The following is a 57,479-nucleotide window of genomic DNA, read 5'->3' as shown; positions in this document are numbered from 1 at the left end:
CGAGGCCATGGCGGGAGCGGCGGCGTCGGAACTGTCGCGCGGCGGCATGAAGACGAAGCTCGACGCGGGCAAGATCGCCAATGCGGCAGGGACCGCGATGATCATCACATCGGGCACGCGTTTCGGCCCGCTTTCGGCAATCGATCGCGGTGAACGCGCGACACTGTTTGAACCGGCGCGTGCGCCGGTCAATGCCTGGAAAACCTGGATTTCCGGCAATCTTGAACCGGCTGGCCGTTTGACGGTGGATGCCGGTGCAGCCAGGGCACTGAAATCCGGCAAGTCGCTTTTGCCCGCAGGCGTCAGGGAAATCGACGGCCAGTTCGAGCGCGGCGATACGGTTGCGGTGATCAACGAGGACGGACGCGAAATCGCGCGCGGACTGATCGCTTATGATGCCGAGGATGCGCGCAAGATCGCAGGGCATAAAAGCGATGAGATCAGTGAAATTCTTGGCTATGATGCTCGCGCGGCGATGATCCATCGCAACGATCTGGTTGTGCGTGCTGCCAGCAATGCAGAAGTCGCATAGGGGAGATGGGATGCTGACCAAGGCAGAAACGGTAAACGATATTGCTGCAGTCATGGCGGAAGTGGGCCGCAAGGCGCGCGCTGCCGCAGCCCCTCTTTCCATCGCTACCACTGAACAGAAGAACAGGGCGCTGATTGCTGCCGCCGATGCGATGCTTGAAGCGCGTGGCGATATTCTTGAAGCCAACAAGCTTGATCTGGCCAATGCGGAAAAGAGCGGCATGGCAGCCTCTTTCGTTGACCGGCTGACGCTCGATGACAGCCGGATCAGTGCGATTGCCGACGGTATCCGTGCTATCGCAGCCCTGCCTGATCCGGTGGGCGAAGTGATTGCCGAATGGGATCGTCCGAACGGGCTCCATATCGAGCGTGTGCGCACGCCGCTCGGTGTGATCGGCGTCATTTATGAAAGCCGCCCCAATGTGACTGCGGATGCCGGTGCGCTGTGCCTCAAGGCAGGCAATGCCGTTATCCTGCGTGGCGGTTCGGATTCGGCGCATTCGTCGGCTGCCATTCATAAGGCGCTGGTCAGGGGGCTCGAAGCAGCCAGCCTGCCAGCCGATGCGATCCAGATCGTGCCAGTGACCGACCGTGCCGCTGTTGGCGAAATGCTGAAAGGTCTGGACGGTGCGATTGATGTGATCGTGCCGCGTGGTGGAAAAAGCCTTGTTGCGCGCGTTCAGTCGGAAGCGCGGGTGCCGGTCTTCGCGCATCTGGAAGGCATTTGCCATCTTTATATCGACAAGTCCGCCGATCTCGACATGGCCCGCAAGATTGCGGTCGATGCCAAGATGCGGCGCACCGGCATTTGCGGCGCGGCGGAAACGCTTCTGGTCGATCGTGCCGCAGCTGCGATGCATCTAGTGCCGATCCTTGAAGACTTGGCTGCCAAGGGTTGTGAAATTCGCGGGAGTGCGGACGTGCTGGCGCTCTATCCGGCAGCAAAGCCTGCAACCGAAGAGGACTGGTCGACCGAATATCTCGACGCGATCATTTCCGTTGCGCTGGTTGACGGTATTTCGGGCGCGATTGAGCACATCAACCGCTATTCCTCGCACCATACGGAAGCCGTCGTGGCTGAGGATGCGGCAGCGGTTGCGCGCTTCTTCAACGAGATCGACTCGGCCATTCTCCTGCACAATGCCTCGACGCAATTTGCCGATGGCGGCGAGTTCGGCATGGGCGCGGAAATCGGCATTGCTACCGGCAAGATGCATGCGCGTGGACCGGTCGGTGTGGAGCAGCTGACCTCGTTCAAATATCGCGTTCGCGGTGACGGTCAGATTCGTGGTTAGGTTCGAATGAAATTCGGCTTCGGGCTTTCCGCATTGAGGGAACAATATCCTGGTGTCGATGCGCATTATCTGCGCATGCCTTATGTCGAGAAGGGCATGGCGGTCGGGCTGTTTGGCGGCTCGTTCAACCCGCCGCATGGCGGGCACGCGCTGGTGGCGGAAATCGCAATCCGGCGGCTCAAGCTCGACCAGCTCTGGTGGATGGTGACGCCCGGCAATCCGCTGAAAGACAGTCGCGAACTGGCGCCGCTTGCCGACCGATTGAAACTGAGCGAGGAAATCGCATCCGATCCGCGCATCAAGGTGACGGCGCTCGAGGCAGCCTTCAACGTGCGTTATACGGCGGATACGCTGGCGCTTATCCGCGATGCCAATCCCGGCGTCCATTTCGTCTGGGTGATGGGGGCGGACAATCTTGCCTCCTTCCATCGCTGGCAGCGCTGGCGCGAGATCGCGCAGAATTTTCCGATTGCGGTTATCGACCGGCCGGGTTCGACGCTGGCCTATCTGTCGTCACGCATGGCGCAGACATTCTCCGACAGTCGCGTCGATGAACAATATGCGCCGATGCTGGCGCGTCGCACACCTCCGGCCTGGACCTTCATCCATGGACCGCGTTCGTCGCTCTCATCCAGCGCGATCCGCAAATCCCGTACATGATCTTGATGCTTTCATGACGATTTCGACAAGATATATGCAAAACGGGCGAATAAACTGAAAAAGTGAACGGTTTGGAAAAGCCGATAGTCTTGAAACAAAACAGGGACTCTGCCTATTTTAGGGAGTGTGGTGCTTATAACTGCCACACGGCGTTGTTCTGCTGAGAAAGGGAATACACTGAGAACAGCAATTGAGAAGAAGGCTCATCACGCGCCTTCAACGGTCAGGATGGACGAGTCCAATCTCGTGTCCCAGACCTTCGACGCGGCCTTGGCCAGTCTCGAAAACTCCAAGGCAGAATCCATCATCCCCATCGACATTCGCGGAAGATCAACGATCGGCGATTATATGATCGTCGCGTCGGGCCGTTCGCATCGTCATGTGACGGCGGTTGCCGACCATCTCCTGCAGGCCCTGCGTGAAGCAGGCTGCAAGGATATACGGGTCGAAGGTCTCGAGAGTGGCGACTGGGTTCTCATCGACACCGGCGACATCATCGTCCATGTCTTCCGACCGGAAGTCCGTGACTTCTACAATCTCGAGAAGATCTGGCTCGACGAGGGTTTTGACGCGTTCGACACCGAACGTGCGCCGGGATTGGTGCATTAGAGCATTTTCGAGCCAAAACTGCGAAGCGGTTTTGCGTTGGATAATGCGCGAAAAAAGAAGATTAAAGCGTGAAACGCTTTAGTTCGATGAATTGAGAGCGTCATGCGTGTGAGTGTTTTTGCCGTGGGCCGGATGAAAGCCGGCCCCGAACGGGAGCTGGTCGAGCGTTATTTCGACCGATTTTCGAAAGCTGGACCGCCATTGGGGCTTGAATTCGCCGGTGTGAGCGAAATTCCCGAAAGCCGGGGCCAGACGGCAGAGTTGCGCAAGGCCGAAGAAGCCCAGCGCATTCATGAAGCTCTCGATAATGGAGCTGCCTTGATCCTTCTCGACGAGCGCGGCAAGGCGCTCGGATCCGAAGCTTTTGCGGATCGCATCGGGCGGATGCGGGACGACGGCAAGCGCCAGCTCATCGTCGCCATTGGCGGGCCGGACGGCCACGATCCGGCATTGCGATCACGTGCCGACCTCGTTCTGGCGCTGGGCGAATTGACCTGGCCGCACCAGATCGCCCGCATCCTGATTGCCGAGCAGCTTTATCGCGCCGCCACCATTCTGGCAGGCCACCCTTATCACAGGTCCTGATATGGGGGCTGGTTGTAGACTGCGCCCCTCAGTGTGAAACTCTTGCCGCTTTCGGGAATGAGAACGGTAAGGCCATCTGCTGCTTGCCGGGTGATCTCCAGACCGGCCTTAGCAAGAGTTTCAACGATGAAGGCGCGGTCGGAACGCTTTGCCGCCACGATATGCTCGCAAATATAGGTATGGACATAGCCGCGCCCTTCGCGCCAATCCTCCGTCATCGTTTTCAGTGCTTTTGCATTCATGACGACCGGTTTATCGTGCGAAGGCCGGTTTAACCAGCGATCCGTTATCGGCGGTATTTATGGTTGATGGTTCGTTAACGGGTTCAGTCTAGTTTCGGCTCTGAATTTGGCCTTGTTTCGTCCTGATAGAACACGCATGAGTCCTGAACGCCTTTTCAAAAGACCACGATTGCTTGCTTTCATGCAGGCTGGCCTCGTTTTGGCTGGCGTGTTCGCCTGCGCGCCGTCGGTTCTTGCGCAGGAAGCCTTGCAGCAGCAGCGTGATCAGGCGGCGAGCGAATATGAGAAGCTCAGCAGCGAACTCACCGTCACCGGCGACAAGCTGAAACAGCTTGAAGACGAGGTGGCCGGGCTCAAGAAGGACCAGACGACCATCACCGCAGCGCTGATCCAGTCGGCCAAGACTGACAAGAAGCTGCAGCAGGATATTGCCGATATTGCCGACAAGCTTACCGCGCTGCGCGAGCAGGAAGATGGCATTCGCTCGTCGCTGCGCGCACGGCGCGGCGTTCTGGCGGAGGTGCTGGCCGCATTGCAGCGCATGGGGCTGAACCCGCCGCCTGCCATTCTGGTGCGGCCCGACGATGCTCTGGCTTCAGTGCGCAGCGCCGTGCTTCTTGGCGCTGTCGTGCCTGAAATGCGTGAGCAGGTGGAAGAACTGACGGGCGACCTGAAGGATATGCAGCGGGTCACTGCCTCCATCCGGCAAGAGCAGGAAAAGCTGAAGGCGACGCGCACGGTTCAGGCCGAAGAGCAGAAACGGCAATCACTTCTTCTTGAGGAGAAGAAGAAATTGCAGTCGCAATCGGAACAGGAAATCGATGCGCAGCGCAAGCGTTCGGAAGAATTGGCGGCCAAGGCAGGCAGCCTGAAAGACCTTATCGACGGGCTCGATAAGCAGATGGCGGGCGTGCGCGATGCAGCCGAATCCGCTCGCAAGGCCGAGGCGGATCGCCTTGCCGCAGCAAGGGAAAAAGCCGGAGAAGCAACGCCGAACGACAATCATCTGCGAGCCCAGATTGATTTTGCTTCGCTACAAGGCAAGCTCGCTTTGCCTGCAGCTGGCAAGACGATGCGCCGCTTCGGCGAGAAGGACGGTGTCGGCGGCAGCATGATGGGGCAGGTCGTTGAAACCTTGCCTTCTGCCACGATTACGTCACCTTCCGATGGCGTGATACTTTACGCAGGCACATTCCGTTCTTACGGGCAGCTCTTGATACTCGACGCGGGCAATGGATATCATGTCGTCATGGCTGGCATGGGTCGAATCGACGTATCGCAAGGCCAGTTTGTACTTGCGGGAGAGCCGGTCGGCGCGATGGGAGAAAAACTTCTGGCAAGTGTTGCACCGATAGAGGTGGGCAATGGTGCGCCATTGCTTTACATTGAATTTCGAAAGGATGGAAAACCCGTCGATCCCGCCCCTTGGTGGACCGAACGGCTTTCTGGAAGGACGTGAAAATGATACGTAAACTATCGCTGCTGTTCGCCGGGGCCCTTCTGGGGGCGTCAGCCATGGTGATGGTCCAGGGCGCGCCGGCTTCCACTGCTTTTGCGGCAGGGAAAGATAGCGATGTCTACAAGGAACTGGCCCTTTTTGGTGATATTTTCGAACGGGTGCGCGCGCAATATGTGACGCCGCCGGACGACAAGAAGCTGACCGAAAGCGCGATCAACGGCATGTTGACCTCGCTCGATCCCCATTCCTCCTATCTCAACCCGGAAGCCGCGCAGGACATGCGCGTGCAGACCAAGGGTGAGTTTGGCGGTCTTGGCATCGAAGTGACGATGGACAACGATCTCGTGAAGGTCATCGCGCCGATTGACGATACGCCCGCTTCCAAGGCCGGTGTGCTGGCAGGCGATCTCATCACCAAGATTGACGGGCAGGAAGTTCGCGGTCTTTCGCTGACCGATGCGGTCGACAAGATGCGCGGTGAAATCGGTTCGTCTATCGAGCTGACGATCCAGCGCCAGGGCGTCGACAAGCCGATCACGCTGAAGATCGCACGCGCTGTCATCAAGGTGAAAGCCGTTCGCTATCGCGTCGAGAACGATATCGGCTATCTGCGCGTCATCTCGTTCACCGAACAGACATCCGAAGACCTCAAGAAGGCGATCAAGGATATTCAGGACAAGATTCCGGCCGAAAAGCTCAAGGGCTTTGTGCTAGATCTTCGCCTCAATCCGGGTGGTCTGCTCGATCAGGCTGTGGCTGTTTCCGACGCCTTCCTCGACAAGGGTGAAGTCGTCTCGACCCGTGGTCGCGATCCGCAGGATGTGACCCGTTTCGATGCACGCAAGGGCGACCTGACCGACGGCAAGCCGGTCATCGTTCTCATCAATGGCGGTTCGGCCAGCGCGTCGGAAATCGTTGCCGGTGCATTGCAGGATCATCGCCGCGCCACGGTGCTCGGCACGCAGTCCTTCGGCAAGGGTTCGGTGCAGACGATCATTCCGCTTGGTGAAAACGGCTCGCTGCGTCTGACGACGGCGCTTTATTATACGCCGTCGGGCAAGTCGATTCAGGGCAAGGGCATCACGCCTGACATCAAGGTTGACCAGCCTTTGCCGCCGGAACTGAAGGGTGAGGACGTCGTTCGCGGCGAATCCGAACTCAAGGGCCACATCAAGGGCAATGCCGAGGATGACAATGGCTCCGGTTCGTCGGCTTATGTCCCGGCTGATCCGAAGGACGACATCCAGCTCAACGAAGCCTTCAAGCTCCTGCGTGGTGAGGTGGCCAATGCCGCATTCCCGCCGGATCCGAAGAAGGGTGTGTTGAACTGATCGCTCCATGCTGGATCTGAACAGCCCGTTAGGACTGGATAAGAAACCGCAAAAGCGCGGGGGCTCACGCTCCCGCGCTTTTCGTTCGTTCGTGACAGGCCTTGTCATTTTAGGCGGGCTTTGCCTTGCCGGGGGCGCGGTGTTCGCCATCTGGCAGAGCAATCAGGCAGCTTTTCGCAAAACCGAAACTGCCGCCGTGGACACGACGCAAGTCGAAGTGCCAGTCGCCAACAAGACTGAAGCCAAGCCCGTAACCGGCAATACACCGCCGCCCGGCAGTGCGCTGCGCGGGGCAAGTGGTCAGCCGGGGCCTGCCATCATCAAGGTCACACCGGACATGCCGCCCGGTATGCCAGGTGCCGCCACCGGTATGGCGGAGGGTAATGTGGTCGTGGTGCAGAACACGCATCAATCCGGACAGGATAAGCGTGTCGCCCATCTGCCGGAACAGGCGCTGGTCGAGCAAAGCCCCACCGGCCCGCTGCCGGTACGCGGGGCGGATGGTCTGCGCCCCATGGATGCCTATGCAGCCGGATGGTCCGGCGCGCGGGGCGCGCGGATTGCGCTTGTCATCGGCGGACTTGGGCTGTCACAGACCGGCAGCATGGAGGCAGTCGACAAGCTTCCGCCGGAAGTCACGCTCGGATTTGCGCCGCAGGGCAACAGTTTGCAGCGCTGGATGCAGGCGGCCCGGCAAAACGGTCACGAACTTGTGCTGCAATTGCCGATGGAGCCTTTCGACTATCCGCGCGTCAATCCCGGTCGCAATACGCTGACGGTGGATGATGGTGCCAGCAAGAACCAGGCTTCCTTGCTGTGGGCGCTGTCGCGGATGACCAATTATGCCGGTGTGATGAATTATATGGGCGCGCGTTTTACATCCGAGACGGAAGCCTTTTCGCCGGTGCTGAGCGAGATCGGAAAGCGCGGCCTGTATTATCTCGATGACGGCACCTCGGCGCGCAGTCAGGCTGACCGGATTGCAGGAAGCGATGCGGTGCCTTTCGCGGCGGCGGATATTCTGATCGATGCGGCGCAGGAGCGCGGCGCGATCCTCGACCGTCTCGATGAACTGGAGCGGACTGCGCGTGCCAATGGCAGCGCCATCGGCACCGGCTCGTCCTTTGCGGTGACCGTCGATGCAGTTGCCGAATGGGCCAATGAGGTCAAGAAGCGCGGCATTGAAATCGTGCCGGTCTCGGCGCTGGTCCGCGACCCCGAACGGCAATAATTTGCACATCATGGAGAATGTCATGTCGAAGCACAAAGGTCCCGTCGATCCCGAAAGCTTGCCTTACCGTCCCTGTGTCGGGCTGATGGTGCTGAACAAGGCCGGTCTGGTCTGGGCTGGCCGTCGTATCGTCATTCCGGGCGATGAGATGGATGGCGCGACCCAGCTCTGGCAGATGCCGCAGGGCGGGATCGACAAGGGCGAGGAGCCGCTCGAGGCAGCTATCCGCGAACTTTACGAGGAAACCGGCATGAAGTCGGTATCGCTGCTCGAAGAAGCGTCAGACTGGATCAATTACGATCTGCCGCCGCATTTGGTCGGCCAGGCACTCAAGGGCAAGTATCGCGGCCAGACGCAGAAGTGGTTTGCCTATCGTTTCGAAGGCGACGAGAGTGAAATCGCCATCAACCCGCCGCCCGGCGGACACACTGCCGAGTTCGACCGCTGGGAATGGAAGCCGATGGTCGAGCTGCCGGAACTGATCGTTCCCTTCAAGCGCAAGGTTTACGAGGAAGTCGTCGCGGCTTTCAGGCATCTGGTAGCCTGATTTAACAGGGGGAGGAGCCTCCGCCCCCTTGTGCCGCCGCCCAACATATAGTCAACTCGCTTCAGGCGCACCGAACGGTTGCGTTTTGAGAGGGAGAAAAACGCATGGATGTTGGAAGTCTTCTCGTATTCCTTTTCGTAGGTCTGATCGCTGGCTGGCTGGCTGGCAAGGTCGTGCAGGGTGGTGGTTTCGGCCTGATCGGCAATATCATCGTCGGCGTGATCGGCGCATTCTTTGCAGGCTGGTTGCTGCCGCGTCTCGGATTTTCCGTTGGCGGAGGGATTGTCGCCTCAATCATCAACGCCTTTATCGGCGCGGCTATCCTCCTGATTATCCTGCGCATCGTCAAACGCGCCTGACTTGTAAATATTCTTCTGAACAGGCCCGGCTTCCCGCAAGCCGGGTTTCTTCATTCCGAAGTTCAATCCCATGACACCGAATTCCAAACTTTCGCTCGGTCTGGTTCTGACCGCATCGGCTGGTTTCGTCGATGCGATTGCCTTCCTGCAGCTGGGCGGTTTCTTTGCATCCTTCATGAGCGGCAATACCACGCAGCTGGGTGTCGCGTTGGCGGGACAGCCCGGCGTGCAGGGCACTGTGCTGGTCTGGTTTCCCGCGATCCTGATCGTGCTGTTCTTTTCCGGCGCCTTCTTCGGCACGCTTGCGGTGCGTTCATACGGTCGTGCGGGCAGTCTTTATGTGATGGCAAGCGTGGTGGCGATCCTGCTGCTGGTCGGCGTGCTGCGGCGCGAGGGTGCATTGCTGGTCCAGCCGGTGCTGCTGCTTGCCGCAGCCATGGGCGCGCAGAATGCTGCGGTGCAGCCCATCGGAGCTGCGCGTCTTGGCGTGACCTATGTGACCGGTACGCTTTTCAACGCTGCCGCAGATCTTGCTTGTTCGCTGCGCGGTGAAACGCCAAAATGGCGCTGGCTGCAGCATGTGGCGGTCTGGCTGTCCCTGATGCTGGGCGCTGTCGGCGGCGGTCTCGGCCATTATTTCATCGGCCTCGACGCCTTGTTCGTTCCGGCTGCAATGATTGTCGGCGTCATGGTCGCCTATATGCGGCTCAATTGATTTAGCATGATCTGATCCGAAAACCGGCTTCCACTTTTCGGGATCATGCTTAACTGAACAGCGATTTCTCGCTTTCGACCAGTTCGGAAATGAGTGCCGATATGGCGGTGACGCGCCGCAATGTGCGGGCAGATTCATGATAGGCGAGCCAGTAGGCGCGCCGGATCACCCGATCCGGCAGAATGGGCACGAGATCGGGATCGGCGCGGGCGATGAAGGCGTGCAATATGCCGATGCCTGCACCGGCCCGCACGGCCTCGACCTGTCCCAAAGCACTCGACACTTCGAAGGCCGGTTTCCAGTCACGGCTGATTTCCGGCGCATAGGCCAGCGACGGGTTGATGACGAGATCCTCCACATAGCCGATGAGCCGGTGCCGGGCGAGATCGTCGGTGTTTTCCGGCGTGCCGTTCGCCTCCAGATAGCTGCGATGCGCATAGAGACCGAGCGTATAATCGACGAGCCTGCGCGCGATCAGCCTGCCTTGTTCCGGACGTTCGACGGTAATGGCGATATCGGCTTCACGGCGCGACAGTGAGAACGAGCGCGGCACCGGCACCAACTGGATGGTCAGGTCCGGATATTTCTGTGTCAGCCGCGCCAACCGGGGCGCCAGAAAGTTGACCCCGAACCCGTCCGGCGCGCCGATGCGCACCGTGCCCGACACGGCAATATCCGCATTGCCGACATGCGAGCGGGCGGAAAGCATTTCAGCTTCCATGCGTTCGGCGGCGAGCAGAAACTCCTCGCCCGCCTGTGTCAGCGTCGAACCGTTGGTGCGGCGTGTCAGAAGCGTGGTGGACAGCGCCGTTTCAAGCGCGGTCAGCCGTCGGGCAACCGTGGTGTGGTTCAGGCCGAGCCTTTTGGCCGCGCCCAGAATTTGGCCCGAGCGAGCAACAGCGAGAAATATGCGAATATCGTCCCAGTTCATGATGCTCTCTGCATAAGGATGTATTCTGATTACTATAAAATTTGCACAACGGATACGCTTTTCATCGCCTTGCAATCATGAATTTGCAGAGTCAAGATGATGTCAACGATGGGAGCTTTGCAGGCTCCTCAAAGCGATCATCAGGGAGGTTCTTCGATGCGCAATATCGGACATTTCATCGGCGGCAAGCATGTGGCAGGCAAGAGCGGCCGCACGGCAGACGTCTTCCAGCCGCTCGACGGCTCGGTGCAGGGCAAGGTAGCGCTCGCCACCAAGGAAGAAGTGCGCGCGGCTGTCGAAAACGCCAAGGCCGCACAGCCAGCCTGGGCTGCGACCAACCCGCAGCGTCGTGTTCGCATCCTGCGCAAGTTCGTCGAACTGGTCGAAGCCGAATATGACAGCCTGGCCGAATTGCTGGCCCGCGAACACGGCAAGACCATTGCCGACGCCAAGGGCGACATCCAGCGCGGCCTCGAAGTGGTGGAAGTCTGCCTCGGTGCGGCGCACATGCTGAAAGGCGAGTTCACCGACAATGCCGGTACGGGCATCGATACTTACTCCATGCGCCAGCCGCTCGGTGTTGTTGCTGGCATCACGCCCTTCAATTTCCCGGCCATGATCCCGCTCTGGAAGGCCGGTCCGGCGATTGCTTGCGGAAATGCCTTCATCCTGAAACCATCCGAACGTGATCCGGGCGTACCGATGCGCCTTGCCGAACTGTTCATGGAAGCCGGTCTTCCGGCAGGCATTTTCAACGTCGTCAACGGCGACAAGGAATCGGTCGATGCGCTGCTCGACGATCCGGACGTCCAGGCCATCGGCTTTGTCGGCTCCACGCCGATTGCCCAGTACATCTATGGCCGCGGCTGCTCGAACGGCAAGCGCGTGCAGTGCTTCGGCGGTGCGAAGAACCATCTCCTCATCATGCCGGATGCCGACATGGACCAGACCGTCGATGCGCTGATCGGCGCTGGCTACGGTTCGGCTGGCGAACGCTGCATGGCGATCTCGGTTGCCGTTCCGGTCGGTGAAGACACCGCCAACCGTCTGATGGAAAAGCTCATTCCCCGTGTTGAATCGCTGAAGATCGGCACCTCCACCGACAATTCCGCCGATTACGGCCCGCTGGTCACCAAGGCTGCGCTCGACCGCGTGCGCGGTTATGTGGACCTTGGTGTTGAAGAAGGCGCGAAGCTGGTCGTCGATGGCCGTAACTTCAAGATGCAGGGCTATGAAGATGGCTTCTACATGGGGGGTTGCCTGTTCGACAACGTGACCAAGGACATGCGTATCTACAAGGAAGAAATCTTCGGTCCGGTTCTCTCGGTCGTGCGCGCCAAGAACTACGAGGAAGCGCTGGCTCTGCCGAACGATCATGAATATGGCAACGGCGTTGCGATCTTCACCCGTGATGGTGATGCTGCCCGCGATTTCGCCAGCCGCGTGCAGGTCGGCATGGTCGGTATCAATGTGCCGATCCCGGTTCCGATCGCCTACTACACCTTCGGTGGCTGGAAGGCTTCCGGCTTCGGCGATCTCAACCAGCACGGCCCGGATGCATTCCGCTTCTACACCAAGACCAAGACCGTCACCTCGCGCTGGCCGTCGGGCGTCAAGGATGGTGCGGAATTCGTCATCCCAACGATGAAGTAATAGGCAGCCTTACTGTCCCCCAAGCGAAACCCCGCCCTTGTGGCGGGGTTTTTATTTTACGGATGCGGCAGCGGAAAGCCGTGCCGCTCCGCAAGGACGGCCAGTATCTTGTGAGGGTCGCCGATCAGCGAACGCCCTTCGTACCTCCCGGTCTCGAACGGGGACCGGTCGCCATCCTTCAGTATGAGCAAGGGCAGGTTTTGGTTGTCTTCGCCTGCCAGCTCTATGACGGCCTTGCGCGGGCGCTGCCAGTCGACGCGCTCTATATCCAGCCTGTCTCCCAGTGCCGGAAAAGAAGCCAGAACACCCTCGATGAGGGCGCAATGCCAACAATAGAAAAGCTGGCCGGGATAAGCCGGATCTTCAAAACCCGGTTTCAAGAGAAAAAGTCTGTCCTGATTCATGTCGTTTGTCCCAAGGCGCAAGGCCGCTGCAAAGAGGGTGATGCACAGCGCAAATTCGCTAGCTTTGGAACAGCTTTCCAAGCCAAGCGTTCACAACGGATGTATAGCTTGATTTTGATTGCAAAAGCTCAACTTTTCCGATCATCGCCCTAAACTAATAATATGTAGCTCGAAGCCCGATCATTACTGTCAGGAGTTCCGTTCATGAGCGAAAAGATCAATCGCCGTATCGTGCTGGCATCGCGCCCGGAAGGTCGGCCAACCGCAGAAAACTTCCGGCTGGAGGAAGCGGCGATCCCGAGCCCCGGTGACGGTGAGGTTCTCCTGAGACTGCATTATCTGTCGCTCGATCCTTATATGCGTGGGCGTATGAGCGCGGCCAAATCCTATGCCGCGCCGGTGGCAATCGGCGATGTGATGGAGGGTGGCACGGTAGGCGAAGTCGTTGAAAGCAAGAGCGCAGGCTTTGCTCCGGGTGATTTCGTGCTTTCCCATTCCGGCTGGCAGGATTATGCGGTTGCCGATGCCTCGACCTTGCGCAAGCTCCACCCGAAAGAAGCCCCTGTAACGACGGCGCTTGGCGTTCTTGGCATGCCGGGCTTTACCGCCTATTCCGGCCTGCTCACCATCGGCCAGCCGAAACCGGGCGAGACCGTCGTGGTTGCGGCCGCAACCGGTCCGGTCGGTTCTGCCGTCGGGCAGATTGCCCGGATGAAGGGCGCACGCGCTGTCGGCATTGCGGGCGGAGCGGATAAATGCAAGGCGTTGATCGATGAATTCGGTTTCGATGTGGCTATCGATCACCACAGCAAGAATTTCGCACAGGAGCTGGCTGAGGCCTGCCCGAAGGGCATCGACGTTTATTTCGAAAATGTCGGCGGCAAGGTCTTCGACGCGGTGTTTCCGCTGCTGAACCAGTTTGCGCGGGTTCCGGTCTGTGGCCTGATTGCGCAGTACAATCAGAGCGGCCCGTTCGATGGACCTGACCGGCTGCCGCTGGTGATGCGGGATGTTCTGTCGAAAAGCCTGACCATTCGCGGTTTTATCCAGCGTGATTTTGCCGATCAGAGGCCAGCCTTTTACCATGACATGGTGAAGTGGATTGCCGACGGTCAGGTGCGTTATCGCGAAGACATTGTCGATGGGCTGGAGAATGCGCCGAAAGCTTTCATTTCCCTGCTGGAAGGAGGTAATTTCGGAAAGCTCATCGTGAAGCTCGCATGAGACTGCAATAAACTGCTTGCAGAACTGCGACTTGAGCGTGATGCTGTGCCTGTTTCTTCTGTTGGAAACTAGTGTGGCGAATCCGAAATTCGTATCACTCCGGGGCGGGGTTGCGAACGAATTTCGGTTTCAAAGCCACACTAGGTCATTGCAAAGGGCAGGCAGAGCATGGGCGAGCGCCAGCAGGCAGGCATAGGGGAAGGCGGCGGGCCGGGACGCGAGCGTCAGGAAGAGGCCCGGCGTATTCTCGACAGGCTCGAACGCGAGCAGACCGGTGCCGAAGGCATCGTGCGGCGCGGATTTTCCCGCACTGCGCATCATCTGGCTGCCACTGACGCCCCCGAAAATGATCCCATCGAGCTTTGGGCTACGCGGATCGGGCGCGGGCTCGGCTTCCTCATCACGCTGGCGATCATCGTCTGGCTCATTCTCTATCTCATGCAAAGCTAGGTACTCAATGACGCTTTCTGCGCCTTCGGATGCGACAACCGTTATTGTCATCTCAAGCCATGTCGTGCGCGGTTCAGTTGGCAATAGAGCCGCCGTTTTCGCGTTGGAAACGCTGGGTTTTCCCGTATGGGCCGTGCCGACCGTAGTGCTGCCATGGCATCCGGGTCATGGGCCTGCTGGACGCATCGTGCCACCGGCGGAAGAGTTTTCGCGCCTGATGCAGGATCTTCAGCGCGCACCGTGGCTTGGCGAGGTGGGTGCTGTCCTGACCGGCTATCTCGGTCATCCCGAGCAGGCGGCAGCCGTTGCCGAACTGGTCAAAGCCGTGAAGGCGAAGAATCCGGGGGCGGTCTATCTGTGCGATCCTGTCATCGGCGATGAAAAGGGGCTTTATGTCCCCGAAGCGACTGCCATGGGTATTCGCGACAAGCTTCTGCCGCTTGCCGATATCGCAACACCCAATCGTTTCGAGCTTTCATGGCTGACCGGCGTTCCGCTGGAAGACAATTCCGCCTTGATGGAGGCTGCATTGGAAGCCGGTCCGGCAACCATGCTGGTCACCTCGGCCTTTCCGCTGATGAGCGGCAGCATCGGCAATATTCTGCTCACGCCGACCATGGCGCTGATGGCCGAACATCGCCGTGTCGATGGTCCGACCAACGGTCTCGGTGATCTGACCTCTGCCGTGTTTCTGGCGCGTCGCCTGTCCGGCATGGCGGAGGAAAAGATGCTGCAGAGCACTACTGCGGCAGTGTTCGAAATCATGGCGCGCTCGGCAAAGCGCGGGGCGGACGAGCTGATGCTGGAAGCCGATGCGTCGAGCCTCGCCACGCCGATGGCCATGGTGCAGACGCGGCGGCTGATGCATCCGACCAAGGGGTTCCGCGCTTGACACTTATGGCTCCAGTGCTTGCTGGTGTTGACGGCTGTCCTCGCGGCTGGATCGCCGTGACCGGGGATGGCGGCGGTTTGCGAGCGGAAGTGTTCGGCAGTTTCTCCGCCCTGGTGGCGTCGCTTCCGGATAAAGCGATCATTGCGGTCGATATGCCGATCGGCCTGCCGGAAAAGGGCGGGCGGTCGGCGGAGCGGGCCGCACGAGCACATCTTGCCGGAAGGCAATCGAGTGTTTTTTCCATTCCGCCGCGTGCTGCTGTCTATGCCGAAGATTATCGCGAGAGCTGTTCTTTGTCGCTGGAACACACCGACCCGCCACGCAAGGTTTCCCGGCAGGCTTTCGGGCTTTTCCCGAAGATTTGCGAGATCGATGAATTGTTGCGCTGCGATCTACGGCTTGCCGAGCGTATCATCGAATCGCATCCCGAACTGGCTTTTGCGGTTTTGAATGGCATGAAGGCCATGTCCCTGCCGAAGAAGATCAAAAGCCGGGTGAATCCGGAAGGAATGGCCGAGCGCCGGGCCTTGTTGCAGCACTGCGGATTGCCGGAAGATTTTTTGAAAGGTCGCGTCCCGCGCGGTGCCAAGGAGGATGACTTTCTTGACGCCTGCGCCATGTATCTCGTGGCTGGTCGTCACGCGCGCGGTCAAGCGCACCCGCATCCTGACCATGAAGAACGCGACGCTTTCGGTCTTCGCATGGCGATATGGGCTTGAGAAGCTTGCATGAAAGCGAAAGGGATCATGCGTCCAATTGGACGCAGTCCGTTCAGTGCATTTCGATTGATCTCGGTTTTCGATAGGGATATTGGAAAAATATGGTTGATCTTCCAGACTCACTTCTCGCCGGTTATCGAACCTTCATGCGCGAGCATTTTGCCCACGAAACTTCACGATATCGCCATTTGGCCGACAAGGGACAATCACCGGAAACGCTGGTTATCGCTTGCTGTGACTCCCGTGCGGCTCCCGAAACCATCTTCAACACGGCGCCCGGCGAAATCTTCGTCCTGCGCAATGTTGCCAATCTCATTCCGCCTTACGAGCCCGATGGCGAATACCATGCTGCTTCGGCAGCACTGGAATTTGCGGTTCAGAGCCTCAAGGTGAAGAATATCGTCGTCATGGGCCATGGCCGTTGCGGCGGCATCAAGGCTGCGCTCGACACCGAAAGCGCACCGCTTTCGCCGGGTGACTTCATCGGCAAATGGATGAGCCTGATCGCGCCTGCAGCTGAAGCCATCAGTGGCAATCAGCTCATGACGCAGAGCGAGCGCCAGACCGCGCTGGAACGCATCTCGATCCGCTACTCCATCAACAATCTGCGCACATTCCCTTGCGTCGATATTCTGGAGAAGAAGGGCAAGCTCACCCTGCACGGCGCATGGTTCGATATCTCGACCGGCGAGCTGTGGGTGATGGATCACCAGACGGGTGATTTCAAACGGCCAGACGCGGCCTGATCCAGATTTAAAAAATGCTTCCTGAAACGGCTTCTCTCAGATCGAGAGGGGCCGTTTTGCCATATTTTGGCCAGCCAAAATTGACGTTTTTGTCTTCCAAACGCGAAAATTCGCATCAAAACATACAAAAATAGCCCCAAACTTTGGGGCTATTCTGTGAAACGTGAGGCTTTTCTACGGCAATTTCAGAGAGAAATTGCGATTTCAGCCTTCAGTTCTTACTTGCCGTCGATGGCCTTGCCCATGACGGCGATGGCGCGCTGGTAAACCTGTGCAGCATTCCAGCCCTGGATCGCGCCGTAGTTCGGTTCGCCTGGCTGATAGCCTGCACCGCGCTGCCAGCCATGGCCGACAAGGAAGTTCGCGGTCGAATAGAGAGCATCCGCCTTGGAGCGGGCCATGTCGATATGGCCGCTGCCGTCGCCGTCGACGCCGTATTTCAGGACGTTGACCGGCAGGAACTGCGTCTGGCCGATTTCACCATGCATGGCGCCAACCGCATTTGGATTGAGGTCCTGACGGTCGATCAGCTTGAGCGCTGCATAGAGCTGGTCGGTGAAATAATCGCTGCGGCGGCAGTCATAGGCGAGCGTCGCGACAGCCGACAGCGTATGCTGCTTGCCGAGATAGGCGCCGAAGCCTGTTTCCATGCCCCAGATCGCGAGCAGCGGTCCGGCTGGAACGCCATAACGCTTTTCGATCGCAGCGAAGAGAGCGGCGTTCTGCTGCTTCTGTGCGCGACCGCGCTTGATGATGGTATCAGCGCCGCGCTTCTGCATGAACTGTTCGAAGGAGAGCTTGAAGCTCTTCTGGTTGCGGTCGGCATTGATAGTGGCCTGCGCGTATTTGGTATTGCCAAGCGCACCGATCGCGGCCTTGCCAATGCCACGCGAAGCGGCTTCCTTCATCGTCTGCTGGAGCCAGGCATTATAACCGGCGGCATTATTGCCGCACTGGGCTGCCTCGGCAATGCCTGTTCCCGTCATCATGCCCACTGCAAGAACTGCTGCTGCCGTCCAAGACCGGCCCTTGGCAACCAATGCCATTCGTTTCTCCTTTGGAGTTGATTCGACCTCAACGCGAATTTGCCATTCCTTACACCAAATGTCATGCGGCAACGGCAAAGCGGGACGAGGCAGGTGCGAAATGCCGCGTCTCAAGCATTTTTGCACAAAAACAGCAAGCTTTTGTTGGTCCCAAAACCTTGATCGGAATTTTTCGCTTGGAAGCTGTGGCTTTCATACCTATTGCTTATGGTCTTACTGGTAAAACTTCTTTACCAGCGTTTCATAGTTGACTTTCAAAGTTCGTGACATTGACGGGGAGGACGCCACATGTCGAACGGATTTCTTGCATTATTTGCATTTCTGCCAATTCTCGTAGCCGGCGTGATGCTGGTCGGATTTCGTATTCAGGCCCGCATTGCGATGCCGGTGACCTATGTGCTGACTGTCGTGATCGCAATGGCGGTCTGGGGCATGAGCGGCAACCGGGTCATTGCCTCGACCATTCAGGGCCTGATCCAGACTGCAGGTCTGCTCTGGATCATTTTCGGTGCGATTCTGCTTCTCAATACGCTGAAATATTCTGGCGGCATTTCTGCGATCCGCTCCGGCTTTGCCCAGATCAGCCCTGACCGCCGCATTCAGGTGTTCCTGATTGCCTGGCTGTTCGGCTCGTTCATTGAGGGCGCATCCGGTTTCGGCACGCCTGCTGCGGTCGTGGCGCCGCTGATGGTGGCCGTCGGTTTTCCGGCACTTGCCGCCGTTACTTTCGGATTGATCATCCAGTCGACGCCCGTGTCGTTCGGTGCCGTCGGCACGCCGCTTATCGTCGGTGTCCAGTCAGGTCTCAATCGCGAGGCGCTGACGGCGCAATTGCAGGGCGCCGGATCGAGCTGGGAACAGTTCTTCCATATCATCACATCGGAAGTGGCTATCCTGCACGCCATCTGCGGCACGTTCATGCCGCTGTTCCTCGTGGTCATCATGACCCGCTTCTTCGGGCGCAACCGCTCTTGGACGGAAGGTCTTGCCATTCTGCCCTTCGCGCTGTTTGCGGCCTTCTCGTTCACCATTCCTTATGTGCTGAGCGCGGTTTTCCTCGGTGCTGAATTCCCGTCCATGATCGGCGGTCTCGTCGGGCTTGCGCTGGCGACGTTTGCCGCACGAGCCGGTTTCCTGATGCCGAAGCAGAGCTGGGATTTCCCTCCCGCTTCGGAGTGGCCTGCAGGCTGGGTCGGCACCGTCCAGATCAAGCTCGATGAACTGACCTCGAAGAAAATCCCGCTCGTTCTGGCATGGACCCCTTACATTCTGCTGGCGATCTTTCTGGTGGTCAGCCGTACGTTCCCGTCGGTTGGCAATGCGCTGAAGTCGATCACGTTCGTTGCCAAGGACATCATGGGCGAAACCGGTATAGGTGGTGATTTCACGCCGCTCTTCCTGCCGGGCGGTCTTCTGGTCATCGTCTGTGTGATCACCTTCTTCCTGCATCGGATGAACGGCGGACAGTTCGCCAAGGCTTTCGGTGAAAGCACAAAGACGCTGGTGGGCGCAGGCTTCGTGCTTCTGTTCACCGTGCCGATGGTGCGCGTCATGATCAATTCCGGCGTCAACGGCAAGGAACTCATCAGCATGCCGCTGATGGTTGCCGACTGGGTGGCGGTGGAAGTCGGGAATGTCTATCCGTTCTTCGCGCCGTCCGTGGGAGCGCTGGGTGCGTTCCTCGCCGGGTCCAACACGGTGTCGAACCTCATGCTCAGCCAGTTCCAGTATGGCGTGGCGGAAGGGCTTGGCATTTCCGGTGCGCTGATGGTCGCCGGTCAGTCAGTGGGCGCTGCCGCTGGCAACATGATCGCGATCCACAACGTGGTTGCAGCTTCCGCGACGGTCGGCTTGCTGGGACGTGAAGGCACGACCTTGCGCATGACCATCATTCCCACGATCTATTATGTGGTTCTGGCGGGAACGCTGCTGATGATCGGCCTTTATGTGCTGGGCATCGGCGATCCGCTTGCCGGTGTGGCCGCACAGTAAAACAAAATCGAAACCGGCCCTGTATTGGAGCGCATCCCGAAAAGTGTGAAATGGTTTTCGGAACAAGATGCGCCCAAAACAAACTGGGCCGGTTTCAGTGAGTTTCAGGCCTTTTGCTTGACATTGCGGGCTGATCACCTTAAAGCCAGCTCCAATCTATCCGCGATCTTCAGAACGCGAGCCACCGACCGGGACCCATTTGGTATAAAGCGATCCCGGAGGTCCACATCCGACAGCGCGATGCGCCCTCGGGTGCTGTATCGCTTTGGTTGCTTCTTGAACTGGCAGATAAGCGGGACGATTTATCCCTGACGAAGCATAAGCCTCTTCTCGGATTAAAAGGAAATTCGATGTTTGAATCACTTCAGGAGCGTCTTGGCTCCATCCTGAACGGCCTTACCGGACGCGGCGCTCTTTCTGAAGCCGACGTGGCCGCAGCGTTGCGCGAAGTGCGTCGCGCGCTGATCGAGGCTGACGTTTCGCTGGAAGTGGTTCGCTCCTTCACCGACCGCGTTCGTGAGAAGGCGGTTGGCGCCGAAATCCTGAAAAGCATCAAGCCCGGCCAGATGGTCGTCAAGATCGTCCATGACGAGCTTATCGAGATGCTTGGCACCGAAGGTGTCGCGATTGACCTGAACGCGCCTGCGCCTGTCGTCATCATGATGGTCGGTCTGCAGGGGTCGGGCAAGACGACCACCACCGGCAAGATCGCCAAGCGTTTGACGGAGCGCCAGCGCAAGAAGGTGTTGATGGCGTCGCTCGATACGCGCCGTCCTGCCGCACAGGAACAGCTTCGCCAGCTCGGTATTCAGACCAGTGTCGACACGCTGCCGATCATCGCCGGCCAGTCGCCGGTCGAAATCGCCAAGCGCGCCGTACAGGCTGCAAAGCTTGGCGCACACGATGTCGTCATTCTCGATACCGCAGGCCGCACGCATATTGACGAGCCGCTGATGGTGGAAATGGCGGATATCCGCAAGGCCGCCAATCCGCACGAAATCCTGCTCGTCGCCGACAGCCTGACCGGTCAGGATGCAGTCAATCTGGCGCGCAATTTCGACGAGCGCGTTGGCATTACGGGTATCGTTCTCACCCGTATGGATGGCGATGGCCGTGGCGGTGCAGCGCTTTCGATGCGTGCCATCACCGGCAAGCCGATCAAGCTGATCGCCACCGGCGAAAAGATGGATGCGCTTGAGGAATTCTATCCGAAGCGTATCGCCGACCGTATTCTCGGCATGGGCGACATTGTTTCGCTCGTGGAAAAAGCTGCTGAAAACATCGACGCGGAAAAAGCCGCAGCGATGGCCAAGAAGATGCAGTCCGGCAAGTTCGATCTCAATGATCTTGCCGATCAGCTAGGCCAGATGAAAAAGCTCGGCGGCATGGGCAGCATTATGGGCATGATGCCCGGCATGGGCGGAATGAAGGACAAGGCAGCAGCAGCCGGTCTCGACGACAAGGTGTTCGACCGCCAGCTCGCAATCATTGGCTCGATGACCAAGGCCGAGCGCGCCAATCCCGACCTTCTCAAGCACAGCCGCAAGCAGCGCATTGCCAAAGGCTCCGGCACGACTGCTGCCGATATCAACAAGCTTCTCAAGATGCATCGCCAGATGGCCGACATGATGAAAGTCATGGGCAAGGGCAAGGGCGGAATGATGAAGCAGATGATGGGGGGCCTTGCCAACAAGATGGGTCTTGGTGGCGGCCTGGGCGGAGGAATGGGCGGTATGCCCGATCTTTCCAAGATGGACCCCAAGCAGCTTGAAGCACTTGCCAAGCAGGCGGAAGCAGCCGGTCTTACCAAGGGCGGCGGTTTGCCGGGCCTTCCGGGCGGCGGTCTCCCCGGTTTGGGTGGATCGAAGCTTCCCGGTCTTGGTGGCGGTCTTCCCGGCCTGCCGAAGAAGAAGTGAGCATCATGAGCGACGAACAGAACACTGCACCGGCTGAACTTCTGGCACTGCGCGCTTCCATCGACAATATCGATGCAGCGCTGATCCATATGCTGGCCGAACGTTTTCGCTGCACCAAGGCTGTCGGTGTACTCAAGGCTGAACGCGGCCTCGCACCGGCTGATCCGGCCCGCGAAAAACGTCAGGTGGAACGTCTGCGCGCCTTGGCAACCGATGCCCATCTCGATCCCGATTTCGCCGAAAAATTCCTGAACTTCATCGTGAAGGAAGTCATTCGGCATCATGAGCATGCCGCCGCAAACCACGGCGGAAAGTAAAGCGCATCCCGAAAAGTGTGAAACGGTTTTCGGGTAAGATGCGCGTCAAAACAACAACCGTAGCTACGGTTTAACCCGTTTTGCCCCGACCATCCCTCGGGCGAAGCAATTGTCTAAAGGAAAGAAAAAATGTCTCTCAAGATTCGTCTGGCCCGCGCTGGCTCCAAGAAGCGTCCTTACTACCACATCGTTGTTGCCGACGTCCGCAGCCCGCGTGATGGCCGCTTCATCGAAACCGTTGGTGCATGGAACCCGATGCTGGCCAAGGACGCTGAACGCGTGAAGCTCGATGCCGACCGCATCCAGCATTGGATTGCACAGGGCGCACAGCCGACCGACCGCGTTCTGCGCTTCCTCGACCAGGCTGGTCTTGCAAAGCGTCCGACCCGCAGCAACCCGACCAAGGGTGAGCCGGGCAAGAAGGCTCAGGAACGTCTGGCCATGGCCAAGCAGGCTGAAGAAGAAGCTGCCGCAAAGGCCGCTGAAGCTGCCGCAGCCGCTGCTGCTCCGGCTGAAGAAGCTGCAAGCGAATAATCTTCGCGCAGCTTGCATTTTGAGAAAGCGGCGGAGCAATCCGCCGCTTTTTTGTTGGTGGTTTTGTGGGGAATAGGGGGATGTAAGTGAGGACTGCCTTGAAGCTTGCCGCAGTGCTGTCGGCATTTATTGTTGTCGCCCCTGCCGGTCCGGCGAGCGCGATGGACACGCAGGTACTTGCAACAGCTGCAGCCTCTTATGAGGACGGAGCAGCGGCTCAACAATTGGAAGACCGGCTTGCCGACCTCATTGAGGCAGGGGACAAGGCTGGTCTGGAGGCGCTCGCCACGCAAATCGAGAGGGACGACGGCCCTATTCTTGAAGCTTTGGCGGTACTGATGGAAGAGAATGGACCGGCATTAGATGGGACGAAGCCTGCTCACAGCGACGAGCTGGCGCGGTTGGCCATGGCCATGGGGCCTTGCCATCAAGCGAATATAGCTCTCAGGTCTATCGTTCTACTCGTTTCTGCGGGCGAAGCTGAACCGGTTGTCAGGAATGGTATTGTCATGATCGACGGGAGTGAAATCGATAGCACCTATGCACGCCTGATCCACATATGCGAGAAGATAAAGAAGCTTCCTGCTCATAGGCCGAGGATCGGGTCAAGATGCTCTTTCACGGGTATCTGTGGCGATGATCCCGATATGAATTGAGATATATCGGGACTGACCTTGTGGCATTCCAATGATAAGGTCAGACCATGGAACATTCTGGTGAAATCGGCTGCATCCCTGAAACCCACCGGTCGCGGCTTTGCCTTGTTGTTCAAATCGACTGGAAAACGAGTGAATTTCGTCTATCTTGTTGATTTGACGGCCCGCATTCGAGCGAATATGCGCATGCGGGTGATGAATTTGTTTCCCCGGCGCTTGGCAAAGCGCTCTTTTCAGGAGAAGTCCATGTCGGCTGCGACGGTTGCCACTTCTTTCTCTTTTCGCCGTATTTTCATCGCTCTTGGTCTGGCTGTTCTGGTTCCGCTGCTATCGGCATGCGGTTTCAACACGATCCCGACCAATGAGGAAAAGGCGAAGGCTGCCTGGGGCGAGGTGCAGAACCAGTACCAGCGCCGCGCCGATCTCGTGCCCAATCTGGTCGAGACCGTGAAAGGCTATGCCGCTCACGAACAGGAAACCCTGCAGGCTGTGATCGAGGCGCGCGCCAAGGCGACGCAGGTGCAGATCACGCCGGAAACGCTCAACAATCCGGAACTCTTCAAGCAGTTTCAGGATAATCAGGCCAATCTGACAAGCGCACTGTCGCGCCTGATGGTGGTGGTCGAGCGCTATCCGGACCTGAAAGCCAACCAGAACTTCCTTGCATTGCAGTCGCAGCTTGAAGGTACTGAAAACCGCATCGCCGTCGCACGCCGCGACTATATCGAGGCGGTTCGCGTCTACAACACGGCGCTGCGCACCATGCCGACGATGATCTGGACGTGGATCTGGTATCGCGATGCACAGCCGATGCAGAGCTTCAGTGCAGATGCAGGCAGTCAGGCCGCGCCCAAAGTCAACTTCAACTGACGGCGCGTTTCATGATGCGTTTCGGGGCGAGTGCAGCACTCTCGCGTGATCGTCGCGGTCTTGGCTGGTTGGGCTGGCCGCGACATCTCCTTGCGCTCGCTTTCCTGCTGTTTTCCGCAGCGCTGACGCTGCACACGGCGGCCCTTGCACAAGACGCGTCGACGCCTGCACAGGCATTGACCGGTCGTGTGGTGGATGCGGCGGGGATCATCGACCCCGCCGAGCGCCAGCAACTGACCCAGAAGCTTGCCGACTTTGAAGCGAAGTCATCGGATCAGGTGGTCGTGGTGACGGTCCCGAGCCTCAACGGCGAAGACATCGAAACCTATTCCAACCGTCTGTTCCGTGCCTGGGCGCTGGGGCAGAAACAGGAAAACAACGGCATATTGCTGGTGGTTGCGCCCAATGACCGTAAGGTGCGGATCGAGGTCGGCTATGGTCTCGAAGGTGTCATGACCGATGCGCTTTCAAGCGTCATCATCAATGGCACCATCATTCCCGAATTCCGTACCGGCAATTACTCGAACGGCATCGTACAGGGTGTTGACGGCATTCTTTCGGTGCTTTCCGGTGATGCCGCCGAGCTTGAAGCGCGGGCCAAGCGCAATGTGCAGTCGAGTTCCGATGATGTCGACTGGGTCTTTGTCGTCTTCATCGCCTTCTGGTGCCTGATCTTCTTCGGTGGCTTCGGCATGGCGATCCTGACGCCGGTTTTCGGACGCAAGATCGGGCCGGGCAAATATCAGTGGCTCGGCATGGTCGTCGATTACAACAATCGCGGCGGCGGCTCTGGCGGCAGGGGTGGTGGCAGCTGGGGCGGCGGCGGTGGCTGGTCGTCCGGCGGGGGAGGCGGTGGTTTCTCCGGTGGTGGCGGTTCATCCGGTGGCGGTGGCGCCTCGGGTAGCTGGTAGGGAGACGCAACGATGAAGCATCACACGCTGATTGGCGCCGAGGACCATGCCCGTATCGCCGAGGCCATCCGCAAGGCGGAAGCAGAAACCAGCGGCGAAATCTATGCCGTTCTGGCGCGCTCGAGCGATGACTATTTCTTTGCGGCGGGCTTTGTTGCGACTTGCGGCATCCTGATCGCTTCGGTGATCGCGGCCTTTCTCGCCCATTGGTACTGGTTCGATATCCGCCTGCCCATGTTCGGACTTGCGGTGCTGGCGGCGTTCCTGACTGCGATGCTGGTGCTCTGGTTCTTTCCGGCCATTCGCATGTTGCTGGTGCCGCGCCGCATCCGTTACAAGCGCGCCCATCTCAATGCGCTGCAGCAGTTTCTGGCGCGCAATGTCCATATTACGGAGCACCGCACCGGCATTCTGCTCTTTGTCTCAATGGCCGAACATTATGCCGAGGTGATCGCCGATGCGGGCATCCATGCGCGTGTCGAACAGGACGAGTGGAATGCAATCGTCGCGACGCTCATCCATCACGCCTCCCGCGCACAAATGACCGAGGGTTTCGTACTGGCTATCGGTCAGGCCGGGGTTCTGCTGGAAAAGCATTTTCCGGCAGGACCGGACAATATCAATGAGCTGGACGATCACCTGATCGAGCTCTGAGTGTCTGTTCCAAAAGTCACCATGCCGGCTGCAAATGACGTTTTTGCCACGGCCTGACGCTTTTTGATTCAGGCACTGACAGGCCGATTCATTTATCAGAATCATCTGCAACTTTAGTCGGAAATGTGGCGAAGCAGGGCTGCTGCTTGACCCTTTTGGCAGCACTTTTGAGCTGCGCGGAGAAATCCGCTGGCATATTCCGAAATTTCGCGGGAAGTTTTCGAAGTTTTGTTCCAAATTAAATGGATTAAATGCGGTCTTTCTGACTTTCCGGGAAATTTTTCGTTATTTTCAACGAATTGCCATCGAAACCAATGCCTAATCTGCTAGTTTGGCGCGCATTGCCATCATGACAGGAGTATCCGACGTGACTGCAAAGCAGGATCGGTCGAGCAAGGTTAAAGGTTCCAAGGCAAGCAAGGAGGAGAAGAAGGGAGGCAAGTCGAAGGCGCTTACGGCCTTCTCGCAGCTTCTCTTCGAATGGGCGCCGCCAGAAGATCTGGCCGCTTACGATGCTGCCGCTCTCGACAGTTCAGCCCGTCACGGCTATGCCGCCCTCGAATCCTATCGCAAGGGCAAGAGCATCATCAGCGTCGATAATGGTATCGAGCGCCATGGTCGGCCGGTGAGCGTCATCACCATCGTCAACGACAATATGCCGTTCCTGCTCGACTCCATCATGGGTGAGCTGAATGATCATGTCAGCCAGATTTTCATGGTCGTGCATCCGGTTCTGGACATTGCGCGCGAAAAGGACGAGCTGGTCATTCTGGGCGAAGCATCGCAGCTCGCGCCTGCCAAGAGCGTCGAGCGCGTCAGCCTGGTACAGATTCATCTTCCAGCCCTCGACAAGCAGGTCAAGGCCGATCTGACTGCCGCCATCAAGCGCGCGCTCGGACAGGTTCGTGCCGCTGTCAGCGACTGGAAGCCGATGTTGAAGCGCCTCGATGGCGCTATCGCCGATTACAAGCGCGTTTATGAAATGACGAGCGATCCGGCTATGCCGGAGGCCATCGCGTTTCTGGAATGGCTGCGCGATGATCGTTTCATTTTCCTCGGACTTCGCGAACTCACCTTCAAGGGTAAGGGCGACAAGCGCGAACTGGTTCCGGTCAAGGAAACGCTCGGCATTCTCAACGACAATGAAGTCCGCGTCCTGCGCAAGGATGACGACGACACGGTGACGCCGCGTGAGGTAACGGAATTCCTCGACAGCAACGAGCCGCTGATCGTGACCAAGGCGAATTCGCTTTCGCTGGTGCATCGCCGCTCCTATCTCGATTATGTCGGCGTGAAGATATTCGGCGAAAAGGGCGAAGCCATCGGCGAACTGCGCCTGGTCGGTCTCTTCACCTCGGTTGCCTATACGAGTTCGGTTGCAGGCATTCCGTTCATTCGCTCCAAGGCCGATGCCGTCATCAAGCATCTCGGGTTCAACCGCGAGGACCATTCGGGCAAGGCGCTCATCAACGTGCTGGAAGAATATCCGCGCGACGAGCTTTTCCAGATCGATGTGGAAAGCCTGACGGCCAATGCCGAGCTGATCCTTGCGCTTGGCGAACGCCCGCGTGTGCGTGCCGTTCCGCGTCTCGATCGCTTTGGCCGCTTTGCGACCGTGCTGGTCTATATCCCGCGTGACCGTTACGACTCGGTCGTGCGCGAGAAGATCGGACACTATCTCGTTGATATCTATGGCGGCGACAGTTTCGAATTCCACCCGGTCTTCCTGCAGAACGGCCTGACGCGCGTTCAGTTCGTCATCCGCCGTCACGAGCGCTCCACACCGCATGTGGATCGCGAAGCGCTGGAAGCCGAAGTGCGCGCCATTGTCCGCACATGGGACGATGCGGTTCGTGAAAGCTCTGACAGTGCAGACGCAAAGACGGTCGCGCTTGCTGCAAGCTTCCCGCCATCCTATCGCGAAATCTTCACGGCACCGGAAGCGCTGGTCGATGCGGAGCGCATCGCTGGCCTCAGCGCAGAGGCTCCGCTTTTCGTGGACTTCTATCGTTATCGCACCGATGGTCCTGATGCGGTTTCGCTGAAGCTTTATCATCACGGTGCGCCGGTTGTTCTGTCGCAGCGTGTGCCGCTTCTGGAAAACATGGGCTTCCGTGTCGTCAGCGAGCAGACCATCGACCTGCCGCATGCTGGCAAGGACGGCGCTGCCGTTTACGTGCACGACATGCAGCTCGTGAACGCCTATGGCGCTCCCGTCGATCTTTCCGACGATGGCGAGATGCTGGAAGATGTGTTCCGCAATGTCTGGGACGGTCTGGCTGACAATGACGGCTATAACGCGCTGGTGCAGACCGCACGCCTGACGGCACGCCAGATCATGATCCTGCGTTCCTATGGCCGTTATCTGCAACAGGCGGGCATTGCCTATTCGCAGGGCTTCATCGCGGCCGCACTGAACCGTTATCCTGAAATCGCCAGCGATCTCTATTCGCTGTTCGATCTGCGCTTCAACCCATCGGCCAAGCGCCGTGATGCGGCTGAAAAGAAGCTGGTCGATGCTATTGAGACCGCATTGCTTGGCGTGCCGAGCATCGATGACGACCAGATTTTGCGCCGTTTCCGCAATCTGATCGAAGCGACGCTGCGCACCAATGCCTATCAGCCGGATGCCGACGGCAAGCCGCGTGTCACCTTTGCCTTCAAGCTCAATCCGCGTCTGGTCGAAGGCCTGCCGGACCCGCGCCCTTATCGCGAAATCTTCGTCTATGGGCCGGAAGTGGAAGGCGTGCATCTGCGCTTCGGCGCTGTCGCCCGTGGTGGTCTGCGCTGGTCGGACCGCGCACAGGATTATCGCACCGAAGTGCTGGGCCTCGTGAAGGCACAGCAGGTCAAGAATGCGGTGATCGTGCCGGTTGGTGCCAAGGGCGGCTTCTATCCGAAGCGTTTGCCGGTTGGCGGCGATCGCAATGCCGTGTTTGAAGCTGGTCGCGATGCCTACAAGGTGTTCATCTCCACGCTTCTGTCGGTCACCGACAATATCGAGGACAATCATGTCGTGCCGCCGGCGGAAGTCGTGCGCCATGACAATGATGATCCTTATTTCGTCGTTGCTGCCGACAAGGGCACGGCCACTTTCTCCGATACGGCCAATGCCATCAGCCAGGCACATGATTTCTGGCTGGACGATGCCTTCGCATCCGGCGGTTCCGCCGGTTATGACCACAAGGGCATGGGCATTACCGCGCGCGGCGCATGGGAAGCCGTGAAGCGGCATTTCCGCGAATTCGACACGGATATCCAGACCGAGCCTTTCACTGTTGCCGGTGTGGGTGATATGTCGGGCGATGTGTTCGGCAACGGCATGCTGCTTTCCGAACAGATCAAGCTGGTGGCTGCGTTCGACCATCGCGATATTTTCATCGATCCTAACCCGGTTCCAGCCGACGGCTTTGCCGAGCGCAAGCGTCTGTTCGAATTGCCGCGTTCGAGCTGGCAGGACTATGACCGCTCCAAGCTTTCGGCTGGCGGTGGCATCTATAGTCGCAGCCAGAAGACGATTACCTTGTCGGCAGAAGCTGCTGCGGCCATCGGCCTTGGAAAGACCTCCGGCACGCCGCAGGAAATCATGACCGCGATCCTGAAATCGAAGGTCGATCTCCTCTGGTTCGGCGGTATCGGCACCTATATCCGCTCCTCCGCTGAAACGGATGCACAGGTTGGCGACCGCGCCAATGACGCGATCCGCATCACCGGCTCGGAAGTCGGTGCACGGGTGATCGGCGAAGGCGCCAATCTCGGCGCGACCCAGCGCGGGCGCATCGAATATGCGCTGGCGGGCGGTCGTGGTAATACCGATGCCATCGACAATTCGGCAGGCGTCAACTGCTCGGACGTCGAGGTCAACATCAAGATCGCTCTGGCTGCTGCCATGCGTTCGGGTAATCTCAAGCGCCCGGCACGCAACAAGCTTCTGGTCAGCATGACCGACGATGTGTCTGAACTGGTTCTGCGCAACAACTATCTGCAGCCGCTGGCGCTTTCGCTCAGCGAAAGGCAAGGTCTGGCGGAGTTGCCCTATCAGGCACGGTTCATGGCGGAGCTGGAAAACCGCAAGCTTCTCGACCGCAAGGTCGAGTATCTGCCGTCCGATGCGCTGCTGGCCGAACGCCAGAAGGCAGGCCAGCCGCTGACGCGTCCGGAACTGGCGGTTCTGCTTGCTTATGCCAAGCTGTCGCTGTCGGATGATCTGGTGGCAAGCCAGCTTCCGGACGAACCTTACTTCCAGTCGCTGCTGTTCGGCTATTTCCCGAAGCGCATGACCAAGACTTATGCCGAGGAAATCTCCGGTCATCGTCTGCGCCGTGAAATCGTCGCTACTTTGCTGGCAAACGATGTCATCAACCGTGGCGGTATCACCTTCATCAGCCGTCTGGCCGATACGACGGGCAAGTCGCCTGCCGATATCGTGCGTGCCTATGTGGCGGTGCGCGACGGTTTCGAGATCGATGCGATCTATGACGCCATTGATGCGCTCGACAGCAAGGTGCCGGGCGATGTGCAGAACCAGTTCTACCATCTCGTCGGCGAAATGCTGCAGGCGACGACGGCCTGGGTGCTGCGCAACGATACGACACGCGCCAACCTGACGGAACTGGTGGATACGATCACCAGGGCACGTGCCGAACTGGAACCGCGTTTCGACGGCCTGATGCCGGAATATCTGAAGAGCACGCTTCAGGCCGACAAGGCCGCTTTCGTGGAAAAGGGTGCACCAGAAAAGCTGGCTCAGCGTCTTGCCAATCTGCAGCTTGCAGGCATCATGCCGGACATTGCCCTGATCGCGCATCTGGCCGGTGCCGACCGGGTGGTGACCGCCAAGACCTATTTCGGTGTTTCGGAAGCCTTCCGCATTGGTCGCATCGAGGAAGCCGCGCGTTCCATCCCCGTCACGGACTATTATGACGGGCTTGCTCTGTCACGAGCAAGCGATACGATCACGCAGGCCGCGCGCGGCATCACCATTGCGGCGCTCAAGCGTTTTGCCAAGGACAAGGACCCGGCAGCAGCCTGGTTCGCAGCCGATGGTGCGCGTATCGAGCAGGTGAAAAACCGTATGGTGGCGCTGACGGAAGGTGGTGACCTGACAGTCTCGCGACTGGCGGTTGCAGCGGGCCTGATGTCCGATCTGGCGCAATAGAAAACAACGACATAATCTTGCAAAAGGGCGGCTTCGGTCGCCCTTTTTGTTTCTTTTGAAACAGCATTTCGGGTTATATGGTACCGCTGATAAAAGCGAAGTATCCAACCGACTGGCCGGTCAATGGTTGGACCAACTTCTTGTCCGGGGGAAGGAACAAACAATTGAGCGATCAGGTTCTGCCTGCTCGGGGCTATGCCTCGCGGCGCGGCATATGGGGCTGGATATTCTTCGACTGGGCGGCACAGCCATTTTTCACGGTTATTGTCACCTTCATTTTCGGTCCATACTTCATCTCCCGCATGGCCGACACACCTGAAGCCGGGCAGATTGCCTGGGGCTATGGTATCGCTGCCGCAGGTTTTGTGATCGCTGTTCTTTCGCCTGTTCTGGGGTCGATTGCCGACAAGACAGGCTCCCGCAAACCATGGATCGGCTTTTTTGCTGTTCTCAAGATCGTTGGACTCATGACGCTCTGGTTTGCGGTGCCCGGTGCGAACCTGTTCTGGGTGCTTCTGGCTTTCAGTATCGCGATGGTCTCGGCGGAGTTTTCAATCGTTTTCAACGATTCCATGATGCCGCGGCTCGTCCCGCGCAGCGAGATCGGCAGGGTGTCCAATCTGGCCTGGGGGCTTGGCTATCTGGGTGGTGTTCTGGTGCTGATCTTCGTGGTGGTTTTTCTGGCTGCATCACCCGACACAGGCAAGACGCTGATTGGGCTTCCGCCACTCTTCGGCCTCGACCCCGTCAGCGGCGAAGATGCCCGCATCACCGGCCCCATAGCGGCACTCTGGTATCTTGTTTTCATCATGCCGATGTTTCTGTTTACACCCGATCAGGCGCGCGGGCAGCCGCTGCGTCAGGCAATCGGCAGCGGTCTGGCGGAACTCAAATCGACGCTGCGGGAAGTGCGCGAACATCCGGGGATCACGCGCTTTCTGGCCGCCCGCCTTTTCTATCAGGACGGGCTCAATGCCATTGTCGCGCTCGGCGCCGGTTATGCCGCTTCATTGTTTCAATGGAGCATCAACGAGATTGGCCTCTTCGGCATGATCACCAATGTGTCGGCGATCCTGAGCTGCCTTGTCGCGGCGCGCCTCGATATCAGGCTCGGCTCCAAGATCATCGTCATCGGATCGCTGGTGCTTTTGCTGCTGGCTTCGCTCGGTATCGTTTCCACCGGAACGCATTATCTGCTGTTCGGTCTGGTGCCTGTCAGCTATCCGGAGGCAAAAGGCTTGTTCTCGACAGCTTCGGAACAGGCTTTCCTCATCTACGGGCTGACGATCGGCGTCGCGCTTGGGCCTATACAGGCCTCGTCCCGGTCGTGGTTTGCGCGCAGCATCAAGCCGGAGGAATCGGGTCGATATTTCGGCATCTATGCGCTGGCGGGGCGTGCGACGAGTTTTCTCGGACCGTTTCTGGTTGCGACGATCACTGCGCTCAGCGGCTCGGCTGCACTTGGCATGTCGGTGCTGCTGCTGTTCTTCGCCGTCGGGCTCTATCTGGCGGCCATAACGCCTTACCCCGCCGACAAGCCGCTTGCATCCGGCCCGCTGTAACGGGCCGGAATCTGACTTTTATTCGATCCAGCCGAGTGAACGCTGAACCGCTTTTTCCCATGCGTTGAACAAGCGCGTGCGCTCGTCTACGGGCATTCGCGGATGCCAGCGATGGCCCACCTGCCAGTTTTCCACGATGTCGTGCGTGGATTTCCAGTAGCCGACGGCAAGCCCTGCCGCATAGGCAGCACCCAGCGCCGTCGTCTCGATAATTTTCGGGCGCACGACCGGCACATCCAGAATGTCGGACTGGAACTGCATGAGCAGTTCGTTGATGGTCATGCCGCCATCGGCGCGCAACTCCGTGATTTCGACGCCTGAATCCTTCACCATCGCATCGAGCACTTCGCGCACCTGATAGGCGCTCGCTTCCAGGGCCGCCCGGGCAACGTGCCCCTTGTTGGCGAAGCGGGTGAGGCCTGCAATAATGCCGCGCGCTGAATCCTGCCAATGCGGTGCAAAGAGGCCGGAAAAGGCGGGAACGAAATAGACGTCGCCATTGTCCTCGACGGTACGCGCCAGCGTTTCGATGTCGCTGCTGTTCTTGATGATGCCGAGATTGTCGCGCAGCCATTGCACCAGGGCGCCGGTAATGGCGATGGAGCCTTCCAGCGCATAAACCGGCTTGGCGCCGTCGAGCTTGTAGGCAACCGTGGTCAGCAGGCCGTAATTGGAGGGCACCAGTTTCTCGCCGGTGTTCATCAGCATGAAGCAGCCCGTGCCATAGGTGTTCTTGGCTTCGCCCGGTTCCAGACATGCCTGACCGAAGAGCGCTGCCTGCTGGTCGCCCAGAATGCCCGCAAGTTTTACACCGGAAAGGGAGGGCAGGGTGATCTCGCCATAGACTTCGCTTGAAGAGCGGATTTCCGGCAGGCAGGCTGACGGAATATCGAAAAGACGAAGTATGTCTTCATCCCATTGCAGCGTCGAAAGATCCATCAGCTGGGTGCGGGAAGCATTGGTCACATCGGTGATGTGGATGCCGCCATCGGTGCCGCCGGTCAGGTTCCAGACCAGCCATGTATCGATTGTGCCGAAAAGTGCGTCTCCGGCTGCGGCCTTTTCACGCGCACCCGGAACATTGTCGAGTATCCAGCGCAGCTTGAGCCCGGAGAAATAGGTCGAGATCGGCAGGCCGGTCTTGGCACGCAGCTGGTCTGCGCCGCCGTCCTTCGTGTACCGGGAAACAAGTTCGTCGGTGCGCGTATCCATCCAGACGATTGCATTATAGAGCGGCGCACCGGTTTTCCTGTCCCAAAGCAGTGTGGTCTCGCGCTGATTGGTGATGCCGACGGAAGCGATATCACTTGCCTTCAGTTTTGCTTTTTTGAGTGCGGCGGCAATGACGTGCTGTGTGTTGCGCCAGATTTCTATCGGATTGTGTTCGACCCAGCCCGCCTTTGGATAAATCTGCTCATGTTCGCGCTGGTCGCTCGCGACGATATCGCCCTGCCTGTCGAAAATGATGAAACGCGAACTCGTGGTTCCCTGGTCGATGGAACCGATAAACTGCGTCATGGGGCGGGCTCCTCCGTTGATCCGGTCTATGCTGAAAACGAATTTAAACGAAACAATATGAAACTCAATGAAAACGAGGCCCCGGAATGGTTGGTTCCGGGGCCTCGATATATACTTTTTATAAGGGGTTAGAGCATTTCCAGCAAAAGTGCGGAGCGGTTTTGCGCAGGATAATGCGTAAAAGCTCTAATGGCGGAAGTGACGCATCCCCGTCATGACCATGGCGATGCCGTGTTCGTCGGCAGCGGCGATCACTTCATCGTCCCGCATGGAACCTCCCGGCTGGATGACTGCGGTTGCACCGGCCTGAACGGCGGAAAGCAGACCGTCGGCAAACGGGAAGAACGCGTCGGAAGCGACCACGCAGCCCTTGGTGAGCGGTTCTGCAAGACCGGCGGCTTCTGCTGCGTCTTCAGCCTTGCGGGCTGCGATGCGGGCTGAATCCACGCGGCTCATCTGGCCTGCGCCGATGCCGACCGTTGCGCCGTCCTTCACATAGACGATGGCGTTCGACTTCACATGCTTGCCGACGCGGAAGGCGAATTTCATATCGTTGAGTTCGGCTTCGGTCGGCGCACGTTTGGTGACGACCTTGAGATCGAGATCGTCGACCACACCATTGTCGCGCGACTGGACCAGCAAACCACCGGCAACCGTCTTGGCGGCAATGCCCTTGGCGCGCGGGTCCGGCAGGCCGCCGGTGACGAGCAGACGGAGGTTCTTCTTGGCAGCAACAATGGCCTGTGCGCCTTCGGTGGCATCCGGAGCGATAATGACTTCGGTGAAGATCTTTACGATCTCTTCAGCGGCTTCCTCATCGAGCATCTTGTTAAGCGCGACGATGCCGCCGAACGCCGAAACCGGATCGCAGGCGAGTGCCTTCAAATAAGCTTCCTTGATGGTGGCTGCTTCTGCAACGCCGCAAGGATTGGCGTGCTTGATGATGGCGACGGCTGCGGTGCGGGCAGGGTCGAATTCTGCGACGAGTTCGAAAGCCGCATCGGTGTCGTTGATGTTGTTGTAGGAGAGCTGCTTGCCCTGAAGCTGGGTCGCGGTGGCAACACCGGGGCGCTTCTCGCCAGTGAGATAAAAGCCAGCCGTCTGGTGCGGGTTTTCTCCGTAGCGCATGACGGAATGCAGCTTGCCTGCGACCGAGCGATAGACCGGAGTTTCTTCGTTGATCGCTTCGGCAAACCAGTTGGAAATGGCTGCGTCATAGGCTGCTGTGCGCGAGAAGGCCTTGGCGGCAAGTTTCTTGCGGAAGGCAAGCGGCAGGGAGCCTGCATGCTTTTCCAGTTCAGCGACGACGTCGGCATAGTCGGCAGGATCGACGACCGTGGCGACATAGGCGTGGTTCTTGGCCGAAGCGCGGATCATCGCGGGGCCACCAATGTCGATGTTTTCGACGGTCGTGTCGTAGTCGCCGCCCTTGAAGCGGACTTCCTCGAACGGATAGAGATTGATGACGGCAAGATCGATGCCGCCGATGCCGTGTTCTTCCATGGCCGCGACGTGTTCCGGATCGTTGCGCACGGCGAGCAGGCCGCCATGGACCGCCGGATGCAGCGTCTTGACGCGTCCGTCCATGATTTCCGGGAAGCCGGTTACTTCGGATACATCCTTCACCGGAATGCCTTCAGCGGCAATCGACTTGGCGGTGCCGCCGGTCGAGAGGATTTCGACACCTTGCGCGTGAAGCGCTTTGGCGAAATCGATCAGGCCGGTTTTGTCGGAAACGGAAAGGAGGGCGCGGCGCACCCGATGAAGATCGGGAGCGGGAATATGCTTGGAGCTGACAGCCATAGGGAGTTGGTCTCTTCGTTGCTGAAACGGATGCGTTCAGGAAAGTGGACGGCTCGCCCTAACACAGGCGCGCCGAGAATCCTATCGCAAAAGGCCGGAAAAGAACGGTGAAGAGGTATTTCTTGCCCCGCATTCGATCCCATTGACCCTCGACCCTTCGAGACGGCGCTACCGCGCCTCCTCAGGATGAGGGGTTGAGAGCGAATTATACGTAACTGCCGAGTGCGACGCGGCTGAACTGCCAGTTCACTTCCGGCAATTCTGATGCCGGGAAGGAGAGCACGATCTGCTTCGATGTCACGGGGCCACGGAAGCCCGCAAAGAAGATCGAATCTTCCAGTTGCGGCGCAACTTCAAAACAGGAGAAGACCCAGGTATCGTCGCGATCCGCCGACAGAACGATCAATCCGTTCTCATCGAAGGAAATATCGACCGACGGATGCAGATGGAAACGCACCGCAATATTGTCGCGTCCGTTCGCCTTCAACGGACGGCCATCGCCGCGATAAAAGCGGTCTGCGCCCTGAATGACGCTGCCATTGTGCGACAGCACAAGACGACGTTCGTGATAGATGCCGAACAGGCGCGCATAGCCGTCATGGCTGGCAACAAAGCCCTGTCGTCCCATTTCCTCGATCCGGTCACGCTGCACGCGGGTCGGGCCTGCAATGATCGGCGTGCCGATCATGTTGGAGAGACCCGCATTGAGGCTGAAGCGGCACGAGGACGTGTCGTTGATGGTGGCCGTGGAGTGCGCAGCCGTGGAACGGCCTAATGGACGAAATTCCGGCGGACCGAAACGGTCGATACCGGAATTGACGATATAGCGCTGGCGCCCGGAGGACATTTCGAAGGCGAGGCAGCCGGCATGGGCATCCCGCGAAGCTGTGACCGGCGGCGGCAGTCCGGTATCGGCGATGATGGTGGTCGAACCCATCGAAAGCCGTTCATAGCCGGAATAGGGTGCATGGGTCAGCGGCGATCCAGCGGTCTCGTCATGCCGGAGAACCGAGATGATGCGTTCCGGCATGGTGGGGCCGACGCCGTTGAAAAGCGCAAGGCTACCATCCTGATGGCGGAAGAAGCGCAGGGCCGGCAACATGCGCTCGACGGCTTCGATCAGCGCCTTGGGCGGGGCTTCCGTGCCATTGGCATAGGTCTGGCGGAGCGGCAAAAGATCGGCCAGCAGTTCCAGAACCGTAACGGGGTTGCGCGAGATATGTCCGCCATCGGGCAGAATCTGGCGTTTCAGCTCATACTCCAGATTGCGCCGGGCGGCGCGTGCCGTCGGTGGCGAAACGGGCAGAGCCAGAGCGGCGAATGCCAACGCGATACGGGCGCGCAACCGTTCCTCGCCATCATCCATGGCGGCGGCGACGGTGCGCAGATAACGCACCTGCATGGCAAGCGAGCGCATGAAGCGGCGATAGGCGGGGAGTTCGGCGCCCGACAGAATAAGGTTTGAATGCTGAAGCCAGGCGATGATGCGCTGGGCAGTGACTTCCGGCGACCAGGCGATGCCGCCGATGCGCTTGCCGAACATGCGCATCCAGTCATCGACGAGCGCGCGCGCATTAGCGGTTGCCAGTTCGCTATTGGCGCTTTTCAAATGACGCAGCCAGCCGAAACTCTGAAGCGCTGCTTCCCATTCTGGCGTCGGCGGTTCGACGGCGAAAGGCGACAATCCGCCCGTTTCGACCAGACGACCGGCCAGCGCAAAACGGCCATGATAGAATTCCTGTGCCAATTGCGGGTCTGCTACGCGCAGATCAGGCGGTGCGATCAGGATACGGTCGGGGGTGAAGCCGGTGAAGCGCCAGCGATAAAGCGGCCCCATGCGCAGACGGCGGCTGAACTTGCGCCAAGCCTGTGCAACGGCCAGTCCCCAAAGATGTGGGGTTTCGCTGAGGGCGACTGCCACCCGGTCTTTCTCCGTATCGTTTGTCATTATTGTTTGGCCAGATCGAACAGCCAGTTCCTTTGATACAATTGTACAGAAATGGTGAATCGAGCGTTAACCATAACGGGTATCGCGACCCGTTATGGCAAATTATACGATTTGTTTGCTTATATCCGGTCTCAGGCCCGGCGCTTGAAGCGGGCCGCGAAGAAGCCGTCCATGCCAGCCATGTGCGGATTGCCTTCAAAACGATCCGGCGGCAAGTCTGCCGGGGTCGATCGCAGAAAGCCTTCTGCTGTGACCAGCCCATCCAGAAGCCCGTTCAGACTGGGGCAATCCTGCTCCGTGATCGGGAAAGGTTCCAGCAACGGATTTTCCGCTGCCTTGCGCGCCATTTCCTCACCTTCGAGCGGGTGCAGCGAACAATTGGAAAAGACGATTACGCCGCCGGGTTTGACCAGAGTGGCCGCGTGCGCCAAAAGTTTGCCCTGAAGTTCGGCAAGCTTTGCTATGTCCTGCGGCGTCTTGGTCCAAGGCACATCCGGATGACGGCGCACAGTGCCGGTGGAAGAGCAGGGCGCATCCAGAAGCACAGCATCGAACAGTTCGTCCGGCTGGAAATCCATCAGATTGGTGGCAACGGTCTTCGCCTCGAAGCCGAGACGTTCCAGATTGCCGCGCAGGCGCTTCAGCCGGTTTTCGGAAAGGTCGAGCGCGGTCACGTCTGCGCCCTGAAGTACGAGCTGCGCCGTCTTGCCGCCGGGGGCAGCGCACAGGTCGGCAACCCGTTTGCCCTTGATATCACCCATCAGGCGCGCAGGCAGGCTTGCCGCCACATCCTGCACCCACCAGTCGCCTTCGGCAAAGCCGGGCAGGTCGGTGAGATTGCCTTCGACCGTTTGCAGGCGCACCGAACCGTTGGGCAGCGCAACGCCACCGAGCTTTTCGGCCCATGCCTTTGCGTCACCCTTGACCGTGAAATCGATCGGCGGCTCATAGGCATGCATGGCAAGAATGGCTGCTGCTTTTTCCGCGCCATAGGCGTCGGTGATGCTTTTGGCAAACCACTCCGGCACATTGGTTTCCGGCTGCAATGTATGCGCCAGAGCGCGTTCCTTGTTACGCGAAAGGCGACGCAGCAGCGCATTGACGAGACCGGCATATTTGCGATTGCGCGGATCGTTGTTCGCCGCTTCCACCGCAAGATCGACCGCCGAGTGATCGGGCAGGTTCAGATAGAAAATCTGGGCGATGGCGACATGCAGAAGATGCTTCAGTGCTACTGCATTTTCCGGCAATGGCCGGTCGAGCCGCTTGTTGATGGCGCGTTCGATGCTGCCGCGATTGCGGAGCGCAGAGCCGAGAATGGCGCGAACCAGCGCGCGGTCGCGCGGCTCCAGCGCCAGATATTGCGGATGGCCGTGCGTATTGTCGGTCAGGCCGTCGAGCGAGGTGTTCTTTTCGATTACCGCGCCAAGAAGGCGTGCCGCACACAAACGCGCCGCCAGACCGGGGCGCAGGTCTGCAGCGCTGTTATTCGTTTGTGGCTTTTTATTTCCACGCTTTGGCGCGGGCTTTTTATCGTTCACACTGTTCAACTTTATTTATGACCACGGTCCGCGAAAACCCGAACCGCCATTGCTGTTACCGCCTGCATTACCCCATGGACCACTGCTTTGGGAAGGGGCAGCGGCACGCGGTGCCATTCCAGCGGAGCGGATGCCCATTTCGGCAGCCATCTGTTCAAGTGCGGCGATGCGGTTATCGGTATCAGGGTGTGTCGAGAAAAGATTGTCTGCGCCACGTCCGCTCAAGGGATTGATGATGAACATATGCGCGGTTGCCGGGTTGTGTTCGGCTTCCTCGTTCGGGATGGCCTTGGCGCCGCGCGCGATCTTGCCCAGCGCCGAGGACAGCCACAGCGGATTGCCGCAGATTTCCGCGCCGCGCTTGTCAGCGGCATATTCGCGGGTGCGGCTGACAGCCATCTGCACGATCATTGCGGCGAAGGGCGCGACGATCATGGCAAGAATGGTGCCGACCACGCCCATGATGCCGTTGCCGTTCTCGCGGTTGCCGCCCAGGAAGAAGGCGAAATTGCCGAGCATGGATATGGCACCGGCAAGTGTTGCGACGATGGTCATGGTCAGTGTGTCGCGGTTCTGGACGTGCGCCAGCTCGTGCGCCATCACGCCTGCGACTTCTTCCGGCGTCAGGCGGTTGAGGAGGCCAGTCGTGGCTGCAACGGCAGCATTTTCAGGATTGCGGCCCGTGGCAAAAGCGTTCGGCTGGTCTTCGTGGATAATGTAGACCTTCGGCATCGGAAGGCCCGCATTGGCGGCCAGCCCGCTCACCATGCGGTAATAGTCCGGTGCGCTGCGCTCATCCACTTCCTGCGCATTATACATGCGCAGCACCATCTTGTCGGAGTTCCAGTAGCCGAACAGGTTCATGGCGACTGCGATTACAAGCGCAATCATCATGCCGCCGCCGCCGCCCAGCAAATAGCCGATGCTCATGAACATGACCGTCATGAGGGCGATCAGCATGGCAGTTTTTGTCATATTCATCTGCGGCGGTCTCCAAATCTTAGGCTGCATGACCCGCAAGGGTTTTGCACGGCAAGCCTTTCTGCCTATATGATGGGTATGAACAGGCTTTGCTTCAATGTTCGAAGCAAAAACCGAGAACGGGATTGTGACCGATGAGCGAAAAAACCGAAAGCCCGCAAAACGTTGACAAGCGCACGTTCGAAGACCTTCCGCCTGCTGCCCAGCGCGCATTGAAGGAAGCTGAAGCGCGTCGCGCTGCCGAAAAGTCAAACGAAGCGCCCCGCGAAATCGGTGGTCGCGGCGGCAAGGACCCCGCCCGTTTCGGCGATTGGGAGATCAAGGGTCGGTCGATCGATTTCTAGTAAGTTTGGGATATTGTCGCCCTGCTTGCCTGCAAATCGCGCTCTTCTGCGCTTCCGGTGCTCATGTACTTTAAGTACACTCCGCTCCGGTTCTCGAAGATCACGATTTTCGTCTCAGCAGGACGACAATCTCATCAAACTTGGGCGCCTTCTCAGACCGCGTTGTTAAAAAAGCCCCGGTTTCCCGGGGCTTTTTACTATTTTTTGTTCTGGCGATTTTCGATCAGGTCGTCCACGACGCCCGGATCGGCCAGCGTCGAGGTATCGCCCAGTGCGCCGAACTCGTCTTCGGCGATCTTGCGCAGGATGCGGCGCATGATCTTGCCCGAGCGGGTTTTCGGCAGGCCCGGCGAGAACTGGATCTTGTCCGGCGTGGCAATAGGACCGATTTCCTTGCGCACGTGCTGGGTCAGCTCCTTGCGCAGGGCATCTTCGTCCTGAACTGCTTCGCCGGTCATCAGCGTGACATAGCAATAGATGCCCTGTCCCTTGATCGGATGCGGATAGCCCACAACGGCGGCTTCTGAAACCGAGTGATGCGATACGAGTGCCGATTCGATTTCCGCCGTGCCGAGGCGATGGCCGGAAATGTTGAGCACGTCATCGACGCGGCCCGTGATCCAGTAGTAACCGTCTTCATCGCGACGGCAGCCGTCGCCGGTGAAGTACTTGCCCTTATAGGTCGAGAAGTAGGCTTCGATGAAGCGCTTGTGATCGCCGTAAAGCGTGCGCATCTGGCCCGGCCAGCTGTCGATGATGCAGAGATTACCGTCCACCGCACCTTCAATGACAGCGCCTTCATTATCGACCAGTTCCGGCTTGATGCCGAAGAACGGCCGTGTTGCCGAACCCGGCTTGAGGTCGGTTGCGCCGGGCAGCGGGGTGATGAGAATGCCGCCGGTTTCCGTCTGCCACCACGTATCGACAATCGGCGACCGCTGGTCACCAACGACGTTGTAATACCATTCCCAGGCTTCCGGATTGATCGGCTCGCCAACCGAACCGAGCAGGCGCAGCGTCGAACGCGACGAGCGGGTGACGAATTCATCGCCGGCGCCCATCAGGGCGCGGATGGCCGTAGGCGCAGTGTAGAAGATGTTGACGTGATGCTTGTCGACGACTTCCCAGAAACGTCCCTGATCGGGGAAGTTGGGCACACCCTCGAACATCAATGTCGTCGCGCCGTTGGCGAGCGGGCCGTAGACGATATAGGAGTGACCTGTCACCCAGCCCACATCCGCCGTGCACCAGTAGATGTCGCCGTCATGATAGTCGAAGACATATTGATGCGTCATCGATGCATAGACGAGATAGCCGCCGGTTGTGTGCAGCACGCCCTTCGGCTTGCCGGTGGAGCCGGAGGTGTAGAGGATGAAGAGCGGGTCTTCCGCATTCATCGGTTCGGGATCGCAGGTCGGTTCGACGCTAGCAACTTCCTGATGGTACCAGAGATCGCGGCCCGGTCCCCAGCTCACCTTGCCGCCGGTGCGGCGCACGGTGAGAACCTTGTTGACCATGACATATTGCTTGGCTGCAATGTCGATGGCGGTATCGGTGTTTTCCTTCAGCGGAACCGGCTTGCCGCCGCGCACGCCTTCATCGGCCGTGATGACGAAAGTGGATTCGCAGTCGACGATGCGACCGGCAAGTGCTTCCGGTGAGAAACCGGCGAAGACGACGGAATGCACAGCGCCGATGCGCGCGCAGGCCAGCATCGCATAAGCCGCTTCCGGGATCATCGGCAGATAGATCGTGACGCGGTCGCCCTTCTTAACGCCGTGCTTCTTCAGCACATTTGCGAGGCGGCAGACATTCTCATGCAATTCGCGATAGGTGATCTTCTTGTCGATATAGGGATTGTCGCCTTCCCAGATGATCGCAACCTGATCACCACGGCTCTTCAGGTGGCGGTCGATACAGTTATAGGAAACGTTGGTAACGCCGTCCTCATACCATTTGATGGATACGTCGCCGTTGAAATCGGTGTTCTTGACCTTGGTGAAGGGCTTGAACCAGTCGATGCGCCGTCCGTGCTTTGCCCAAAAGCTGTCCGGGTCGCTCACGCTTTCCTGATACCATTCGAGATAGGTTGCGTTGTCGATGAGCGTGTTTCTCTTTGCCTCGGCAAGGACCGGGTAAAGCTTTTCCGACATGATTTCCTCCTTCAGCATTCCGCGAGCCGGACGATATCCCGCTCGTATAAATGCACCCAAAAACTGACCGGCACCTCCCGCCGGATGAGACGGTCCACCGTGAAAGGCGAGACCATCGGGTGCCCTGTCTACCTTCCATTGCGGGCAAGGTAAATTAGACAATCGGCGCGTCTATGATCCACAATGACGCATCGTCAGAAATAGCTACTGGCAGCACTCGCTGTCGAATGGTGCTAATATATTGTTTTTACAGTTTAAAAACCATTTTGAGTGATTATCTCCTATTCAGGAGCCTGACAATAAGGCTCTTCACAAAAAGGGGAAATCGCCATGACGACGTCCGCTTTGAACGCAAAGTCAGCCTTCGAACTGCAACTCGCCGGTTATGGTCTGACGACGGCGAAAGTTTTCTACCACTTGCCCGATCATCCGCATCTGCTGCAACTCTTCGTCTGGCAGGATTATGACCTCGCGCCCGATTTTCCGGTGCTCAATCATTTCATCGAATTCTGGAATCGGGAAATCGACGGGCCGTTGCATTCGGTCAGCTACACGCATTTCCGGCTGCTTGGCCCCTCGGACTGGAGGAATGTGCGGGGCGAGATCGTCCTGCACTGAAAGCGATCAGTTGGGCGACGGATAGGTCCTGCCGCCGAAGATGGCCGAGCCGACACGCACCGATGTCGCGCCGAAACCGATGGCGGTTTCATAATCGCCCGACATGCCCATGGAGAGTTTTTCGACCTGTGCCTCGCGGGCGAGCTTTTCCAGAAGCGCGAAATGCGGCCCCGGATTTTCATCCGCAGGCGGGATGCACATCAGCCCCTCGATGGCGAGGCCATGTTCCTTGCGGCAGCGCTCGACAAAGGCGACAGCTTCCTTCGGCGCAATGCCGGCCTTCTGTTCTTCAAGTCCGGTATTCACCTGCACGTAGAGCTTTGGGGCCTTGTTCTGCTTTTTGATCTCGACGGCCAAGGCGGCTGCGATCTTTTCACGGTCGACGGTTTCGATGACATCGAAGAGGGCGACGGCATCGGCGGCCTTGTTGGATTGCAGCGGGCCGATGAGATGCAGTTCGATGCCGGAATAATCGTCGCGCAGTCCCGGCCATTTGGCTTGTGCTTCCTGCACGCGGTTTTCACCGAAGACGCGCTGGCCTGCGTCGAGGACCGGGCGGATTTCCTCCGCATCGAAGGTTTTCGATACGGCGACAAGCGTAACGGAACCCCTGTCGCGCTGTGCTTCCTCTTCGGCATTGGCGATCGCGGCCTTGACCGTGTTCAGGTTCGCTACGATATCTGACATGAAACTCTCGCTTTCAGGCTTTTCATCCGCAAAAGGTTGACGCTTTCGCCAATACGTGGTGAAGGTCGCCATTAAACATCGACTCTCCTTATTGCATCACCTTCGTACGAGTAAATACGGTCATGGCAGCCGAACGTTATAATCCGCGCGTGGCGGAAGCTCATTGGCAGAAAGTCTGGGAAGAAGACCGGACCTTCGAAACCGACAATAGCGACAGCCGCGAGAAATATTATGTGCTCGAGATGTTCCCCTATCCATCGGGGCGCATCCATATGGGGCATGTGCGCAACTATGCGATGGGTGACGTTGTCGCCCGTTACAAGCGCGCCAAGGGTTTCAACGTGCTTCATCCGATGGGATGGGACGCGTTCGGCATGCCTGCGGAAAATGCAGCGATGCAGAACAAAGTTCATCCGAAGGAATGGACCTATCAGAACATCGCCACGATGCGCAGCCAGCTCAAATCGATGGGTCTTTCGCTCGACTGGGCGCGTGAATTCGCGACCTGCGATGTGGAATATTATCATCGCCAGCAGATGCTGTTCATCGACCTTTTTGAAAAGGGTCTGGTGACGCGCAAGACCTCCAAGGTCAACTGGGATCCGGTCGACAACACCGTGCTTGCCAACGAGCAGGTGGTGGATGGTCGCGGCTGGCGTTCGGGCGCACTGGTCGAACAGCGCGAGCTGACGCAGTGGTTCTTCAAGATCACCGATTTCAGCGAGGAATTGCTGGTCGGTCTCGATACGCTCGACCAGTGGCCGGAAAAGGTTCGCCTGATGCAGCGCAACTGGATCGGCAAGTCGGAAGGCCTGCAGGTCCGCTTCGCGCTGGACGGCAATACCGCGCCTGCCGGTTTCTCGGAAATCGAGGTCTATACGACCCGTCCGGACACGCTGTTCGGTGCGGCTTTCGTGGCGATCTCCGCAGATCATCCGCTGGCGAAGAAACTGGCCGAAGACAATGCTTCGCTTACCGGCTTCATCGAGGAATGCCATCAGCACGGCACGTCGCTGGCGGCGCTGGAAACGGCTGAGAAGAAGGGCTTCGACACGGGCGTGAAAGTCAGGCACCCGTTCGACGAGAACTGGGAACTGCCGGTCTATGTCGCCAATTTCGTCCTGATGGAATATGGCACGGGCGCGGTGTTCGGCTGTCCGGCGCATGATCAGCGCGACCTGGATTTCGCCAACAAGTACAAATTGAAGGTTACGCCTGTCGTTCTGCCGAAGGGCGAGGATGCGGCAGGCTTCAGCATCGGCGAAACGGCCTATACCGACGATGGCGTGATGATCAACTCACGCTTCCTCGACGGCATGACGCCGGAAGCGGCCTTCAATGAGGTGGCGAATCGTCTGGAACAGACCAGTCTCGGCAACAGCCCGCAGGCAAGCCGCAAGGTGCAGTTCCGTCTGCGTGACTGGGGCATCTCGCGCCAGCGCTATTGGGGTTGCCCGATCCCGATGATCCATTGCGAAAGCTGTGGCGTCAATCCGGTGCCGCGCGCCGATCTGCCGGTCAAGCTGCCGGACGATGTCGAGTTCGACCGTCCGGGCAATCCGCTCGACCGTCATGCAACATGGCGTCATGTAAAATGTCCGAAATGCGGTGCCGATGCGCGTCGTGAAACCGATACGATGGACACGTTCGTCGATTCGTCCTGGTACTATGCACGCTTTACGGCACCATGGGAAAACGAACCGACCGACCGCAAGGTCGCCGATCACTGGCTGCCGGTCGATCAGTATATCGGCGGTATCGAACACGCGATCCTGCATTTGCTCTATTCGCGTTTCTTCACCCGCGCGATGAAGGTGGCCGGTCACGTCGGCATCGACGAGCCGTTCAAGGGCCTGTTTACGCAGGGCATGGTGGTGCACGAAACCTACAAGGCCAACGGCCAGTGGGTGGCACCTGCCGACATTCGCATCGAGGAAACCGACGGCAAGCGCAGTGCGACCTTGCTCTCGTCCGGCGAGCCGGTGGAAATCGGTTCCATCGAGAAGATGTCGAAGTCGAAGAAGAATGTTGTCGATCCGGATGACATTATCGCTTCCTACGGTGCTGATACGGCGCGCTGGTTCATGCTGTCTGATTCGCCACCCGAGCGTGACGTGATCTGGACGGAAGCCGGTGCCGAAGGCGCCCATCGTTTTGTGCAGCGCGTCTGGCGTCTGGTGGCGGAAGCTGCCGAACATCTGAAGGACGTTGCGCCCAAGACCGGGACGCAGGGTGAAGCCCTTGTCGTTTCCAAGGCTGCGCACAAGGCGGTCAAGGCTGTCGGTGACGATATCGAGAAGCTCGCCTTCAACCGTGGCGTTGCCCGTCTTTATGAGCTGGTCAACACGGCTGCTGCATCCCTGCAGCAGGTGGCTTCGGGCAATGCGGATGACGAGTTGAAGAGTGCCGTCCGTGACGTCACTGAAAAGCTCATCCTGATGCTGGCGCCGATGATGCCGCATCTGGCTGAACAGTGCCTGGCCGTACTTGGCGGCAAGATTGCCGGTCGTGAAACGCTGGTTGCCCGCAGTGCCTGGCCGGAATTCGATCCGGCATTGGTGGTGGAAAACGAGATCGTTATGCCGGTGCAGATCAACGGCAAGAAGCGTGGGGATTTGACAATCGCCCGCGACGCTGATCAAGCTAGCATCCAGCAGGCGGTGCTCGAACTTGACTTCGTCAAGGCTGCGCTCAACGGGAGCTCGCCGAAGAAGGTTATCGTGGTGCCGCAAAGGATCGTCAATGTCGTTGCCTGACCGCTTTTTCTCCGCAATCAAAGCCTTCCGGGTTGCGTTTTTCGCACTCGGGGCCGCGGTTCTGATGGCTGGATGCACCGTGCAGCCGCTTTACTCCTCCGGCGCTGGTGCCGGTGGAACCATAGGCGGCAGCGTGACGCCGGACATGCGCACCAAGCTTGCTTCGGTGGCCATCGATCCGGCTGGCGATGTGTTTCAGCAGCAGGTCCGCAATCGCCTGATCTTCCTGCTTGGCGGTGGCGCCGGTGAACCGGCCAACCCGACCTATCGGCTTGGTCTTGGTCTGAGCAGCAATACGATCTCCGCGGTGAGTGTGGATATTGGCGATCAGACCGACCGTACAGGTCGTCCATCGGCTGGTATCGTCAAGGCAACGTCGAACTTCGTGTTGCGTGACAAGGACGGCAAGCCGCTTGCCGCTGGCACCCGCACGGTTGGCGCTTCCTTCGACCGTCCGCGTCAGGAGTTCGCAAACCTGCGTGCCGAACGCGATGCGCGCAAGCGCGCTGCCGAAGAACTTGCCGAACAGGTGTTCCTCGCTCTGGCGCAGAAATTGTCGAAGCTCTGATCGGGCTTCGACCTGACATCGAAAAGCGGTGCCGCAAGGTGCCGCTTTTTTTGTTTTAGAGGTTGGATAATTAGTAATGAATTCAGGAAGGTAACATTGCTGTGCCTACCCAACATTCATGTGTCTTCTTGTTTTTCCTGGAGTGATTAGCAACCTGAATGCTTCTGCGAGCGCATGATGCGTCCGCTGGTTCAAACCAGTTTTTACAGGAGTAGTTGGATGAAGCGGTTTTCCACGACGATGGGCAGTCTCGCGATTTTGGCCGGGCTGGCGGTTGCCGGTCCTGCGATGGCACAGGAAAAGGCGTCGCCGTTGCAATGGCAATATTTCCAGGCGGATGAGAATGGCTTCAATCGTACGCCTGTCCTTCTGACCGGAGACAAGGACGCGATCCTGCTTGATGGCGGCTTCACGCTTTCGGACGGCAAGGCGGTTGCCGAGAAGATCAAGGAAACGGGTAAGAAGCTGACCACGATCTATGTGAGCCAGAGCGATCCGGACTATTATTTCAGCCTTGGCCCGATCAAGGCCGCTTTTCCCGATGCGCGTATCATCGCGGCCCCTGAAACGGTCGATGCAATCAAGGGCAATATCGAGGCGAAACTGAAGGTCTGGGGTCCGCAGCTCAAGGACAATGGCCCGCAGAAACTGTCGGATGTCGTTATTCCCGAAGCTTCCGATGTGAAGGCGCTGGAGCTTGAGGGCAATGAGATTGAAATCGTTCCCGCCGAAGGCATGACGAACAGGCGTTATCTCTGGGTGCCTTCATTGAAGGCGGTGTTTGGCGGTGTCCTGATAACGGCAGGCGAGCATGTCTGGCTTGCCGATACGCCCGATCTTTCCCAGCGTGAGGCATGGATCAGAAATCTCGATACGATTGCTGCACGCAATCCTGAAGTGGTTGTTCCGGCGCATATGAAGCCCGGTTCGGCGACGGATGTTTCGGCAATCAAGTTCACGCGCGATTATATCGCGGCCTTCGACGAGGAAGCGGCGAAAGCCAAGGATAGCGGCGAATTGATCGCAGCAATGAAGAAGCGTTATCCTGATATTGGCGGTGAAAGTAGCCTGGAACTCGGTGCAAAGGTCATCAAGGGCGAGATGAAGTGGGAATAGGCCGGAGCATTTCCAGCAAAATTGCGAAGCGGTTTTGCGTAGGATAATGCGTAAAAACAAAAAGATAGAGTATTTCCGACGATTAAATTTAAACTGGAAATGCTCTAGTCTCAAATTGACAGGCGGCTATAAAGGCGGTGTGTGTTTCACACCGCCTTTTCATTTGCAGGGCCCGATCAAACCATGCGTCTCGTTTCGTTTTCCGCCAAAGGCTATCGCTCGCTGCGTTCCGTCCGGTTTGATCTCGGACAGGTGACGGTTTTCGTCGGAGAGAACGGTGCCGGAAAATCCAATCTCTATCGGGCGTTGCAACTGGTGAAGGCGGCGGCGGAGGGCAATCTCTCGACGGAAGTGGTGCGCGAAGGCGGGATGCAATCGGCCATGTGGAGCGGCAATCGCCGTAAGCACGAATCGGCACGCATCATTCTGGAAGCGGATTTTGAAGACGAGCGGCTCGCCTCGCGTCTTTCCTATCGTGTCGAGGCAGGTCTGCCGCCGCCGGTTTCCGGTGCCTTTCCCTTCGAGCCGCAGATCAAGGAAGAGCAGCTCAATCTCGATACCGGTCGCCGTCCTGTCGATCTGATGGATCGGCGCGGGCCTGCGGTTTTCGCGCGGGATGGGGAAGGGCGGCGCATGGAACATCCGGCACGCCTGCTGACTTCGGAAAGCGGGCTGGCGGTGCTTGGGCAATCCGGCCATTATCCGGAGATAGGCGATCTTTCCGCGCAGATACGTGGCTGGCGCTTTTACCATGGTTTTCGAAGTGACCGCGATGCGCCGGTGCGTCAGCCGTCCATAGCCGCAACTGCTGCGATGCTGGACGAGGACGGTGGCAATCTTGCCTCCGTCTTTGCCACGCTTGCCCATATCCGGCAGGATACGGTCGATCTGGATCGTCTGGTTGCCGACGCGCTGGAGGATGCCAAGCTGGTCATTCCCTATCCGGAAGAAACGGCGACTTTCGGCCTGAATTTCCCGGCTTTCCCGCCGCGAACATTTCGCCCCGGAGAATTGTCCGACGGACAGATTCGCCTGCTGGCTCTGGCGGGTGCGCTGCTCTCCTATCGCCTGCCGCCACTGATCGCGCTCAACGAGCCGGAGGCAAGCCTGCATCCCGATATGATCCCGTCACTTGCCCGCATGATCGCGCAGGCATCCGAACGCAGCCAGATATGGGTGGTGACTCATTCAGCCGCCCTCGCCAGCGCGATTGCCGAACATTGCGGCGCAAGACCGATCCGGGTGAGCAAGCAGGACGGGGAAACGGTACTGGAATAAAAAAGGCGAGCCGATGGCCCGCCTTTTCATTGTCTCTGAAAATCGTCGATCAGGCGATCTTCTGACCGGTCTTCGCCCAATCGGCGAGGAAGGTTTCGAGGCCCTTGTCGGTCAGCGGATGCTTGACCAGTGCCTTGAGCGTTGCCGGAGGCGCGGTCACGACATCGGCGCCGATGAGGGCTGCTTCCTTGACATGATTGACGGTGCGAACCGAAGCGGCAAGAATTTCGGTGCGGTAATCGTAATTGTCGTAAATTGTGCGGATTTCGGCAATCAGCTCCATGCCGTTGATGCCGGTATCGTCGAGACGGCCAATGAACGGCGAAATGAAGGTCGCGCCGGCCTTGGCTGCCAGAAGTGCCTGATTGGCCGAGAAGCAGAGCGTCATGTTGACCTTGTGACCATCAGAAGACAGAGCCTTACAGGCTTTCAATCCGTCGAGGGTTACAGGCAGCTTGATGCAGATATTGTCAGCGATCTTGGCGATGACGGCTGCTTCCTTCATCATCTGCTCATATTCTGTCGCGGCAACCTCGGCGGAAACCGGGCCCTTGACGATGTTGCAGATTTCCTTGGTCACTTCGATAATGTCACGACCCGACTTCAGGATGAGGGACGGGTTGGTGGTCACGCCATCGACCAGCCCAAGGTCGTTGAGCTCGCGGATTTCCTTGACGTCCGCAGTGTCCACGAAAAACTTCATAACAGCGTTCCTCCATAATGAGCGCGGGTGGATTTGAGGAATTTAAAACCATTTAATTCCCGGAAGGTGGCTTTTCTTTAGCGCAAAGCCGCGCCAAGGTCACGCGATCATGTCGAAAGATTCGCACGATATTTCCAGTCTGTTTCCGGAGCTCGCACCACGGGTCGTTCCCGTGCTCGTGCCTATGCCCGCGGAGCGGCCTTATTCATATATGGTTCCGGAAGGGATGAACGTCCAGCCCGGATCGATCGTGCGTGTGCCGCTCGGACCTCGTGAGGTGGCGGGGATCGTCTGTGAGGGGGAAACCGACGCTGTTGACGCCAGAAAGCTGCGGGCGATTTCCGAAGTTTTCGACTGCCCGCCGGTGGGAGCCGACATGCTGCGCTTCATGCGCTGGGCAGCTGACTACACGCTTTCGCCGCCAGGCATGGTGGCGCGCATGGTCCTGCGTGTGCCAGCTGCATTTGATCCCGAACCGTCAGTGCCGGGGCTTCGTTATTCAGGCGGTGAGCCTGAGCGTATGACCGAAGCGAGGTCGCGGGTGATGGAGCTTGCCCGTGACGGGCTTGCATGGACCAGATCCGGCCTTGCCCATGCGGCGGGTGTCTCCATGACGGTCGTGGACGGGTTGAAGACGCAAGGTATTTTCGAGGAAGTCATGCTGCCGCCGCCAGCCGTGGTGGCAAAGCCCGATATCGACTATGCACGGGCCACGCTTTCGGAAGACCAGCAGGCGGCGGCTGAAATGCTGTCGGAAGCTGTCGAAGCCGATTGTTTTTCGGTTTCACTGCTTGATGGCGTGACCGGATCGGGCAAGACCGAGGTTTATTTCGAAGCCGTTGCCAAGGCGATTGAGCAAGGCAAGCAGGTGCTGATTCTCTTGCCTGAGATCGCGCTGACACAACAGTTTCTCGACCGGTTCCACGATCGTTTTGGGGCAAAGCCTGCCGAATGGCATTCCGACCTTGCACCCCGCACCCGGGAGCGCGTCTGGCGGCAGATTGCCGAGGGTACGGTGCGGGTTGTGGCAGGGGCGCGGTCGGCGCTCTTTCTGCCCTTCAAGGAACTGGGGCTGATCGTTGTCGATGAAGAACATGATCCGGCTTACAAACAGGAAGACCGGGTCTTCTACAATGCGCGCGACATGGCGGTGGTGCGCGGCCATATCAGCGGCTTTCCGGTGGTGCTGGCATCGGCCACGCCATCCATCGAGAGTCAGGTCAATGCGGAGCAGGGGCGCTACAAGCGAATCAAGCTTTATGGTCGCTATGCGGAAGCCGCACTGCCCGATCTGAAGACCATCGACATGCGACGTTCTCCACCACCGCCGGGCCGGTTTTTGTCGCCCGCACTGACCGAAGCTGTTGGCAGGACGGTGGAACGCGGAGAGCAGGCGCTTTTGTTCCTCAACCGGCGCGGTTACGCGCCTTTGACCTTGTGCCGGGTCTGCGGCCACCGCTTTCAATGTCCGCAATGTTCAAGCTGGCTCGTGGAACATCGTTTTCGCGGGCAGCTGATGTGTCATCAGTGCGGCTATCATGAGCCGGTGCCGGAGGCTTGTCCCGAATGCGGCACCCTGGATCATCTGGTCGCCTGCGGTCCGGGCGTGGAGCGCATCGCGGAAGAAGTCGCGGCAACGTTCAGCGAAGCGCGAATCATAGTTCTTTCGTCTGATATGGCAGGCGGCGTGAAGCGGCTGCGGCTGGAACTCGATGCTATCGCAAAAGGCGAGGCGGATATCGTGATCGGCACGCAGCTTGTTGCCAAGGGGCATAACTTTCCCAACATGACATTGGTGGGTGTCGTGGATGCCGATCTGGGGCTTGCCAATGGCGATCCCCGCGCAGCTGAACGCACCTTCCAGCTTCTCAATCAGGTGACGGGACGCGCCGGTCGAACCGGTCGCAAGAGCCTCGGACTGATCCAGACCTACCAGCCGGATCATCCGGTGATGCGGGCAATCGTCAGCAGCGACGCAGCCGCATTCTACAACCGTGAAATCGAGGAGCGCGAACGCAGTACTTTGCCGCCTTTCGGGCGGCTCGCCGCGTTGATTATCTCCGCGGACAACCGGCCCGATGCCGAAAATCATGCGCGTGCGCTTCGCCGTGCGGCACCCTCATCCCCGGAGATTTCCGTGCTCGGGCCTGCCGAGGCACCGCTTGCGCTCGTGCGGGGAAGACACCGTTTCCGCATTCTGGTGCACGGGACCAAACGCGCCGACATTCAAGGATTTATCCGTGTCTTGCTCGCCGCCGGGCCGAAGGAAAAAGGCTCGATAAGGGTTCAGGTGGATATTGATCCGCAAAGCTTCTTGTAGGGCCGTATTGCTATCGAAGCAGGCGTAAAAAAAGATGGCTTGCTTCTCTAGTCGCTAGAGGATGCAGACTGGTCTCAAAGGTTCTATGAGGCTCGAAACCAATGAGATACACCCCTGCTCATCAAACGCGACCTTCAGCGAATAATGGCCCCGGTTTCTGGCTGGTCGCCCTTGTCGGACTGATAATCTGGACATTGTTGATGTGGTTTGCCTACTACATCTCGGATGTCGTGATTGTCTGGATCAGTGGCAATGGACCGGCTTTGGCCGAGACTGGAAAAAGCTTGATCGACAAAGAAGCGACTGCGCTGCTGGATGTGTTCAAGCTGGATCAGGTAGCAGGTTCCGGGATCGGATTGCTGCATAGTTTGCTTGTTCCGGCGTTTTGGATCATTTGGGCGATCGGTGCGATAGCCATCCTTTTCATCCGGTCGGTTCTGGCTCGGATCATTGCGATGCGCGGTTCTCCGCCGCGCTGATGGTTCGTTCCATGCCCTCGAATGGCTTGGTAATTTTGTTGGAATCGCTCGGATATGCCTGAATGCCGGTTGCGTTCAGATAGTGCGATCAGTTTTCGTTTACGCAAAACTGGTTTATAGCCGTGTTCTGTTCAGATTGAGGGCGATCGCGATGGAATTCTATCTTCCCACCACCACCGGAGAATGGCTTGCCTGGGGCTCTGCCGCCGTGACGGCACTTGCTGGTCTTGTCATGCTTTTTGCGCCCGGCATAACGATGAAGCTGTTGCGGCTCCAGCCGATCAATGGCCGTCCCGAAGGTTACGGTTCCATCCGTGCGACGCTCGCCGGACCCTATCTCGGCGTGGGGATCGGATGCCTCGTTTTCGCGCAGCCATTCCTCTGGGTCGTGCTGGGTTCCGTCTGGGGATTTGCACTGTTCGGACGCTTCATTTCGATGATGTCGGATGCGGGTGGGCGCAAGGGTGGACCGAGCGGCGGACGCTTCTATGGCAGTCTCGCAGCGCTGGTGGAGTTCGTGCTTGCAGCAGGTCCGCTGCTCTACGCTTTCGGCTTCATTTCCTGATCGGAAAGAGCTCTGTTCTGCACTTCTGACGTGCAGGCTGCGCAAGGGAAGATAGCGTCGCTGCGGTGGATGCGACTTTTTTGACCGCGAAAGGCGGTAAATCTTACACAAAAGTGCCGGATTCGCGTGTTGCGAGTCCTGTTCGTCTATGCTAGACGGCAATCACATTTCGGTGTTGACGTGCTCGCGCGTCAGTGGTTTTCCGGAAACATTCAATAAAATCATCGGTTTGGCGTCCTGAACAAGATTGGGCCCCAAAAGGATGGTTTCAACGTAGAGAGCAGGTTGTTCGTGGCTGAAACGTCTTCGCTCATTTCAGGTGTCGCACAGCGTTACGCCGGATCTCTTTTCGAGCTTGCGCTTGATGCGAAATCCGTTGCGGCTGTGGAAAAAGATCTTGACCGTTTCGAGGCGCTTCTGAGCGGAAGCGAAGACCTCAAGCGACTGATCTCCAGTCCGGTATTTTCCTCGGAAGATCAGCTTCACGCCATCGGCGCTCTCGCCGACAAGGCGGGCATCAAGGGGCTGGTCGGAAATTTCCTGCGCGTTGTCGCGCGGAACCGTCGTCTCTTCGCTCTGCCGGGCATCATCGCTGCTTTCCGCATTATTGCTGCTGAACATCGCGGTGAAATTTCCGCCGATGTCATCTCCGCGCACGAACTGAGCGCTGCGCAGCAGAACGAATTGAAGGCAACGCTGAAGGGCGTGGCCGGCAAGGACGTGACGATCAATGTCACCGTCGATCCGTCGATCCTCGGCGGTCTTATCGTCAAGATGGGTTCGCGTCAGATCGACACGTCCCTTCGCACTAAACTTTCTTCTCTCAAGCTTGCACTGAAAGAGGTCGGCTGATGGACATCCGCGCCGCGGAAATTTCCGCTATCCTGAAAGAGCAAATCAAGAACTTCGGCAAGGAGGCTGAGGTCTCCGAAGTCGGTCAGGTTCTTTCCGTTGGCGACGGTATCGCCCGCGTCTATGGTCTGGACAATGTTCAGGCCGGTGAAATGGTCGAATTCCCTGGTGGCATTCGCGGCATGGCGCTGAACCTTGAAAGCGACAATGTCGGCGTCGTTATCTTCGGTGCCGACCGCGACATCAAGGAAGGCGACATCGTCAAGCGTACCGGCGCAATCGTTGACGTTCCGGTTGGTCCGGAACTGCTCGGCCGCGTTGTCGACGCTCTCGGCAATCCGATCGACGGCAAGGGCCCGATCAAGGCCAAGGAACGTCGCCGCGTCGACGTCAAAGCGCCTGGCATCATCCCGCGCAAGTCGGTTCACGAGCCAATGTCGACGGGTCTCAAGGCCATCGACGCCCTGATCCCGGTTGGCCGCGGCCAGCGCGAGCTGGTCATCGGCGACCGTCAGACCGGCAAGACCGCCATCATTCTCGATACGATCCTGAACCAGAAGCCGATCCACGACAACGGCCCGGACAAGGACAAGCTGTACTGCGTCTACGTCGCCGTCGGCCAGAAGCGTTCGACCGTCGCCCAGTTCGTCAAGGTTCTCGAAGAACGCGGCGCTCTGGAATACTCGATCGTTGTCGCGGCTACCGCTTCCGATCCGGCTCCGATGCAGTATCTCGCACCGTTTGCGGGCTGCGCCATGGGCGAATATTTCCGCGACAACTCGATGCATGCGCTGATCGGCTATGACGATCTGTCCAAGCAGGCTGTTGCTTACCGTCAGATGTCGCTTCTGCTCCGTCGTCCTCCGGGCCGCGAAGCTTATCCGGGCGACGTTTTCTACCTGCACTCCCGTCTTCTCGAACGCGCTGCAAAGCTCAACGACGAAAACGGCGCCGGCTCGCTGACGGCTCTGCCGGTCATCGAAACGCAGGGCAACGACGTTTCGGCCTTTATTCCGACCAACGTGATCTCGATCACCGATGGCCAGATCTTCCTCGAAACCAACCTGTTCTATCAGGGTATCCGTCCGGCTGTTAACGTCGGTCTGTCGGTTTCGCGCGTTGGTTCTTCGGCCCAGATCAAGGCCATGAAGCAGGTTGCCGGTTCGATTAAGGGCGAGCTTGCCCAGTATCGTGAAATGGCTGCCTTCGCACAGTTCGGTTCCGACCTCGATGCTTCGACGCAGCGTCTTCTGAACCGTGGTGCACGCCTGACCGAACTCCTGAAGCAGCCGCAGTTCTCGCCGCTGAAGACGGAAGAGCAGGTTGCCGTGATTTACGCCGGTGTTAACGGTTATCTCGACAAGCTTGCTGTCAATCAGGTTGGCAAGTTCGAAGAAGGTCTTCTCGCTTCGTTGCGCACCGAGCACAAGGACGTGCTCGATGGCATTCGCAAGGAGAAAGCCATTACTGATGACCTCAAGGCCAAGCTCAAGGCAGCGATCGACGCTTTCGCCAAGTCCTTTGCCTGAATTATGTTAGCCGCATGATTTTATCCGAAAAGTCTCCAACTTTTCGGAATCATGCTCAGACGGGATGAACGGATGCCTTCACTAAAGGATCTGAGAAACCGTATCGCCTCGGTCAAGGCGACGCAGAAAATCACCAAGGCGATGCAGATGGTCGCCGCGGCGAAGCTGCGCCGTGCCCAGGAAGCTGCGGAAGCCGCAAGGCCTTATTCGCAGCGCATGGGTGTCGTTCTCGCAAACATCGCGCAGAACGTAACCGGCGAAGATGCGCCGGCCCTGATGGCCGGTACGGGCAAGGACGACGTGCATCTGCTCGTCGTCTGCACCGCAGAACGTGGCCTTTGCGGCGGTTTCAACTCGCAGATTGCGCGTCTGGCGCGCGATCATGCCCGCAAGCTCCTCGCTGAAGGCAAGACGGTCAAGATCATCACGGTCGGCAAGAAGGGCGCGGACATTCTGCGTCGCGAATTTGCCAGCCTGCTGATCGACCATATCGATCTGCGCGAAGTCAAGCAGCTCGCTTTTGTGCATGCCGACCAGATCGGCCACAAGATCATCAAGCTGTTTGAAGAAGGCGCTTTCGACGTCTGCACGCTGTTCTATTCCGAGTTCAAGTCGGTGATCTCGCAGATTCCGACCGCACAGCAGCTTATCCCTGCTTCGGCGGGCGACAGCGAGGATGCGGAGACCGCAGGCGACGCGATCTACGAATACGAACCTGATCCTGCGGCGATCCTGTCGACGCTGATCCCGCGCAATATCTCGGTCCAGATTTTCCGTGCCTTGCTGGAAAATGTCGCGGGCGAGATGGGCGCGAAGATGAGTGCGATGGATAACGCGACGCGCAATGCGGGCGACATGATCAACAAACTGTCGATCACGTATAACCGCCAGCGTCAGGCGCAGATCACCAAGGAACTGATCGAAATTATTTCGGGTGCGGAAGCGCTCTAGAGCATTTTGCAGCCAGATGGGAACATCTGGCGTCGCATAAATGCGGCGAAATAGAATTTGGTTTACCGCATGATTTCCCAGAAAGTCTGCAACTTTTCGGGATCATGCTAACGGAAGGTAAGGATCGATGGCAAAAGCAGCGACCCCGAAAACTACCGCCGCGGCCGAAGCAAAGCCAGCGGCGAAGGCGCCTGCCAAAAAAGCGGCACCTAAGACCACTGCAGCAGCCAAGTCTGTTGCTGAGAAGTCTGCCGCTCCCAAGGCAGCAGCATCCGGTGCGATCGGCCACGTTACGCAGGTCATCGGCGCTGTCGTCGACGTCAAGTTCCCGGAAGGCCAGCTGCCGCTGATCCTGAACGCGCTTGAAGTCGACAATCAGGGCAATCGCCTGGTTCTCGAAGTTGCCCAGCACCTCGGCGAAGACACCGTGCGCACCATCGCCATGGACGCGACCGAAGGTCTCGTTCGCGGTCAGGAAGCGCGCGACACCGGCGAACCGATCATGGTTCCGGTTGGCGTCGAAACGCTTGGCCGTATCATGAACGTCATCGGTGAGCCGGTTGACGAAGC

At 58.6% G+C, this 57,479-nt stretch carries 53 protein-coding genes (2 of these 53 only partly in view); 41 read left to right on the top strand and 12 right to left on the bottom strand.

Annotated features, from left to right (window positions below):
* The 5 genes from proB to rlmH form a co-directional block, all read left to right on the top strand.
* Positions 1–532, top strand: the end of a protein-coding gene (proB, locus tag AC1RHM_RS20810; RefSeq protein WP_010661516.1) for a glutamate 5-kinase. The gene continues 605 nt to the left of window position 1, outside the view; 532 of the gene's 1,137 nt are visible here — the last part of the coding sequence; the start codon falls outside the window, past its left edge; the stop codon is at positions 530–532.
* 10 nt (positions 533–542) lie between these two features.
* On the top strand, positions 543–1,826 hold the full coding sequence (locus AC1RHM_RS20805; RefSeq protein WP_010661515.1) for a glutamate-5-semialdehyde dehydrogenase: 1,284 nt from the start codon (positions 543–545) through the stop codon (positions 1,824–1,826).
* A gap of 6 nt (positions 1,827–1,832) precedes the next feature.
* Entirely contained in the window at positions 1,833–2,486 is a 654-nt protein-coding gene (locus AC1RHM_RS20800; RefSeq protein ID WP_010661514.1) for a nicotinate-nucleotide adenylyltransferase, read from the top strand.
* A gap of 228 nt (positions 2,487–2,714) precedes the next feature.
* On the top strand, positions 2,715–3,095 hold the full coding sequence (gene rsfS / locus AC1RHM_RS20795; RefSeq protein ID WP_010661513.1) for a ribosome silencing factor: 381 nt from the start codon (positions 2,715–2,717) through the stop codon (positions 3,093–3,095).
* Positions 3,096–3,197: 102 nt separating this feature from the next.
* Positions 3,198–3,680, top strand: a complete 483-nt coding sequence (rlmH, locus tag AC1RHM_RS20790) for a 23S rRNA (pseudouridine(1915)-N(3))-methyltransferase RlmH (protein ID WP_010661512.1) — start codon at positions 3,198–3,200, stop codon at positions 3,678–3,680.
* On the opposite strand, the gene AC1RHM_RS20785 is transcribed toward rlmH, so the two are convergent.
* Positions 3,668–3,922 carry a hypothetical protein gene (locus AC1RHM_RS20785; RefSeq protein ID WP_010661511.1) on the bottom strand — a complete coding sequence of 85 codons (255 nt, stop codon included), beginning with the start codon at positions 3,920–3,922 and terminating at the stop codon, positions 3,668–3,670. The genes rlmH and AC1RHM_RS20785 overlap by 13 nt on opposite strands.
* Before the next feature lie 136 nt (positions 3,923–4,058).
* On the opposite strand from AC1RHM_RS20785, the gene AC1RHM_RS20780 reads away from it, so the two are divergent.
* From AC1RHM_RS20780 to AC1RHM_RS20755, 6 genes are all read left to right on the top strand, one after another.
* Positions 4,059–5,381, top strand: coding sequence for a murein hydrolase activator EnvC family protein (locus tag AC1RHM_RS20780; protein WP_029376290.1), 1,323 nt, complete (start codon positions 4,059–4,061; stop codon positions 5,379–5,381).
* 2 nt (positions 5,382–5,383) lie between these two features.
* Positions 5,384–6,712 (top strand): S41 family peptidase, encoded by a 1,329-nt coding sequence (locus tag AC1RHM_RS20775; RefSeq protein ID WP_010661509.1) that lies wholly within the window; start codon positions 5,384–5,386, stop codon positions 6,710–6,712.
* Positions 6,713–6,719: 7 nt separating this feature from the next.
* The gene (locus tag AC1RHM_RS20770) at positions 6,720–7,943 is read left to right on the top strand and encodes a divergent polysaccharide deacetylase family protein (RefSeq protein WP_010661508.1); all 1,224 of its coding nucleotides are present in this window, start codon (positions 6,720–6,722) and stop codon (positions 7,941–7,943) included.
* Between the two features lie 22 nt (positions 7,944–7,965).
* Positions 7,966–8,490 carry an RNA pyrophosphohydrolase gene (locus AC1RHM_RS20765; protein ID WP_010661507.1) on the top strand — a complete coding sequence of 175 codons (525 nt, stop codon included), beginning with the start codon at positions 7,966–7,968 and terminating at the stop codon, positions 8,488–8,490.
* A gap of 104 nt (positions 8,491–8,594) precedes the next feature.
* Complete coding sequence (locus AC1RHM_RS20760) at positions 8,595–8,849, top strand: GlsB/YeaQ/YmgE family stress response membrane protein (protein WP_010661506.1); 255 nt, start codon at positions 8,595–8,597, stop codon at positions 8,847–8,849.
* 70 nt (positions 8,850–8,919) lie between these two features.
* Entirely contained in the window at positions 8,920–9,564 is a 645-nt protein-coding gene (locus AC1RHM_RS20755; protein WP_010661505.1) for a YoaK family protein, read from the top strand.
* Between the two features lie 49 nt (positions 9,565–9,613).
* Here the strand turns inward: AC1RHM_RS20755 and AC1RHM_RS20750 are convergent, their stop codons facing one another.
* Complete coding sequence (locus AC1RHM_RS20750; protein WP_010661504.1) at positions 9,614–10,495, bottom strand: LysR family transcriptional regulator; 882 nt, start codon at positions 10,493–10,495, stop codon at positions 9,614–9,616.
* A gap of 156 nt (positions 10,496–10,651) precedes the next feature.
* On the opposite strand from AC1RHM_RS20750, the gene AC1RHM_RS20745 reads away from it, so the two are divergent.
* Positions 10,652–12,148: a CoA-acylating methylmalonate-semialdehyde dehydrogenase gene (locus tag AC1RHM_RS20745; RefSeq protein WP_010661503.1), complete on the top strand. Its 1,497-nt coding sequence runs from the start codon at positions 10,652–10,654 to the stop codon at positions 12,146–12,148.
* Between the two features lie 56 nt (positions 12,149–12,204).
* Here the strand turns inward: AC1RHM_RS20745 and AC1RHM_RS20740 are convergent, their stop codons facing one another.
* Complete coding sequence (locus AC1RHM_RS20740) at positions 12,205–12,552, bottom strand: DUF3088 domain-containing protein (RefSeq protein ID WP_010661502.1); 348 nt, start codon at positions 12,550–12,552, stop codon at positions 12,205–12,207.
* Positions 12,553–12,756: 204 nt separating this feature from the next.
* Here AC1RHM_RS20740 and curA point away from each other — a divergent pair, with 204 nt between their 5' ends.
* The 5 genes from curA to AC1RHM_RS20715 all read left to right on the top strand — a co-directional run bounded on the left by curA (position 12,757) and on the right by AC1RHM_RS20715 (position 16,583).
* Complete coding sequence (gene curA, locus AC1RHM_RS20735) at positions 12,757–13,776, top strand: NADPH-dependent curcumin/dihydrocurcumin reductase (RefSeq protein WP_010661501.1); 1,020 nt, start codon at positions 12,757–12,759, stop codon at positions 13,774–13,776.
* Between the two features lie 168 nt (positions 13,777–13,944).
* Positions 13,945–14,226 (top strand): hypothetical protein, encoded by a 282-nt coding sequence (locus AC1RHM_RS20730; protein WP_010661500.1) that lies wholly within the window; start codon positions 13,945–13,947, stop codon positions 14,224–14,226.
* Positions 14,227–14,233: 7 nt separating this feature from the next.
* Positions 14,234–15,118, top strand: coding sequence for a pyridoxal kinase PdxY (gene pdxY / locus AC1RHM_RS20725; protein WP_010661499.1), 885 nt, complete (start codon positions 14,234–14,236; stop codon positions 15,116–15,118).
* A gap of 5 nt (positions 15,119–15,123) precedes the next feature.
* Positions 15,124–15,837 carry a DUF429 domain-containing protein gene (locus tag AC1RHM_RS20720; protein WP_010661498.1) on the top strand — a complete coding sequence of 238 codons (714 nt, stop codon included), beginning with the start codon at positions 15,124–15,126 and terminating at the stop codon, positions 15,835–15,837.
* Positions 15,838–15,938: 101 nt separating this feature from the next.
* Positions 15,939–16,583 carry a carbonic anhydrase gene (locus AC1RHM_RS20715; RefSeq protein WP_010661497.1) on the top strand — a complete coding sequence of 215 codons (645 nt, stop codon included), beginning with the start codon at positions 15,939–15,941 and terminating at the stop codon, positions 16,581–16,583.
* A gap of 218 nt (positions 16,584–16,801) precedes the next feature.
* Here the strand turns inward: AC1RHM_RS20715 and AC1RHM_RS20710 are convergent, their stop codons facing one another.
* Entirely contained in the window at positions 16,802–17,629 is an 828-nt protein-coding gene (locus AC1RHM_RS20710) for a lytic murein transglycosylase (protein ID WP_010661496.1), read from the bottom strand.
* Here AC1RHM_RS20710 and AC1RHM_RS20705 point away from each other — a divergent pair.
* The 11 genes from AC1RHM_RS20705 (at position 17,623) to AC1RHM_RS20655 (ending at position 32,199) form a co-directional block, all read left to right on the top strand.
* Complete coding sequence (locus tag AC1RHM_RS20705) at positions 17,623–17,880, top strand: hypothetical protein (protein WP_155243315.1); 258 nt, start codon at positions 17,623–17,625, stop codon at positions 17,878–17,880. The two genes, AC1RHM_RS20710 and AC1RHM_RS20705, sit on opposite strands and share 7 nt — an antisense overlap.
* Positions 17,881–17,917: 37 nt before the next feature.
* Positions 17,918–19,621, top strand: a complete 1,704-nt coding sequence (locus AC1RHM_RS20700) for an L-lactate permease (protein WP_010661495.1) — start codon at positions 17,918–17,920, stop codon at positions 19,619–19,621.
* Positions 19,622–19,971: 350 nt separating this feature from the next.
* Positions 19,972–21,537 carry a signal recognition particle protein gene (gene ffh / locus AC1RHM_RS20695; protein WP_010661494.1) on the top strand — a complete coding sequence of 522 codons (1,566 nt, stop codon included), beginning with the start codon at positions 19,972–19,974 and terminating at the stop codon, positions 21,535–21,537.
* 5 nt (positions 21,538–21,542) lie between these two features.
* The gene (locus AC1RHM_RS20690) at positions 21,543–21,854 is read left to right on the top strand and encodes a chorismate mutase (protein ID WP_010661493.1); all 312 of its coding nucleotides are present in this window, start codon (positions 21,543–21,545) and stop codon (positions 21,852–21,854) included.
* Between the two features lie 129 nt (positions 21,855–21,983).
* Positions 21,984–22,388 carry a 30S ribosomal protein S16 gene (gene rpsP / locus AC1RHM_RS20685; RefSeq protein WP_010661492.1) on the top strand — a complete coding sequence of 135 codons (405 nt, stop codon included), beginning with the start codon at positions 21,984–21,986 and terminating at the stop codon, positions 22,386–22,388.
* Positions 22,389–22,474: 86 nt separating this feature from the next.
* A complete protein-coding gene (locus tag AC1RHM_RS20680) occupies positions 22,475–23,044 on the top strand; it encodes a hypothetical protein (RefSeq protein ID WP_085982334.1) in 570 nt (189 codons plus the stop codon).
* A 246-nt stretch (positions 23,045–23,290) separates the two neighbouring features.
* Positions 23,291–23,914, top strand: coding sequence for a LemA family protein (locus AC1RHM_RS20675; protein WP_010661490.1), 624 nt, complete (start codon positions 23,291–23,293; stop codon positions 23,912–23,914).
* A gap of 11 nt (positions 23,915–23,925) precedes the next feature.
* Complete coding sequence (locus AC1RHM_RS20670) at positions 23,926–24,825, top strand: TPM domain-containing protein (RefSeq protein ID WP_010661489.1); 900 nt, start codon at positions 23,926–23,928, stop codon at positions 24,823–24,825.
* A gap of 12 nt (positions 24,826–24,837) precedes the next feature.
* Positions 24,838–25,479 carry a TPM domain-containing protein gene (locus tag AC1RHM_RS20665; protein ID WP_010661488.1) on the top strand — a complete coding sequence of 214 codons (642 nt, stop codon included), beginning with the start codon at positions 24,838–24,840 and terminating at the stop codon, positions 25,477–25,479.
* Between the two features lie 367 nt (positions 25,480–25,846).
* The gene (locus tag AC1RHM_RS20660) at positions 25,847–30,637 is read left to right on the top strand and encodes an NAD-glutamate dehydrogenase (RefSeq protein WP_010661487.1); all 4,791 of its coding nucleotides are present in this window, start codon (positions 25,847–25,849) and stop codon (positions 30,635–30,637) included.
* A 164-nt stretch (positions 30,638–30,801) separates the two neighbouring features.
* Entirely contained in the window at positions 30,802–32,199 is a 1,398-nt protein-coding gene (locus AC1RHM_RS20655; protein WP_010661486.1) for an MFS transporter, read from the top strand.
* Between the two features lie 18 nt (positions 32,200–32,217).
* Here the strand turns inward: AC1RHM_RS20655 and glpK are convergent, their stop codons facing one another.
* The 5 genes from glpK to htpX form a co-directional block, all read right to left on the bottom strand.
* Positions 32,218–33,717: a glycerol kinase GlpK gene (gene glpK, locus AC1RHM_RS20650; protein WP_010661485.1), complete on the bottom strand. Its 1,500-nt coding sequence runs from the start codon at positions 33,715–33,717 to the stop codon at positions 32,218–32,220.
* A gap of 186 nt (positions 33,718–33,903) precedes the next feature.
* The gene (gene purH, locus AC1RHM_RS20645; RefSeq protein WP_010661484.1) at positions 33,904–35,520 is read right to left on the bottom strand and encodes a bifunctional phosphoribosylaminoimidazolecarboxamide formyltransferase/IMP cyclohydrolase; all 1,617 of its coding nucleotides are present in this window, start codon (positions 35,518–35,520) and stop codon (positions 33,904–33,906) included.
* 205 nt (positions 35,521–35,725) lie between these two features.
* A complete protein-coding gene (locus AC1RHM_RS20640; RefSeq protein WP_010661483.1) occupies positions 35,726–37,468 on the bottom strand; it encodes a heparinase II/III family protein in 1,743 nt (580 codons plus the stop codon).
* Between the two features lie 131 nt (positions 37,469–37,599).
* Positions 37,600–39,009, bottom strand: a complete 1,410-nt coding sequence (locus AC1RHM_RS20635; RefSeq protein ID WP_010661482.1) for an RsmB/NOP family class I SAM-dependent RNA methyltransferase — start codon at positions 39,007–39,009, stop codon at positions 37,600–37,602.
* A 15-nt stretch (positions 39,010–39,024) separates the two neighbouring features.
* Positions 39,025–39,990, bottom strand: a complete 966-nt coding sequence (htpX, locus tag AC1RHM_RS20630) for a zinc metalloprotease HtpX (protein WP_010661481.1) — start codon at positions 39,988–39,990, stop codon at positions 39,025–39,027.
* Positions 39,991–40,124: 134 nt separating this feature from the next.
* On the opposite strand from htpX, the gene AC1RHM_RS20625 reads away from it, so the two are divergent.
* Complete coding sequence (locus AC1RHM_RS20625) at positions 40,125–40,334, top strand: DUF1674 domain-containing protein (RefSeq protein WP_010661480.1); 210 nt, start codon at positions 40,125–40,127, stop codon at positions 40,332–40,334.
* A gap of 197 nt (positions 40,335–40,531) precedes the next feature.
* Here the strand turns inward: AC1RHM_RS20625 and acs are convergent, their stop codons facing one another.
* Positions 40,532–42,487, bottom strand: coding sequence for an acetate--CoA ligase (gene acs, locus AC1RHM_RS20620; protein WP_010661479.1), 1,956 nt, complete (start codon positions 42,485–42,487; stop codon positions 40,532–40,534).
* A gap of 330 nt (positions 42,488–42,817) precedes the next feature.
* On the opposite strand from acs, the gene AC1RHM_RS20615 reads away from it, so the two are divergent.
* Entirely contained in the window at positions 42,818–43,105 is a 288-nt protein-coding gene (locus AC1RHM_RS20615; protein WP_010661478.1) for an usg protein, read from the top strand.
* Positions 43,106–43,111: 6 nt separating this feature from the next.
* Here AC1RHM_RS20615 and AC1RHM_RS20610 read toward each other — a convergent pair whose 3' ends face one another.
* Entirely contained in the window at positions 43,112–43,792 is a 681-nt protein-coding gene (locus AC1RHM_RS20610; RefSeq protein WP_010661477.1) for a YggS family pyridoxal phosphate-dependent enzyme, read from the bottom strand.
* Positions 43,793–43,914: 122 nt separating this feature from the next.
* On the opposite strand from AC1RHM_RS20610, the gene leuS reads away from it, so the two are divergent.
* From leuS to AC1RHM_RS20590, 4 genes are all read left to right on the top strand, one after another.
* Positions 43,915–46,548 carry a leucine--tRNA ligase gene (gene leuS, locus AC1RHM_RS20605; RefSeq protein WP_010661476.1) on the top strand — a complete coding sequence of 878 codons (2,634 nt, stop codon included), beginning with the start codon at positions 43,915–43,917 and terminating at the stop codon, positions 46,546–46,548.
* Positions 46,535–47,116, top strand: coding sequence for an LPS assembly lipoprotein LptE (lptE, locus tag AC1RHM_RS20600; RefSeq protein ID WP_010661475.1), 582 nt, complete (start codon positions 46,535–46,537; stop codon positions 47,114–47,116). The genes leuS and lptE overlap by 14 nt, the downstream gene beginning before the upstream one ends.
* 219 nt (positions 47,117–47,335) lie before the next feature.
* Complete coding sequence (locus tag AC1RHM_RS20595; RefSeq protein ID WP_010661474.1) at positions 47,336–48,232, top strand: MBL fold metallo-hydrolase; 897 nt, start codon at positions 47,336–47,338, stop codon at positions 48,230–48,232.
* 183 nt (positions 48,233–48,415) lie between these two features.
* Complete coding sequence (locus AC1RHM_RS20590; protein ID WP_010661473.1) at positions 48,416–49,510, top strand: AAA family ATPase; 1,095 nt, start codon at positions 48,416–48,418, stop codon at positions 49,508–49,510.
* Between the two features lie 49 nt (positions 49,511–49,559).
* Here the strand turns inward: AC1RHM_RS20590 and fsa are convergent, their stop codons facing one another.
* On the bottom strand, positions 49,560–50,213 hold the full coding sequence (fsa, locus tag AC1RHM_RS20585; protein ID WP_010661472.1) for a fructose-6-phosphate aldolase: 654 nt from the start codon (positions 50,211–50,213) through the stop codon (positions 49,560–49,562).
* A gap of 109 nt (positions 50,214–50,322) precedes the next feature.
* Between fsa and AC1RHM_RS20580 the strand changes: the two genes are divergently transcribed.
* The 7 genes from AC1RHM_RS20580 to atpD form a co-directional block, all read left to right on the top strand.
* A complete protein-coding gene (locus tag AC1RHM_RS20580; RefSeq protein ID WP_105529100.1) occupies positions 50,323–52,533 on the top strand; it encodes a primosomal protein N' in 2,211 nt (736 codons plus the stop codon).
* 101 nt (positions 52,534–52,634) lie between these two features.
* Positions 52,635–53,012: a hypothetical protein gene (locus tag AC1RHM_RS20575; protein WP_146113242.1), complete on the top strand. Its 378-nt coding sequence runs from the start codon at positions 52,635–52,637 to the stop codon at positions 53,010–53,012.
* 151 nt (positions 53,013–53,163) lie between these two features.
* Entirely contained in the window at positions 53,164–53,577 is a 414-nt protein-coding gene (locus tag AC1RHM_RS20570; protein ID WP_010661469.1) for an AGROH133_08824 family phage infection protein, read from the top strand.
* A gap of 291 nt (positions 53,578–53,868) precedes the next feature.
* The gene (locus AC1RHM_RS20565) at positions 53,869–54,429 is read left to right on the top strand and encodes a F0F1 ATP synthase subunit delta (protein ID WP_010661468.1); all 561 of its coding nucleotides are present in this window, start codon (positions 53,869–53,871) and stop codon (positions 54,427–54,429) included.
* Entirely contained in the window at positions 54,429–55,958 is a 1,530-nt protein-coding gene (gene atpA, locus AC1RHM_RS20560; protein ID WP_010661467.1) for a F0F1 ATP synthase subunit alpha, read from the top strand. The genes AC1RHM_RS20565 and atpA overlap by 1 nt, the downstream gene beginning before the upstream one ends.
* 72 nt (positions 55,959–56,030) lie before the next feature.
* The gene (locus AC1RHM_RS20555) at positions 56,031–56,909 is read left to right on the top strand and encodes a F0F1 ATP synthase subunit gamma (RefSeq protein WP_010661466.1); all 879 of its coding nucleotides are present in this window, start codon (positions 56,031–56,033) and stop codon (positions 56,907–56,909) included.
* A gap of 127 nt (positions 56,910–57,036) precedes the next feature.
* A protein-coding gene (atpD, locus tag AC1RHM_RS20550; protein WP_010661465.1) for a F0F1 ATP synthase subunit beta crosses the window boundary here: on the top strand, positions 57,037–57,479 show its start. 1,123 nt of this gene lie beyond the right edge of the window; the window shows 443 of its 1,566 coding nt (coding positions 1–443); the start codon lies at positions 57,037–57,039; its stop codon lies off the right edge, out of view.

It is taken from the genome of Brucella sp. GW823-FHT04E01 (assembly GCF_058796175.1).
The sequence above is the reverse complement of the archived record's forward strand: the minus strand, read 5'-3'. Positions and strand labels throughout refer to the sequence as shown.

Coding starts and splice junctions, on each gene's coding strand:
- AC1RHM_RS20805 (WP_010661515.1), top strand. CDS start 543: ATGCTGACCAAGGCAGAAACGGTAAACGATATTGCTGCAGTCATGGCG.
- AC1RHM_RS20800 (WP_010661514.1), top strand. CDS start 1,833: ATGAAATTCGGCTTCGGGCTTTCCGCATTGAGGGAACAATATCCTGGT.
- rsfS (WP_010661513.1), top strand. CDS start 2,715: ATGGACGAGTCCAATCTCGTGTCCCAGACCTTCGACGCGGCCTTGGCC.
- rlmH (WP_010661512.1), top strand. CDS start 3,198: ATGCGTGTGAGTGTTTTTGCCGTGGGCCGGATGAAAGCCGGCCCCGAA.
- AC1RHM_RS20785 (WP_010661511.1), bottom strand. CDS start 3,922: ATGAATGCAAAAGCACTGAAAACGATGACGGAGGATTGGCGCGAAGGG.
- AC1RHM_RS20780 (WP_029376290.1), top strand. CDS start 4,059: ATGAGTCCTGAACGCCTTTTCAAAAGACCACGATTGCTTGCTTTCATG.
- AC1RHM_RS20775 (WP_010661509.1), top strand. CDS start 5,384: ATGATACGTAAACTATCGCTGCTGTTCGCCGGGGCCCTTCTGGGGGCG.
- AC1RHM_RS20770 (WP_010661508.1), top strand. CDS start 6,720: ATGCTGGATCTGAACAGCCCGTTAGGACTGGATAAGAAACCGCAAAAG.
- AC1RHM_RS20765 (WP_010661507.1), top strand. CDS start 7,966: ATGTCGAAGCACAAAGGTCCCGTCGATCCCGAAAGCTTGCCTTACCGT.
- AC1RHM_RS20760 (WP_010661506.1), top strand. CDS start 8,595: ATGGATGTTGGAAGTCTTCTCGTATTCCTTTTCGTAGGTCTGATCGCT.
- AC1RHM_RS20755 (WP_010661505.1), top strand. CDS start 8,920: ATGACACCGAATTCCAAACTTTCGCTCGGTCTGGTTCTGACCGCATCG.
- AC1RHM_RS20750 (WP_010661504.1), bottom strand. CDS start 10,495: ATGAACTGGGACGATATTCGCATATTTCTCGCTGTTGCTCGCTCGGGC.
- AC1RHM_RS20745 (WP_010661503.1), top strand. CDS start 10,652: ATGCGCAATATCGGACATTTCATCGGCGGCAAGCATGTGGCAGGCAAG.
- AC1RHM_RS20740 (WP_010661502.1), bottom strand. CDS start 12,552: ATGAATCAGGACAGACTTTTTCTCTTGAAACCGGGTTTTGAAGATCCG.
- curA (WP_010661501.1), top strand. CDS start 12,757: ATGAGCGAAAAGATCAATCGCCGTATCGTGCTGGCATCGCGCCCGGAA.
- AC1RHM_RS20730 (WP_010661500.1), top strand. CDS start 13,945: ATGGGCGAGCGCCAGCAGGCAGGCATAGGGGAAGGCGGCGGGCCGGGA.
- pdxY (WP_010661499.1), top strand. CDS start 14,234: ATGACGCTTTCTGCGCCTTCGGATGCGACAACCGTTATTGTCATCTCA.
- AC1RHM_RS20720 (WP_010661498.1), top strand. CDS start 15,124: ATGGCTCCAGTGCTTGCTGGTGTTGACGGCTGTCCTCGCGGCTGGATC.
- AC1RHM_RS20715 (WP_010661497.1), top strand. CDS start 15,939: ATGGTTGATCTTCCAGACTCACTTCTCGCCGGTTATCGAACCTTCATG.
- AC1RHM_RS20705 (WP_155243315.1), top strand. CDS start 17,623: ATGCCATTCGTTTCTCCTTTGGAGTTGATTCGACCTCAACGCGAATTT.
- AC1RHM_RS20710 (WP_010661496.1), bottom strand. CDS start 17,629: ATGGCATTGGTTGCCAAGGGCCGGTCTTGGACGGCAGCAGCAGTTCTT.
- AC1RHM_RS20700 (WP_010661495.1), top strand. CDS start 17,918: ATGTCGAACGGATTTCTTGCATTATTTGCATTTCTGCCAATTCTCGTA.
- ffh (WP_010661494.1), top strand. CDS start 19,972: ATGTTTGAATCACTTCAGGAGCGTCTTGGCTCCATCCTGAACGGCCTT.
- AC1RHM_RS20690 (WP_010661493.1), top strand. CDS start 21,543: ATGAGCGACGAACAGAACACTGCACCGGCTGAACTTCTGGCACTGCGC.
- rpsP (WP_010661492.1), top strand. CDS start 21,984: ATGTCTCTCAAGATTCGTCTGGCCCGCGCTGGCTCCAAGAAGCGTCCT.
- AC1RHM_RS20675 (WP_010661490.1), top strand. CDS start 23,291: ATGTCGGCTGCGACGGTTGCCACTTCTTTCTCTTTTCGCCGTATTTTC.
- AC1RHM_RS20670 (WP_010661489.1), top strand. CDS start 23,926: ATGATGCGTTTCGGGGCGAGTGCAGCACTCTCGCGTGATCGTCGCGGT.
- AC1RHM_RS20665 (WP_010661488.1), top strand. CDS start 24,838: ATGAAGCATCACACGCTGATTGGCGCCGAGGACCATGCCCGTATCGCC.
- glpK (WP_010661485.1), bottom strand. CDS start 33,717: ATGACGCAGTTTATCGGTTCCATCGACCAGGGAACCACGAGTTCGCGT.
- purH (WP_010661484.1), bottom strand. CDS start 35,520: ATGGCTGTCAGCTCCAAGCATATTCCCGCTCCCGATCTTCATCGGGTG.
- AC1RHM_RS20640 (WP_010661483.1), bottom strand. CDS start 37,468: ATGACAAACGATACGGAGAAAGACCGGGTGGCAGTCGCCCTCAGCGAA.
- htpX (WP_010661481.1), bottom strand. CDS start 39,990: ATGAATATGACAAAAACTGCCATGCTGATCGCCCTCATGACGGTCATG.
- AC1RHM_RS20625 (WP_010661480.1), top strand. CDS start 40,125: ATGAGCGAAAAAACCGAAAGCCCGCAAAACGTTGACAAGCGCACGTTC.
- acs (WP_010661479.1), bottom strand. CDS start 42,487: ATGTCGGAAAAGCTTTACCCGGTCCTTGCCGAGGCAAAGAGAAACACG.
- AC1RHM_RS20615 (WP_010661478.1), top strand. CDS start 42,818: ATGACGACGTCCGCTTTGAACGCAAAGTCAGCCTTCGAACTGCAACTC.
- AC1RHM_RS20610 (WP_010661477.1), bottom strand. CDS start 43,792: ATGTCAGATATCGTAGCGAACCTGAACACGGTCAAGGCCGCGATCGCC.
- leuS (WP_010661476.1), top strand. CDS start 43,915: ATGGCAGCCGAACGTTATAATCCGCGCGTGGCGGAAGCTCATTGGCAG.
- lptE (WP_010661475.1), top strand. CDS start 46,535: ATGTCGTTGCCTGACCGCTTTTTCTCCGCAATCAAAGCCTTCCGGGTT.
- AC1RHM_RS20595 (WP_010661474.1), top strand. CDS start 47,336: ATGAAGCGGTTTTCCACGACGATGGGCAGTCTCGCGATTTTGGCCGGG.
- AC1RHM_RS20590 (WP_010661473.1), top strand. CDS start 48,416: ATGCGTCTCGTTTCGTTTTCCGCCAAAGGCTATCGCTCGCTGCGTTCC.
- fsa (WP_010661472.1), bottom strand. CDS start 50,213: ATGAAGTTTTTCGTGGACACTGCGGACGTCAAGGAAATCCGCGAGCTC.
- AC1RHM_RS20580 (WP_105529100.1), top strand. CDS start 50,323: ATGTCGAAAGATTCGCACGATATTTCCAGTCTGTTTCCGGAGCTCGCA.
- AC1RHM_RS20575 (WP_146113242.1), top strand. CDS start 52,635: ATGAGATACACCCCTGCTCATCAAACGCGACCTTCAGCGAATAATGGC.
- AC1RHM_RS20570 (WP_010661469.1), top strand. CDS start 53,164: ATGGAATTCTATCTTCCCACCACCACCGGAGAATGGCTTGCCTGGGGC.
- atpA (WP_010661467.1), top strand. CDS start 54,429: ATGGACATCCGCGCCGCGGAAATTTCCGCTATCCTGAAAGAGCAAATC.
- AC1RHM_RS20555 (WP_010661466.1), top strand. CDS start 56,031: ATGCCTTCACTAAAGGATCTGAGAAACCGTATCGCCTCGGTCAAGGCG.